The sequence below is a fragment of the Paraglaciecola psychrophila 170 genome (assembly GCF_000347635.1).
In the GTDB taxonomy this organism is placed as follows: Bacteria; Pseudomonadota; Gammaproteobacteria; order Enterobacterales; family Alteromonadaceae; genus Paraglaciecola; species Paraglaciecola psychrophila.
Window position 1 is genome coordinate 3,402,616 of record NC_020514.1, and the last position, 57,671, is coordinate 3,460,286.

Sequence of the window (57,671 nt, forward strand, 5' to 3'; positions counted from 1 at the left end):
CGCGCGGCCAATGCTTTTGACCTCCCCTGGACTCGATGCTCGCCAGTTATTAGGGGGGGTTAGTAGATCAATTTGCATTGGTGCAAATCGAGGTTTGCGATGTCGGGAACATCTGAAGCCAACCTGCTAAAATCCCTAATAGTTGGATGAAGAGCAATTATCATCGAGCGGCCTTTTTTGCCTACCTTTTTTGGCTGCAGCAAAAAATCAGGTTGAACGAAAGGATTCGTTTGAAAAAGGCATTGATGCCATTCGCGCAGCGCATAAATATTTAATAAAGAGAGAAAAACTGTGCCCCAAAAAATACAACTTACCAAAGAAGACCTTCGAAAAAACAAACCCCTTCGTGATGAATACCCATCTAAGCCAAAGATCCCTTTAGTCGTGTTACTAGACAACGTCACTAACAGTCACAATATCGGTGCATTTATTCGCTTGGCTGACGCGTTTGCTATCGAGAAAGTCATTGTCTGCGGCGAGCTAACAATTTCAGATAAAAAGTTAAATAAAGCCTCTAGAAATGAAGCGAAATGGGTTTGCGTTGAATACAGTGATAGCACGACTTCAAGCTTGCAAACATTATTGGACGAGGGATATGCCGTTTACAGTGTTGAGCTATGTCATGAGTCGGTTGATTATAGTGATGTCACTTACCCGGAGCGATGCGTGTTGGTATTTGGTAATGAACGTAAAGGTGTGAGTGAGCCCACATTAAAACTAAGCCATCGGCACATACATATCCCGATGTTTGGAATGGGTAACTCTTTGAACGTATCTACTGCTGGCGCAATTGTATTAGCCGAATGTGCTAATCAAATTAGAAAATCGGCATAGATTAAAACAACACCAACTAATGGCGTAGCCAGTTAAGCCCCTACTTCGACACAGTCCTCGCCTTGCTTTCTGAATGGTTTACGCATCAACTTCAAGTACCTACAAAAATAAGAAAAGAAGCTATATAACTTTTTAGTTTCTTGACTGGCAAATTTTATTAATTTAGTTATGTTACAATATGTTTTTTAAGCTAACCAACATCGACCTACATATCCTGTTCACAGCTCTACATTACCCTTCTTGACATAACAACAACCAATTGGCTAACCATAGAAAAGTGTCACTCACTTGAATTGACTGTGCGCCAAAAAAAAATTGAGACTTAAAAATACAGAATAAGAACAGAGCAAAATATGAATTTGCCTAAGATTTAACTTTATAAAACACAATAACACGAGGAATTTGAGATGAGTAATTCGATTGATTTTTGTTGGAAAAAACATAAATTGCTACCACTTGTAGCGGCAATTTCTGTCTCTTTATCGGGCGTTGCGAACGCTAAACTTTTAACAGAAAAAATTGTAGTTACCGCGCAAAAGCGTGTGCAAAACTTGCAGGAAGTGGGTGTATCTGTCACCGCCTTTAACGATGAGCAGCTAAAAGCCCTTGGTTGGGATAACAGCATGGATGTAGCGGCACAAACACCAGGGTTGGTAGCAACCAGTAATACCGGTGACACCTCTAATATTGCACTATTTTCTATTCGCGGTGTGAATCAGGGTGATTTTGCCGAAGGTCAGGAAGCGCCTATCGCGATTTATAACGATGAAGTGTATTTATCTTCTCCCGGAGCTTCGGGGGCTCCATCATTCGATCTTGCACGTATTGAGGTATTACGTGGTCCTCAGGGAACATTGTATGGCCGAAATGCAACAGGGGGTCTAGTACATTTTATCAGTAACAAACCTACCGAATATTTTGAATCTTCAATTGGTTTGACGGTAGCAGAATATGGACAATTCGGTGTGACCGGTTTTGTCAGTGGTGCGCTAAGTGACAATGTTCAGGGTCGTCTGGCAATCTATGACAATAAAGACGATGGTTATGTTTCAAACGCTATCGGGCCGGACTACAGATCAGATGATACAACGTCTGTTCGTGCAATGCTCAATGTGGATATAAGCGATGAAACATCACTGTTAATGATTGGCCGCATGACTGATATCGATACCAGAGGTGGGGTTTATCACAACCGTGCCACCAAATCGACCGCCGATGGTCCTGTGTTTTGTCAATCAGGGGATACCGACTGCGGAGCTGGTATTCGTTATGATGCAAATGGTGATTTAGAAGAATTTCAGGGGTTTTTCGATGGGGATAAAAGCGCGCTAACTTCAGGCAGCCTTTTCGACCCTCGTAACGGTCAGCTTGATGATGGTATTGGCGGAGTGCATGACGGTGCGTTTGATTTTGATGGCGGTGTTGACCGTGAATCGAGTAGTTTAACTGCAATACTCAATACTAAATTAAGTAACGGCATTCACCTCACGAGTGTTACTGATTTTACCACCAGCGATAAAGAGTACCGTGAAGAAGACGATAGCTCAGCGCTTAATCTGGTGACTTATGTTTCTACCGCTGATGTAGATCAACTCTCGCAGGAATTACGGATTGACGGTGATGCTGACAAGCTTCGTTGGACCGGTGGTGTGTATTTTTTGAATATTAAAAATAAATTTAGCGGGGCTTTTCAGTTTCCATCAGATGGTTATCTGCCAAAATATTTGGCTGATTCTGAAACGGATACTGTGTCAATATTCGGGCAGGTAGATATAGACTTAAGCGAAGACTTGTTATTAACAGCCGGTTTGCGTTGGACCGAAGATGATAAAGAATTGTCCTATCAGCTTACCGGAGAAGGTGCTGTCTTTGCTGATGGTTCAGACTTTCTTTATACCGGCGATGTTTATGATTTTAATCGTACCGATTCAGAATTTTCTGGCAAGTTACAGTTAGACTGGCAAGCAAATGATGACCAATTATTTTACATTGGTTATAACCGAGGCACCAAAGGAGGTGGCTTTAATACACCTTCAGATGGTGCAAGCTTAGCCTCTGAAGTGGGTTTCGAACCTGAAGTACTGACATCTTATGAGATTGGTTCTAAAACAAGTTTTGCTGATGGTAATGGACGTTTTAATACCAGCGTGTTTTATTATGACTATGACAATTATCAGGGTTTCTTCTTTTCGGGCACAACCAGTTTATTGATCAATTCTGAAGCCTCTTTTATGGGTGGTGAAGCTGAATTAACTTACGCCACTGATAACGATTGGGATTTTTTGTTTGGTCTAAGTGTGCTTGATACCGAAGTTAATGGCGCATCAAATGACGGAGCAAATGTCATTAAAGATCAGAAGGCTCTGCTGGCACCTGAGATAACCGCAAACGTTCTTATTCGTAAAGAATGGGAACTAGACGGCGCAAGGATCGCTGCCCAGCTATCAACTAATTATATAGGTAAAGAGTACTTTAACCTGATAAATTCCGAGGCTACTGAAGCCGGTAATTATGCACTGACAAATTTCAGGCTGAGCTATTTCTCTGGCGAAACTTGGGAAGCCAGTGTATTTGTTAATAATGTGTTTGATAAAGAAGCCGTGACATTTGGTTATGATATCAGTGACTTTGGTAACTACTCTATCTACGTAGTTAATCCACCGCGCTGGGCTGGTGTCAACTTCAAATACAACTGGTTTTAATAACCTGAAGGCCGCTTTAGTGCATTTCGACTAAGGTGGTTTTCTCTTATCCCAGTTATGTAATGGAGCATATTGTAGCCAACACTATTAGGATGGTAAACATCATAAACGGGGCGTATTACTGTGCATGCACCGTGTGATTTATAGCCAAGCGTAACCTATCAGTTAATGGAGGGGAATTTCGTCACTATGAAATTCCCCTCCATTATTTTTATTGGTACTTTCGGCGTTTAACATAAGCACACTGGATAAAAATCATAGCATTAACTGGTGCTTAAAATTATTCAGCATACTTGCAAAAAGCTCAGGCCGATAAAAAGGTGAGCCATGTCCTGTCATCTCCATCAGTTCAAACCTGCCACTAGGAATAGCATTAGCGATGCGTCGCGCTTCGGGCAGGTTCATGTCTTGGCGACCGCATGCTACAAGTACCGGCACCTTAATGTTGCCCAACATTTCAGACGTATCGGGTTCATGTTGATGAGCCGTATGTGCATTAAACGCAGCGTCTCTATTTTCGTAAAATCGCCATGATTTTTTAGGCACAATCTCAGGCTCGCCTGCTGCGGCTAATAATTGTCTGGCTTTTGCTGCCAAAGCCTTTTGCTCTGATTGCTCGACTGGGGGCGTTAACGCCACGTCAAATAAACCTAAGGCAGTCAACTTTTCTTCATGACGCAATGCAAACTGAGCAGCGGTTCTAGCACCATAAGCCACACCCAGAACAAACGCTTTGGGTATCTGTAAAACATCCATAATAGCGGCTAAATCATCTGCATACTGAGAGAAAGTAAACTCATGGTCTTTACCCCTAGCACTTTTGCCGGTTCCGCGAATATCAAAACGTAAAATACGATATGACTCTAACAGAGTCGGCAATACAGGCTCCCAAGCGGTTAGATTAACGCTGGCCATATTCACCAGAGCCAATACCGGGTTTGAGATTTCACCGTCAAGGGAATAGTGAAATACTATACCGTAAGCTGTAACGGTTTTATTACTTTGTTCGTACGACAAACACATAAGTCTTCCGGATAAAAAACGATATTTAGTTTATTGTATTGATTATTAGGCAGAAATATCAGGTGCAAAAGTAGAATAAATGAAAAGCGCGGCCCCTGATCTCGCTTTCTCATTAACAGCTTTACTAAAGCTGTTAATGAGAAAGCAAAACTAACGTTTCTATTAACTTATCACTGACTAAAAAGAATGAATGCCAACGATATATACATAGGGATGCATATTAACGCTAGCTAGCGTAATATTTTACTTAAATATTTCTGACCGAGAACATTCTAATATGTTGCAAAAATCCTCACTATTACTTCTTTTATGTAGTTTATGCTCTACATATGTTGCTGCCAATCAGGACGTAGAGCAGCAAATAATCCAACATGTTGATACCCAACTCGACGAGTCAACGGCTTTACTTAAACAGCTGGTCAACATTAATAGCGGCACCATGAATTTCGCCGGAGTTAGAAGAGTAGGTATGCTACTGAAACAAAAGTACGATGCTTTAGGCTTTACTACTCAATGGCTGGATGGCAATACATTCGGCCGAGCCGGACATTTGATTGCGACTTATGAGTCAACCAGTCATCCCGATGCTGCAAAAATTTTGTTGATAGGGCATTTAGATACGGTATTTGCTAAGGATGATGATTTTCAAACAATCACTGAACTTGCTAACGAACGTTTGGCTGGACCGGGAATTACTGACATGAAAGGCGGCGATGTGATCATGTTAGCGGCTTTGCAAGCATTACAAAAGCAAGGTTTGTTGCAACAATTAAACATTAAAGTGGTTATGACGGGTGATGAAGAATCAAGTGGCAAACCGTTATCGCTTTCAAAACAAGCCATCATTGACGCAGCGATTTGGGCTGATATTGCTTTGGGATTTGAAGATGGAGACAGCAACATTACCACTGCAGTAACCTCGCGTCGTGGTTCGGTTAATTGGTCACTGACAGTGAAAGGCAAACCTGCCCATTCTTCACAAATTTTTACGGATGAAAACGGCGACGGTGCGATTTTTGAAACGGCACGTATTCTGAATGAATTTCGTGTTCAGCTTCAGCATGAAAAGTTGCTTTCCTTTAACCCCGGTGTAATAGCCGGTGGAACTAGAGTTACCCAGCAAGACGATAAATCAAATTTTAGCGCATTTGGTAAAACCAATGTCATTGCAAAAGACACACTAGTAAAGGGTGGGATCCGTGCTGCAAGCCCAGAGCAACTGGAACGGGCTAAAGTAGTGATGCAAACTATTGTCTCACAAAACCTGCGGCACACTTCAGCCGTTTTAGAGTTTCAATCCGGTTATCCACCAATGGCACAAACATCTAATAATAATGATTTATTGGCATTATATAGTCAAGTAAGTGTGGATTTGGGTTATGGGAAAATCACTGCGGTAAATCCACGTAACGCCGGAGCGGCCGACATCTCTTTTGCCGCATCTCATGTTGATATGTCACTTGATGGTTTAGGCTTAATGGGCAGTGGTGGCCACACTAAGGATGAAGTAGCGGATATGTCGAGTTTTATAAAAAACATGCGAAAAACGGCCATACTCATTTATCGTTTGTCTCAATGATTTATCACTTAATTAGATAATAGCTAAGCAAGTGTCTTGGTATGGAAATGGTATACGCACGGTTATGAATAAAACCTCATGGACTCCATTCCATACCTGACACTTCTTGTTGGTTCGAGTACGACACACGTTTTGTAGACATAGGTCGGTAAAAGGCCAAATTTCTTTTGCAGCGATTGTGTAAATCGTAGACTTTTTAACCCCCCTGAGGCCCTTGATCCAACATGTCTCGAAATATTTCAGTGTCGGATGCATATATGATACTCACACCTTATTTATTGCGGTTTATCACCATACCTTTTTGAACCACACAATAAGGGGTTCAATCTTTGTGGAAAAAAAGTTGATAAATACGTAAGTGGCTAGCTCATGCTTGGGTAATTCTTTAAAGGCACCAAATGAATGAATATTTAGTGCAAAAGCATGCCCTAAATTATTACCTTTAAATTGAAGATGGGCCTCTAAAGCTAATGGTATTCTTGTATAGGTACAATGATGAATAGACACTTTACCTCCTAATATTCAATTTAGATGTATCCAGAATAAATACTATGGCGGAACTAGCCAATTCGCATCAGCTTATGCTTAGACTGAAATCTTGAAATAAATGGTTATTTAGAATGGCAGAAAGCTCTCTAATTGACGGTGTTCCTGAAACGGCTTGATATAAATCTTTAGAACCTACATTTTTATACGCTGACTTTATAGCGGTACTTTCACACCAGTAAAGTTGATATCTCTTAGTGCAATTTTAACACCCTGCTCATGACACCAGTCCATATTATTAAATACTTTTTGCAAACTAAAATGCAGAAGGACGCGTTATACAATTTGGTTCCCTGTTCGAAAGTGATATTATACGATTGTTGATAAATGAAGAAGATACAAAATGAACCGTCGTAAAAAAGGTAATCAGATTTTAAGAGCGCGAGTCAAAAAGGCAAATGCCAAATTGAACCCCAGTAATAAGCCTAAATACATTAGCAAAGCTGATAGGGAGACCGAAACCACCGAGTCTACTCAAGAAAAAAACCTCGTTTCAGAAGAATGAGGTTGATATTGTAATGTTCTTTAAAAGAGGAGCACGGTGTCTTTACTCAATAGCCTGCCCATTAAGAAACGGTGATTTTAGTAAAATGGCAGCTTCGACTGCCTCAACATACCATCAATAATACCTCAAATAGAACTACACACTTTTGTTTACCTTGTTTAATAGCATGGTTTTTACACACAAAACGTTTTTAGCCCTCCATATCAACCAGTATCTAGTTTGATTGACGTAATAGCTCACTCTGTCAATCAATGGAAATACCATTTCTTCCCCTTTTTGGTAATAAAAACAATCCTCTGAACGCTTTAACCAATCATCGTCAGATTTGTTTTTAACATGCAAAAAACTGTAAGGATTACTTAAGCGAATTTCGCGACGCATCTTGATTTGTTCGGGTGTACGCTCTGCATAGTGACGACAGACTGGCGATGGATGGTACAAATTTTGGCAGAAAGGTGGCACTTTACCACTGATGTTTTCTGGCCACTTTTCGCTGGGTGAATTTCTAAAGAAACGCGGCTCACGCCAGTTAATTCGGTAATAATGGCGACGCTCAGATACATTTAATGATTTGTCTTCTTGATCATAAACAACTAAATCATTATCCGTAAAATAAAACTGTGCTTGCCATACGCGCATTTGATTTTTATCGCGCTGCATGGCTTTCACTAACATCGGTCGCGGATCTTCGGTGAGCATTTCATCGGCGTCTAAAATATACCACCAATCCGATGCGTTAAAATTATGATGAAACATATTATATACCCGGTTTCTAAACTGATTACGGTAGATTTCATCGGTATGAGCAGCAATCACAATACGCTTATCACTTAACGCTTTCTCGCAAATAAGCTCCCAACTACCGTCGGTTGAACCGTTATCAAACACATAAACAGTGTCGCAAAATCTAAGGGCATTGTTTAAAGTTTCGAGAATAATATCGGCTTCGTTCTTAATAATACAAATTGCGTTAAGTTTCATATTTCACCTCTGACTAACGTGGATTTGGGCGACTAGATTGGCGGTTTATTCGCGCCATGTTTGCAATTGTTGAAACAAGTATTGGGTGATTAACCACATACCAAATAGATTTCGGTGTAATGGTTTCAATTTACTAACTGGGTGTTTAAGTAGCTGCTTGGCAGCTGTTAATTGACCTGCTTGAATATTCATTTTGGCTAAATGACAAATGTGCGCCGCACAATACTGCAACACAAAAGGTGCAGTAAGCCTATTTACCTGACCTGCGGCTACTTCTGCCAATAATCGCTTGGCAAAAGGTAATATGTCTTGAGGTATATGTCTATCACAGGCCCTATTCTCGCTATCGGTGTGATACAGCATTAAGACTAGCGGTGAATAAATAAGGCTACCCTGTAATGCAATTTGAGAAAAAAGCGCTTGATCTTCACCCATGGCTTCGCCAACGGGGAAACCACCTATCTGCTTAAATAATTGACGACTTATCACTAAACTTGAAGGCATAAAAGGCAAGTCACCTTTAGCACACACCTCAAAGTAATTGTCCATAACACAGCCTATAGGTGATATATCACCTATAGCTAATTTAGGGTTTCGATAAACGCCATCTTCGATAACTTTCTGGTAATTACTGGCGAAACATTGATGTTTAGGGAAACGCTGGATCAACTTGCTCATTTCATATAAATAAAATGGTGTCCATTGATCATCTGCATCAATGAATGCGATATGTCGATGTTGAGCTAATGTCACCCCCAAATTACGAGCAGCAGAAACCCCCTTATTTTTTTGCTTCACTAAGGTCAAATTGGGAATATTGAGTGTGGCCACCTTGTCAGCACTACCATCGGTTGAACCATCGTCAATCACTATAATTTCTGCTGCGGCGAAACGCTGCTCACAGATAGAAGCAAGCGTTCTGAAGACGCTATCAACCTTGTTGTACAAAGGAATAACGACTGAAAATCTAATTATGCTCATAATATTGGTTCCAATTTATGCTTACCAATTAACATTATTTATTACCAAGACTAAATTTATTCTTTCCAATTTAGAAGAGCGGCTTGCACGGCTGCATCGGGTTTCATAATGGGTACTGCAAAGCCTGTGCCAACGCCTTGATTTAGCTGTTCTGATAACTGTTTTGGGTTTATGTTTTGTGCATCAAATTGGTAGACTTTAGGTACCCCAATCTGTTCACACCAACTGTGACATTTTCTATGGTAATTAATTGATAATGCAGGGGTATTTGCCATAAATGACATAACTGCCGAATGTAATCTCATAGACACAGTTGCCTTAAAACTGGCAATGCGTTGAAGCACTTTAAACGGATTAGGATCGTAAGCAACATGCGTCATAGGCACATCACTTGAAACTCGTGACATTATCTGCCGATGAATGCGAACATCTCCAAATTGCGAATGTTTACTGAAATCTAACAGAAATATTGGCTCTTGAGTTTGCTGCCATGTTTGTTCTATCGCAGCGACTGCCATGTCTATACGGTGTTGTTCATTGTCTTTATTTACATTGCCAAATGCGTCAATCGCTTGCTGACAAAAATTATACATAATGCCATTACGCTCAATGGATACTAAACGGTTAGTTTGATGGCAGAGCATCAGCGGCGCGAGATCGAAGGTTAATTTAACATTGGCATTTGGCGCTATTGATTCTGCAATAGCTAAGCTTTGTGGGTCTCTCACACCTGTAAAACCACATTCATTAAGAAACTTGGCGCAAGCGCTTTCTGCTTCTAAAGACTCAAATGGACCAATACCCACACCGACTGCACGACTGGCTTTTCGCCCTGCTAACTTAATGAGGTGACGTTTAAACTCTAAATCTTTAGTGCTGTGCAGCACCGAGCCGCCACCAAATATCACTTTCTCACTTTGCAACGCATTCTTATAATGCGAAAGTCGTTGCTGGCCACGAAATCGCGGCTTAGGCATAGCTTGAACATCACCAAATTCTTCACATTTAATCAAACTATCACTGCTGACTTTGTTATTCGTAGCACCCAGTAAATGGTGACTGGCCCAGCGCGTAGCATACATAAGCACATCATCACCGGTGTTCTGCATACCGTAATAGCCTGTAAGGTAAGCATGGTATTGTTTAAACATGCGATTCTCCGTTTTGTAAATTTTTAAACGTCATACCTAGCCAGAACAATGCTGGCCAATATAGGTATGCAAGAATTTCTAAGTTCTCGAACAGACTGTAACAAGTAAACACAATCAACATGCACATCGCAGCACGTGCTTGCACATTGTGGACAGAAAAGACAAACAGGTAGATTAGGCTTAGTACCATTGGAATTGCCAAAGCAAATAACCCAACTAAACCTTTAACAAAAAGTAAACCGTACCAAGTATGGTGTGAGCCTATTACCATAAATTCGACTATTTTAGGCCCTGACTCAACCATGCCATGGCCCCATATCAGCGATTCATATCGCCAGCGTTGCAAAGCTAAATTTTCTAAGGCGGCACGCACCCTGGTTGATCTAGGACGCGCATCTTTAACTTGTTGAAAGACATCCATCACCCATTCATAGATAGGCTCGCCTAACAGTAGGATAATAGGCAGTAAAACGCCTAGACCAAGCAGTAACCACGGGTTTTTCAACTGACTGGTAAACAAGAACAGCGGTATTATCATAATGAAAATGGCCCAGCCCGCCCGTGACTGAGACAACATGGCCATCACCACACAACCCGCTACCCCCCAGTTTCGCCATATTTTTTCTTTTTCTTGTAAGCAAAAAATCACAAATATGCAGCTCAAGAACCCAGCAGCAGGTGCCCATGGCGCAAAAAACTGCCAGCGACCAGCACCTGACTCTGGGTTTACCCCGTACAAGCTGACCATAAAAAAGTTATCACCAGCCCCACCTAAAATTTGTAGGGGGGAGATAAACAACTGCCCAGATGCCCCCGCCACGTAAAGGATAAAAGTGATAACACCAAAAATAGCGGTGTGTTTACCTACAACACATACGGCTCTGATTAAACGTTCAGGTTTAAGGTTAACCACGGCGCCTAATAACGGAAACACTCCCAACAAAGCCCAACCTTTAGCCCACCCCACAGTGCTTTTGATGGTTTGAGTAGTACCTAATGACCAATCAGCATGGCCTACCCACAAACTAATTAACATCATCAGCATACCTAGCCCCCATAACCACACAATCAAGGGTACATGTCTAAAGCTATTTTCACCTTCAACAAAGCTCCTTAACACGACAATGCCAAGGACTACCCAGCCTAACACTGAGCCTGTAATGTATAACCCACCGATTGCGTAAATAGGGTAAGTAAACAGCAAAGCCCAGCAAATTAACTTCTCTTCAACAGTACCTTGATAATGCGTCTGCGATTGCATAACACCGTCACTCCTGAAGTAATGAATAAAAAGCCCACTAAACCAGCTGCTAAACCTAACTTTAGAATAGGACTGTGAATGTCAGTGGGAAGGGAGGGTTTGGTTAACAGCTGCAATACAGGGTATGAAGCAAATACATCCGCTTTCCCCGCTTCAAGTCTAGCGGCGGCGGAAGTAAATACAGCCTCTGCTAAATCAAACTCGCGTTGTAAACGGTCTAGTACAGCCGCCTCACGAGCATAGATTTTAAGCTGATCTTGAAGGTGTAATTCAGAACGGCGTAAGTCAGCAATCTGTGCTGTGATACCCTTCTCTTTGGCTGACGCGTCAATTAAATCGGCAAACATTTGTGCACGCATAGGATTCACTTCTAAATCGAGGCTACTAAAAACACTCGCAGCATGGGGGCCAGCAATAGTATTACTACGAATAAGTAACGAAGAACGAGCAGCTTGGTAACGTTGGTGTTCCGCTATGACTTTAGGATGCCCGTTCCCCCAACGTGACTGATACTCAGACAATTGTGAAGTACTGATGTCTAGTTCTTTAAGTAAGCCACGAAACTCCACGTCAGACTGTAAGGTAAAAGCTTTACCAGCCAAATCAGCCGATACCCCTAAGTTTTTACCTAGGCCAAAGGCGTAATCAATTAAATTTGACACTTCAGCGTGTAAATAAAGTTGCTTTTCTTTAATGGTTTGTAAACTACTGACTAATAAAGTGAATTGGTCTTGGGAAACCAAAGATGAGTCCTGTTGAAACTGTAATATATTCGCCCGAGCTTCATTTAGTCTGACACGGTAATCTGCAAGCACCCTTTGGATACTTTTATCTCTGTGTGACACTTCATCTGAACGTAATCGGCTTAGTTCTTCTTGGAGGCTTTGATACAAAGCCCATGCTTTAGTTTCTGCTTGTTTGGCACTGCTACCTTTAATACTCACGACTAAAATAGACGTTTGTTCAGTCAACGCAATTTTAGGTTCTCCAAATTCGATGGCTGATAATGATGTTTTTTCACTCGCGAGATTTAACACCCCCCTACTTAACAGCATTTCCTTGTAATTGACTCTTGGATTAAAGCCACCAGCTGAAAAAGGTGCACTTGTTTGGGAAACCACTTGACCCACATTATCAAGTACCACACTAGATGATGCACCTGTACCGGGTAATACTAGCTCCAGATCACTTTGGTATACTGGCGCCATGCTCAGATAAAGCATCACTATAAGGGCGATAAACAAATAACCACACAGACACATTGCTAGACATGGCCATTTTACCAAGCGATAAAACTGTGCTCTGAATTTCTGATAACGAGTAGGGATGGCTATGGGATAATGCATAATAGTCGCCTAAAACAATAGGAACGGGCTTAACACGTCAACAATAGTGCGTGCTACATCGCGTATATTAGTGATATTAGAGTCATAACAAGCAATGGCGTCGTTGGGCATGACATAAGGATTAATATCATCACGGTTTGCCTGTCTCATTAATTGTTCGACAGAACGCTCGACGACTTGTGTTTGATTTGTGATGGGGTTAATACTGGCCAACATCACTTTGCGCGAAGCATTTGTCCACTCTTTACCACCGACACAGTTGGCTGAAACTGCAGCCTGTAATAATTTTGTACCATAGGGTAAATTAGTCGCATAGGGTCCGACTGCCGCGCTTGAATTATTTTGTGCTGAGTCAATCAGGTTAGACATAAATACCCTAAATCCTTTGGGTGTGATTTGACTAGGCCTCACTAAATGAGGTTGAAAACATCCTGTGCTTGGCACAATCACTTGATCACCATCGATAAGTGGATAATCTTTAACTGGCAAGCCAGATAATATGCCTGTTAAGTCGACTTCAATCTGCCATCCTTGACGAATTAAAATAACCTGATCGAGTTTCGCGTCGGGTCTTGCACCATGGGCCCCGCGGATGGCTTCTGAGAGCAATCTTCGATGGGTATAATCGCCGGCAGCAACCACTCGTTGATCCATTTCATTATTAGCACGTTTGTTGTTGATTAATATTCTACCCGGTTGAAATACTGCGCCAGTAACCGGTACTTCAATTGCTGCTAAGTGTAAAACCTTAACGTACACCGACGCGGTAACGGGACGAAATATATTGGCTTTTATCAAAGCTATTTCAACTCGTTGCGATAATTCTCTTGGCGACATACCAGATGCATGAATCGGCTCAAGAATGGGCAAAGTGAGTAAACCTAGGTTGTCTAATACATAACTGCCGTTGAATCCCTCCCCATACTCCATCATGATCTCAATCATATCCCCTGGGCTAAGGGGTAATGTATTACGTGTAGGATTCATTCTTGAAGGTAATGGAGCTTGGCTTGGAGCAGAAGACAAAATAGGTTTATCAACACGATAATTTAGCGGTGCCGCAAAGTCTGCACGATCATCACAATTTAGCTGGGCAGCAAATACTTTGCCCGGCACACTTTGTTGACTGAACAACTCACCACGGTCGTTTATAGCACCATAAAAACTAGAAGAAGAATTTTCAATTTCTTGCAAGCTATGTTGCTGGGCGCAACCGGCTAATAAGAAGAAACTGAAAACACTGGTCACGGCGTTAATTTTCACCCTCTTTGTGAGATTAAATAGAACCGTCTTCATCGAATACTCCGTGACTACCCTGTAGCCTTTGTAACTAATGCAACTAATGCAACTAGCTATTGCAGCAACTAGGCCAACCCTATTAAAAATATAAGATACTGTTTTTTATGATTTATATATTTTTATGTAGATTGACATTTTGCATAATGCAAACCTTTTTTTGATTTGCGAAGTGCGAAGTGATTTAGGAGATAACGAGGTCAATTTTCAATAAATAAGCTATCTGGAAATAGCTTATTTATTGCAGGGGATTACAAATGAATACGTATTGACTTGAAACATAAATTAATACGCTCCTCTAGCGCCAATCACACAAGGTAAGGTTGCTAGTAATATTCTGATATCATAACCAATTGTCTGTTTTTGAAGGTAGCGGTCGTCCAACGCTACTTGAGTATCAAAATCAGTATCTGCCCTTCCTGATACTTGCCACAAACCTGACAAGCCTGGCATTCCGTTAAGCCGACATAAAGCGGAAGTAGGATAGGCATTTACCTCAATGGCCAAGGCTGGACGTGGTCCAATTAACGCCATATCACCTTTAACAATATTGATTAGTTGCGGTAGTTCATCAATTGAGAATTTACGAATAAATGCACCTACTACAGAAATACGTGAGTCATTTTTATATTTTTTACAGATGCCATCTCTATCACTTGTAGTAGGGTCAGGTTCAGCATAACGACGGTCTGTTTTTAAATACATTGAGCGGAATTTATACATTTTAAAATGACGACCATATTTTCCAATGCGATCCTGGCTAAAAAAACAGCTGCCGCGACTTTCTAAACGAATAAGTAACATCGTTATCAACAAAAACGGTGATAAAACTATTAATGCAGTCAAAGCGACTAAACGTTGTATAAACATAGGTATACCGTTGTGTTTACCTGTCAATAATACTGGATAAGGTGGAGTAGTTTGTTCGTTGGCAACAATATATTGGTCAACAGTTGAGTCTAAAATAATAGAAATAGTCATGATTAAAATCCTCGACTTGCTCGGTTAAAAACAAAGGTATGAATTAAAAATACTGGGTTACCAATCACGTAACGCTTAAATTTACTTTTTGGCTCTTGCATTAGTCTCCATAACCATTCCAAACCTAATTCGCGCATCCATATTGGCGCTCTTGAAATCTGTCCTGAATAAAAGTCAAACAATCCACCTACCGCCAATGCAGTGCGACAGGTAAGTTGTGGTGCGTTATCTTTAAGCCATTGTTCTTGCAAGGGAGAACCCATGGCTAACAGCAAAATATCAGCATTCGACTGATTAATACGCTTTACTGCGTTGCTATCACTGGAGCGCTCAAAATATCCATGTTCAACCCCAGCGATACATAACTTTGGGTATAGTTTCAAAAGGTTTTTAACAGTGGCAATAGCGACTCCAGGCTTAGCTCCCAATAGGTAGATTGAGATTCCTTGGGCCTGAGCTGCTTCACACAAGTGCGGCAACATATCTGTGCCATTAAGGTTATCTTTAATATTGATACCGAGTGTTTTCGCAGCAATCCTTAACCCGGAGCCATCAGCAAAACTGCGATCTGCGGCATTTAAGTTTTTACTCAGTTGTGGGTCAACCGCTGTTAAATTGACAGAGTTAACATTAACAAAACAGCCTATTTTACAACCATTGAGTTTTTGTTCCGAGCCTTGTTCAATATTTTGATCTGACATCACCCAGTCAACCGCATCAATCATAGTGTCATTATTAATTTTCAAATCAAACAAAGTAAAAATCGCAGGGGTTGTTAACTGAGACTTATTATTATTGTATAAAAAAGCAGTTAGCCCAGCTTTTAATAACAGCGATAAATATCCTAGTCGGTTGTCAGTAAACTGTTGTTCAAGTAATTCAGTCTTTTCGATGGTGACTAATCCACTTGCCTGATGCAAAGTGACCGCATCAAACAGACCCGTAGGAATAAAAGAATAAGCCTGCAAACGTTCTGTTTGCTGTTTAGTCATTTCAATATCAACTGGCATTCCGCATAGGCTAATGCGTTTGCTCAATACACTCCATAACATTGGCAAACCTTTAAGCATACCAAAACTAAAACGCTGGTATTGAACAGGTCTCCCGAGGCAGTCTTGCTTTAAAGAGTACTCAAAGACAGTTTTACCTTTGAGTAAAGCTATACAGGTATTCAATATAAGAATTGGCAGGCTGATTAATAATAAACAAGCGCTAATCGAGCGGTTAAATTCTGTGCCTAAGTAACGTTGTTGCACGGTATCATCGACAACACGACTTCTTACATAAAGGAAAAATGGCTTACCTGACATATCGATCTCCAATCACTGTTAATTTTGGTTTACCTAAAGTGTGTTTGTCTCTCTAGAGTCCATATAACAGGTACATTGCGTATCTTGTGCCAACTTTCAAAAAAACTAAGTGATTGTTATAACTGCCTTTTATTTGAAGTTAGATATATAGGGGATATATGCATGATTGTAATTTCTATTTTAAAAATGCAAATTGAGAAAATTTTTTATTACGAGAAAAAATCAAGAGAATGCGGAATTTAATTTATTAGAAGCTAAATAGATTATCAAAAAAATATGGATTTTTAGAGCCAGCTCAATCACATTTAGACCTCATGATATCCAAAACTAAGTGGGCTTTTATGTAGTTAAATACGACGGAACTCTGAATAACGTTTTAATACTAAAGAGGTTAGTTTAGTGAGTTTATCTGGAGGAGGATAAGATTGGCATTTCATCTCAGCTAAGGCCTGACATTTGCTGAATAATTTAGTTAACCTTGCCAGTATTTTATGACTTAAATTGAGCCATAAATTTGTGCGTAAAGGCCCAAAACTATAATGCCGAATATAATCATTTAAGTCTGGATCGTAAGTATTGTTCCAGCTGCGATCCAAGGTACTAACGAATTGACAGTGTTTGGTATATTCAATGATATGCCCATTTTCACCCCAACCCACGTTGTTTTCAGCCAAGATTGGTTGATGCCTAGCTGTTACTATCATGTTTAACCAATGAAGTACTTTTCTATGGTTTTTTATCAAAATTACACCTGAGTTGTATCGACCAGTGTAACTTTTTGCTAAATACACGTATTTATCAGGCAGTAACACACTACTTAGTTGTGGCGCATGTGTTTGAATATAAGCATCAGCATCGACAAATAATACGGCATCATAACCATTTGCTAACGCTTCAATCATTAAAGTTAGCTTTAACCAACAGCACTCCACACCAATAGAAGTCGCGTAAGGTTTAGTAACAACTTGATAAGTATACCCATTAAGGTCTGCATAACGTTTGTGTGAAGCAATGCAATCTTTATACAGCCATTGGTAACCGTTCAATGCAATGCTAAATACCAACACCTTGTTTTTCATGGTTTCACCACTCTAATACTGATTTTTAGACGTCTTCTAATGGTTTCAATGCAATAAGCAATCCAATATTTGCATCACGTAAAAATCAGGTTTCAGAGCTATCGCGTAAAATTAGCCATGTGATTTGGGAATTTATTTTGTATTGCGTTGCAATTTGCAAACATTCAAAGAATTAACATCTAGTCTTGTTATATAAATGAAGCACTTGATTGATATGGGTATTTACTCATGGCGCGAAGATAGGGTACTGAAGACATTGCAACTATTCTGACACAGGGGGCCCACAAATTTGATTGGATGATGAAAAAAAATTTGAGTAACTGGAAAAACATTATGCACTGATTTTATCGGATAAACTTAATCTACGACTCAGTCTTCTAATGCTTTCAAAATCAAGCAACTTAACTATTTTACTATCCCCAATATAAATAAGATTTTTTGTCTGGATTAAATGGTCTCGAGGAGGCAATCAAAATATAATTAAGCCTAACAATTTAAAATAGTTGCGCAATGAATACACTGATGATTTTTTTAAGCTGTTATTTCAGCTGTGCTTTTTGTGTCTCTAATAATTTAAATAATTATAATAAATAGGTGTTTTAGAATAGGATGGTCTTCTACACTATTGCGGTCCATTGAATACATAGGCAAGTAAGTTAGGGAGACATCAAATGAATGATGCAAATGCAATAACTAAACCACTTATGACTGTGCTTTGTGTGGATGATGAATTAGATATTATTCATGCTATGAAACGTTTATTACGTAAACAAAATTACAATTTGCTATTTGCTTCAAGTGGTGAAAAAGCTTTAGAGGTCATGCGACAAAACAATGTCGATCTTATCATTTCTGACATGAGAATGCCTGCTATGTCTGGAGCAGAACTATTAGAAAAGGTAGCTACGTCTTATCCTAACAGCTATCGTATTTTATTGACTGGATACGCAGATATGGAGTCGACGGTAAGTGCAACTAATAAAGGTAAAATTCTTAAATATATACAAAAACCTTGGGATAACGACGAGCTAATCAGTTCAATAGAAGAAGGGTTAGAAAAAGTTAAATTACACAAATAGAATTGCACACAACAATAGCGCCTCGCAAAAATTATTATTCAATCTTATTAAAATCCTCGCCAATATCAACAGCGGCTTTGCAAATAGTGTAAGCCAACTATCCAAGAGAATAGCCGAACATTTATCGCTATCGAAAGATGAAATCAGTGATATTACTTATGCAGCGTTGTTATGTGAGATCGGCTTGTTGGGCTTAGATACAGTCATTTAGCGAACTTAACTATAGGCATATGCCAAAGCACCTGAGACAAACAAAAATAGCGCAACTGCACTCGGACCGGCCCTTAATTTGAAAGTTGTATAAATTATTATTAGCTACTAATTTGAGTGTTACAGTGGTGAAGCTCCCAACAAGTTAGTTGAGTCACTGATACTCATTGGAGCCAAAATTCTATCTGTTGCAAGAGATTATTGGCGTTGCGCATTAGGTCTGATCACATAGGTCAAAATGAACGATACACAAGTTAAGCAGAAATAAAGAAGATCACAGGTAAAATTATGACCGTGAAGTGCTTGAAATATTATTCAATAATGATGATATTGTTTCTGACGAATTTATAGAAAAACAGATCCTCATTGATGCACTTGAACCGGGTATGATGCTCAATTACAATTTATTCTATATCCAATATTTTAGTATTGCCGGAAGAGCATGTATTTTATAAAGCGACTATAACGAGGATGATAATAAAAGAACAATAATCTAATGCTAAAAACTCACTGGAAAAGATAAGTTAAAGGTAGTGCCCAATCCTATTTCAGAGTCAACAGTAACCTGCACATTATGTGCTTCAAGAATAACATAGGAGACAGACAGACCTAATCCTGTACCCACACCGACTGGCTTAGTGGTAAAAAAAGGAGTGAATAGCTTACTTATCGTCTCTTCGTTCATACCGCACCCGGTGTCTTTAACATGAATTATCACTCTGTGGTTTTCTTCAGTATGCCAGATACTGAGTTTTCCACCTCCTTGCATGGCGTAGGCTGCGTTAATAAACAAATTCATAAAGACTTGTTGTAATTGCCCTAAATTACCTAAAACTAACGGGCTTGAATTGATCATTTGATTATCAATTTGATGCTCATATTTAAATACGTTCCCAGCAATTCTCAACGCAGCATCAACACATTTATTCAGCGATATTTGAATCAGTTTTGCATCCCCAGCATGAGAAAAACTCTTTAAGTTTTCTACAATATCTCTGACCCTATTTAACCCTTCAATATTGGAGGTTAATAAAGCTACAGAATCCTCATGTATATATGAAAGGTCAACTTTTTCACATAGGGCAATAAAAGACGACATATCCAAATTATTATGTGTTGCCAGTTCACGTTTAATATCATCATGAAGGCTTTTATAATCAATTAAATACTCTTTAAGCACCTGCATATTTGAACGTATAAAGGCTAAAGGGTTATTGATCTCGTGAGCAACGCCGGCGGCTAACTGGCCCAGCGAAGCCATTTTTTCTGATTGAATGAGTTGACGTTTGGCCATTTCAAGCTTGTTAACTGACTCTTGAAGTTGCACGTTACGCTCTAGTATATATATGTCGGTTAATCTTCTTCGAATACCACTATTGAAGTCATCTCTTGCGGTCGCCAAAATTGGAAATATTCCCTCATCCACTGAACCCTTTTTATTTAAAAATGCTAGCCAACCTATCTTACCGCCAGACAAGGCAAAATTCATATACAGAATACAGCCAAAATACAAAGCGTCATCATCGATTAGCGTAGAAACGCTCCAAGACTCTAAGACATCCGCTTCACTGAGTGGCAAGTTGGCGTTGACGAGACTTTGCAACTCGCTCTGACTTTGCCATTCAAGCTCTTTACTCCATGCATTGTCTAACGTCCCTTCAACTTCCACACCATCCTTAGTCACGAGGTAAAACCCATATTCAGCAGCACAATACTCGCAAGTGAGTTCAATCATATTACTAATCATTTCGCTTAGGGGAAGTTCTGATGCATCACCCATTGAAGCTTTACTAAGGTATTCGAGCTCAAGTTGTTTTTTTGTAGCAAAAGCCAATGCTTTTTTCAAAGACTGATCAGTTTGATAAACTTCCATTGAATATCGCTCTAACTGGTTTTCAGCTATATTCCGTGCTTTCTTTTCTCTTGTGGCTTTACGTTCAAGAAGAGCAATACGTTTCTGGAGTTCACCCGCAGACTTTATCTCACTTAATACAAGCTTTCCCATTTGAGGCTCTAGGTATTTTTTCACACCTTTTCAACCACGAGCACACAACGCTGACCGCCTTCATGTTCACATTCTGATTGGGATACATTGACTGCTTGACCCATTTGCTCGGCAAGTCCGTGAACAATACCTTCACAAAAAAAACATAACTTACGTGGGGAAATATAATGGAATGAGAGTTTATTAAATGTTTCAGACAAAAACTTGAATTCAGGAACTAAGGCATTTGGGTTCAACTTTTTCACCTCAACATGAATAAAATCCTGCACTGCATGCAAAAATTCAAACACATCTTCAAAGTCGTGTGCACCTGATGGGGCAATATTATAAAACTCTTTAAACACCCATTTGCCAAAGGCAAACTGGACGTCTCTTACTGAGATATTTTGTTTATATGCTACTAACCCAATTAGCATAAATAATTCTTGGTCATCATAAGTGACAACAGTAGTGTAGGCCCCCTCACTTGGCAAATCAGCTTCATTAATTAATTTGTCCCAGAACCCCTCCCCCCAAAGTTCTTCGATAAATTCATTAAACTTTACTAATACTATGCCTTTCATAAAAAGTTCCTTAAAAACTCCTTAGTTAGTATTAAATACTTTTTTTGATTTTCCAGTTATTAATTTCATAAAAATTAATTGGTTACAACGAACCGAATAAGAGAAGCAGACCCAGTATTGTGGATAGAGTTGATTTAAATTGGGGCAAAATGTAATAGCAATTATCCACAATTAACGTACAAGGAACATTTGAATGCTTGGCGCATATCTTCTGGCAACTAAAATATTAAAAAATACTTACATAGGCGGAGCAGCTTGATCATATCGTGGGATTGTTGTGCAACATATTTGATAATGATTTGACTGACATCTTTCTAGTAACAGCAGTGTGCAAAAAATTCATAAACAACATGCTCCAATTACTGAGTCAATATCAGAAGCTTCTTGACCTAAGCTAGATTCCTAACTAATTATTGCTTACTAGCAATAAAATTTAATTGGATATATTCCAAAGGGAAGAGTACCAACACACATTACGTTTAAATATTATCATTAATAAAGGCCAATGCATGACCTTTATTAATTTTGAGGGTATCAGCTAAACAATCGCCAAAACCAGCCTTTAGATAACTCTTCTTCACAGGTCTTTAACTGAGTGGCATAATTTAAGGAACGTGAATGTACAATTTTAGCTACGTCCTTAAGCCATGCTTTGTGATTATAGCTGCCTCGACTATACCCTCCCCACCCTTCGTGATAATTAAGATACTGCAATTCAGCATCCCACTTTGAGATACCATTTATTGCATTCGTTTTATTGATAAACCAACCCATGAAGTCCATTGCATCACTAAAATCTGTTCGTTCGGCCCAAGAGTTGTCTGTTTCCCGCTTGTAATCATCCCAAGTGGGAGTCTTAGCCTGAGAATAACCATAAGCACTGCTGACACGCCCCCAAGGTATCAAACCAAAAAAGAAATAGTCTTTGGGTGGGCGGGCTTTAGCTTTAAAAGAGCTTTCCTGATACATCATCGCCATAGGCACATGAATAGGTACACCCCACTTCTCTTTCATGTCGGTCGCTGTTTCAAACCAATCACGCTTTTCTGTAAAAATATCACAAATATTACTAATATTTTGAGGAGGGGTGGCGGTGCAAGCCGCTAAAAATAGGGTGCTAGCCATGGTTATTAAAATAATTTTTAAAATTTGATATTTTTTTTTGAACTTTTGTTGCATAACCTACTCTTAATTAGCGTGTTCTAGTTATTATGTGTTTTCCCTAGTAGTAGCTTTAAAGCCTGATAAATTTCAGGCTTTTTTTTGCCTAAAATTAGTCAGTTGTGCTAACCGAAAAATAACTACTTAGGAAGTCATCGAATGAAATATTGTCCTGCTGCTCAATCACCCGCTGTTTTTCAATGGATAACTTTGCGTGTTCTGCTAATTCTTCAGCATTCATAAATTGATAATCAGAACCTATCAATTGTTGTTTGTAGTCTTCTGCTAAATTTAAACCCAATGCACCATTGTCACATTGTTGGCTGACTAATTGTTCTAAAATTTTGGCTGAGGGAGTTAAACTTGGATCCAGTACTTTTTGTTTTTCAAGCTCTAACGCAACAGAATAATGGGTTGTGTTATTCGCCTGATCGAGAACTAAAGCCACTTCATGCATATCAGAAAACAACTGCAATGCCCAGGATGATAGGCCTATCGATTGTTGTTCATTTAAGAGCATAAGCTCAGGATCTCGCCCCTGAACCACTACAGTGCTTAAATTGACTTCAGTTTCATGATATTGCTGTTCATCCATAAGCGCACTTGGCTTAGTGACACAATACATTAAAAACACATCAAGAAAATAAAACTGATTTTCTTCAATGCCTATGGCGCTGAATGGATTCACGTCTAATGCACGCACTTCTACGTAACTCACACCTCTTTTATCTAATGCCTCTGAAGGTTTTTCTAACGACTGAGTTGGCTGTTTCGGCCTAATAGGCGAATATAGTTCATTTTCAATCTGCAATACGTTGGCATTCAACTGCTGATACTCGCCTTCTTTTTTACCGGCATACTTTTGGAAAGCCGAAGACGGCTGGTTAATCGCGGCTCTTAACGATGCAATGTAACTGTCTACTTGGTTATAACAAATATTTAAACCAGACTGTGCATTATTGGTATAACCTAAATCACTCATTCTAAGAGACGTGGCGTATGGCAAATAATAAGTGCCGCGACCCAACTTTTCAAAAGGGAGAGCGGTTTCTTTACCTTTAATGAACGATCCGCAAATTGCAGGAGAGGCACCATATAGATAGGGTATTAACCAACAAAAACGCCGATAATTTCTGATTAAAGCAAAATATGCCGCAGAAATAGTGTCTTTATTGGCTTTTTCTGCAGATGTTTTATCTAACCATTGTTGCCAGAATTCGTCAGGAAGAGAAAAGTTAAAATGCACCCCCGAAATAGCTTGCATCATACTACCGTAACGGTTTTTTAAGCCTACACGATACAGCGTTTTCATTTTGCCTACATTCGATGAGCCAAAGTTGGCGATAGGAATGGCGTCTTGATTCTCGATAAAACATGGCATACTCATAGGCCATAAACGCTCATCACCCATATTTGAAACTGCAAATTTATGCACATCATTTAACTGCCCGATAGTTTTTTGCACAGACACTTCAGGCGGTGTAATAAATTCGAGTAAAGACTCAGAAAAATCGGTGGTGATAAACTCATGGGTCAAAGCTGACCCTAATGCCTGTTGATGAGGACTCTGTGCCAAACCGCCGTCTGGATTAATACGCAACGTTTCACGCTCTATACCATGACGTATGCCAGTAAGAGTTTGAGTAACGGCTTGGTCTTGTAATACATTTAAACGCTCTGCAAAAGATGTCTGATTTACTTGCAAAATACTATCCAACTAAAATAAAAAGAACCCATTTGTGGCTTCTAGTCTACCTGCAGTTTATAAATAAAGTAACTAGGGTCTATGGGTAATTTACATAGAGTAACAAATACGCCATATTGTTTGCTAGAATGTGTAAAATTGAGAACTTGTAAGCTTTTTTAAATATCCGACTACATTGAAGGAAACGCTATTTTGTCTAGTTCTGACGTAAGTATTTTTGATACCCAATTTGCCATAAATCAGTTTAGCGGGAACAAAACGTTACTTGTGAAAATTTTAGACAAATTTATCCAACAATATCAGCATTTTGATACGTTACTCACAGAACACTTTCAACAACAAGATTTGAATGCAGCCAATCAACAAATACATACTTTAAAGGGAGTCAGCGGTAATTTAGGTATGCAGGCTTTATACCAAGCCTGTAAAGAACTTGAGGTCAATTTAGCTAACCCAGAAACCGAAAATAACTTAGACGATTTTTTGCAGGTTTTTAAGCAAACATTAAGCGTCATAAAAAATTTCTCAGCAGAAAAAGGCATTCAAGAAAATCCTGAAACTGCCCCTCAACAATACGACAGAGTAGCGCTAATTGCGGCATTAAAGCGCAATGAATTTATTTCTGAGAGTAAGATCCATAGTTATGGGAAATCATTAGATTTGTCGTCTAAAAAACTACAAGAAATAAAATTGGCTATTGATAACCTAGATTATAACAGCGCCATTGCGTTGTTGGAGTAGTAAAATATTTTGTTAGATTCCATAGAAGTTTTGTTTGATCATCCAGATTTTGTGGTGATTAATAAACCCAATAATATAGCTGTACAAAATGAGTCCCACCAATCGGGTATTTTACCAATTCTTTGCCAACAACTTCAGGTTGAAAAACTATGGTTAGTGCATAGACTGGACAAAGTAACGTCTGGTATTTTAATTTTGGCAAAACACTCACAAGCTGCCGCTATCTTTGGTCAGTTATTTGAGGAAAAACAAATAGAAAAATACTATTTAGCTATCTCTTCGAAAAAACCTAAGAAAAAACAAGGTGCCATCAAAGGTGGTATGAAAAAAAGTCAGAGATAGTAAGTGGATGTTGGACAGTAGCGATACTGCTGCGGCTATCAGCCAATTTTTTAGTTTCTCTATTTCCCCGGGTCTCAGGTTATTTTTGGTAAAGCCTCTCACAGGTAAGACACATCAAGTTCGAGTGGCCTTAAAAAGTATCGGCAGCCCTATTTTAGGAGATGAACTATACAAAGGCGCAAGCTCTGACCGCACCTACCTTCATGCCTATTGCATTCGTTTTAACTATCAACAGCAACCTATTTGCATTATCTGTCCGCCGGATAAAGGTGATGAATTTGTATCTGATAAAACCAAACAACAAATCACCGACTTAGCATCACCTTGGACACTCAAATGGCCAAACATCACGTTGCCCCCACAAAAAAATGCAGGTTAAGTCGCGACTTAAATCGCCTAAATTAGCGATTATTGGTAAAGGTGCCATAGGCGGGTTAATTGGTTTTAAGTGCTACCAGCTTGGCTATGATTATCAGCACTTAATAAAAACACCCGCGCAACCACTGTTTAAGGTAACCGATATAATTGGCGTGTCACATAGTTTCACACCTAATGCCTCAGTGATAACTAAGCCTAACCCATTTGATTTACTGATATTGCCAGTCAAAGCTTACCAAGTGCTGCCAGTACTCGAACAATTACGACATTATATTCAACCACATCACATAATAATGCTACTCCATAACGGTATGGGTACCATAGAACAGGTTAGAGAGAGGCTGCCTAATAACCCCTTGATCGCAGCCACTACAAGTTATGGGGCATTTAAACCGGATGCAAACACACTAATAGAAACGGGTTTAGGTCACACTCACCTGGGGTGGTTAGGTGATGTTGATTCAGCGTTAAAACAATCAATTGAGCCAATACTTTCTGAACTACTACCACCTAGTCATTGGCATCAAGATATCAGTTTGGCATTGTGGAAAAAATTAGCGATCAATGGGGTAATTAACCCCCTAACTGCCATTCATAATTTAACAAACGGCGAGCTTGCAGATTTAAAATTCAGCGCCAGAGTCTCTAATATTTGTAATGAAATAGCACAGGTCATGAAAGCGCTCAATTATCCAGTCAGCAGCGAAGATCTAGTTGTAAATGTTCAGCAAGTCATAACAGCCACAGCAAATAATTACTCATCTATGCATCAAGATATTAAGTTCAAACGTCAAACCGAAATTGACTTTATTAATGGTTATATCACCTCCAAAGCTGCTGAACTAAATATAGAGGTACCACATAACCAGCGTTTGCTTGAGCAAATAAGACAGTTAGAATAACCAAATCGGCTAAGCTATTACGTCCGGCGCTCAAGTTATGACATTTTTGTGTTGTCTGTGTCCCCTCATTGACTTAGATCAACAACAATAAGATCCGGCTGTTTATACTGATTGCAGATTCAGCTAACAGGTGCATCATTATGAAACAGAATGTTGGAATTTTAGATACCGCGATCCGCAGTATTATAGGTGTGGCATGCTTAGCCTTAGCGGCCGAAGGCCTTTTTCCACAAGTTATCTCTATTGCCCTTTTAGTGACTGGGTCATTACTTTGGATAACAAGTAGTTTTGGGGTATGTTTTATCTACAAACTTCTTAACCTAGACACATACCCAGGCGCAGGACATGGTTTAACTCAGTGGTATCCAAGCACTTAGAATAGATATCTCGATACACTTTACCTTTCAGGCCAGTTAAAGCTGTTTCATATTTATTCCGTAAATTTGGTCAACAGCAAAAAATAGAGTAACCAGACAAAATAGTAGAGAACCATTTTGAACACCTGCAATATGGCTCAAAGGGCAAAGTAAACGAATTTACTTTGTAACAATGCCGTCGCCACTGCTTTTTCCGCCTTTAACGTTTCAGCACAAAAAAGGCTTATTTTAGGGGCAAATGGCATGGATGCCATTTGAGCGAAAGTTGGAGGGAACACATTTGTGGCGAGCCTAAAATAAGTCTTTTTGTACGGTTAAGAACTTTAGTCGCGAGCAGCCATTCTTGGTTACTTCTTCTGGCTGTTGAAAAAAAACTGGCTTGAAGGGATTCAAGACAAAAACCATCACGCGGACGCCGTGCGGGACGATGGAGCGCAGCGTGCTTTTCGCTTTTAAAAAATAGAAAGAGCAATTTAACCTCTTCTCAAGTGGGTGTAAATACTTCAAACCATCAATCGCACGTCCCCATTATCGTGCGTGTCCTGATAATTATAGTCAATCAAACAGAACTTTTAGTCCAGCTATGTACTTTTTAGTTTGCTTGTAAACTCTGCCTTGGGATGTTTCTTTAAACATACCTGACTCGATGTTTTGTAGCACTATTGCAACGAAGAGTGTTTCTCTCAAAAACGCATCAATTACGCTTTATAAGGGAATACACCAGTTCAAATTCAATTTACATTTACATTTACAGGTACATACCAGACACAAAAAAAGGACACCAAGGTGCCCTTTCTAAAATAAAAACCTATTAACTATTCAGCCGGAACTTCAGGCTTCATATGTGGGAACAAAATCACATCTTTAATAGTTGGGCTATCCGTAAACAACATAACCAAACGATCGATACCAATACCTTCTCCCGCTGTTGGAGGTAAGCCGTATTCTAAGGCACGAATGTAATCCTCATCAAAGTGCATCGCTTCATCATCGCCAGCGTCTTTTTCTTCCACTTGTTTACGGAAACGAGCAGCTTGGTCTTCAGAGTCATTTAATTCCGAGAAACCGTTAGCAAGTTCACGCCCACCCACAAAAAACTCAAAACGGTCGGTGACAAAACTGTTGTCATCGTTTCTACGTGCCAATGGTGAGACTTCCCAAGGGTAAGCGGTGATGAAGGTGGGTTGGTCAAGTTTTTCTTCAGCCGTAGCTTCAAAAATTTCACACAAATATTTTCCTGCACCCCAAATCCCGTCTACTTCTGGCTCTTTAATATGCAACTGCTTAGCCATGACTTTAAGTTCAGCTAAATGGTTTTCAGGATCATTAATCGCTTCAACATTGGCTTCTGGCCAATATTTGATAACGGCATCATTCATGGTTAAACGAGCAAATGGCAGGCCAAAATCATAGTTTACTTCACTGACTACATTGCCTTCAGCGTCTTTAGTGGTGTTTTTGATAATGGTGGTGCCCAACACGTCTTGCGCCACTTTACGTAACATTTCTTCGGTTAGATTCATTAAATCATGATAATCAGCATAGGACTGATAAAACTCTAACATCGTGAATTCAGGGTTATGCCTAGTAGACAGTCCTTCGTTTCTAAAGTTACGGTTGATTTCGAACACGCGCTCAAACCCACCTACCACTAAACGTTTAAGATAAAGTTCTGGGGCAACACGTAAATACATATCGATATCAAGGGCGTTGTGATGAGTGGTGAAAGGTTTTGCTGTAGCACCGCCCGGTATCACTTGCAACATAGGGGTTTCAACTTCCATAAAATCACGTTCGATTAAAAAGTTACGAATACCACTGACCACTTTACTGCGGATCATAAACGTATCACGAGTTTGCTGATTAGTGATCAAGTCCACATAACGCTGACGATACTTAGTTTCTTGATCAGCCAATCCATGGAATTTTTCTGGTAGCGGACGCAACGACTTAGTCAACAATTGGTATTCGGCCATATCGACATACAGATCACCTTTACCTGACTTGTGTAACACGCCCTTCACACCAATGATGTCACCGATATCCAAACTACCATAACGTTCTTTTATGTCTTTTTGAGCATCTTTGGAAGCATAAGCTTGGATCTTACCGGTCATATCTTGTAATGACATAAAAGGTCCACGCTTAGCTAAAATACGACCTGCAATACTCACTACTTTTCCAAGTTCTTCTAAAGCAGGTTTTTCATGCTCACCAAAGGCTTGTTGTAATTCATCACTGTAAAATTCACGACGAAAGTCATTGGGGTAACCATTGGATTTACAATTTTCTCTTATATTAGAAAGTTTGGCGCGGCGCTCTGCAATCAACTTATTTTCATCTTGTGTTTGTTCGGTCATCGACTTTCCTGATATCTCTTTGCTGTGATAGGTATTACAGACCAGACTTTAAACTGGCTTGAATAAATTTGTCTAAATCGCCGTCTAATACGGCTTGTGTGTTCCTGGTTTCTACCCCAGTACGTAAATCTTTAATCCGAGAGTCATCCAATACATAAGAGCGTATTTGGCTGCCCCACCCTATGTCAGACTTTCCGTCTTCCATGGTTTGTTTTTCTTGATTCTGTTTATGCATTTCATGTTCATACAGCTTGGCTTTTAATTGTTTCATAGCCTGTGCTTTGTTTTTATGCTGCGAACGATCGTTTTGACATTGCACCACTATGTTGGTGGGTTCGTGTGTAATACGTACCGCCGAATCGGTGCGGTTAACGTGTTGGCCACCGGCTCCTGAGGCACGATAGGTATCGATTCTTAAGTCAGAAGGATCGATTTCAATCTCTATATCGTCATCCACTTCAGGATAAGCAAAAGCAGAAGCGAAAGACGTATGTCTGCGGCTTCCAGAATCAAAAGGTGATTTCCTCACTAATCGATGTACACCAGTCTCTGTGCGGATCCAACCAAATGCGTAATCACCACTAAATTTAATCGTGGCACTTTTAATGCCGGCAACATCACCGTCTGACACTTCAATTAATTCAGTTTTAAAGCCGTGGGCTTCGCCCCAGCGCAAATACATACGAAGTAGCATATTGGCCCAATCTTGCGCCTCGGTGCCGCCTGACCCTGACTGAATATCAATGTATCCATGGTTGGCATCATTGGGACCAGAAAACATGCGTCTAAATTCGAGTAATTCGAGTTTTTTAATCAGCTCAGCAAGTTCAGACTCGGCTTCATCAAACGTATATTGATCTTCAGCTTCAACGGCTAGATCAACCAAACCTTCAACGTCTTCCGTTCCTTGCTCTAATAAAACAATGGTATCAACTACTAGTTCAAGAGCTGCTTTTTCTTTACCTAAGGCTTGGGCTCGCTCAGGTTGATTCCAGACATCAGGGCTTTCTAATTCGCGATTAACTTCTTCAAGCCGCTCTTTCTTTTGATCATAGTCAAAGATACCCCCGAAGTGACTCGGCACGAAGTCTTATATCCGCTAACGCATTGTGTACTGGATTGATTTCAAACATGAATAATAGGGTTACACTCGAAATAAAAGGAGACAGATTTTAACGGATTTTACGCGCTAATAATAGGGAGAGTACTAGAATTAACCAAGCGAACTTATTGTTTAGTTGTTAGCTCTTTGGTTTTAGATTTAGCTTTATCTTTTTCAGAATACCAATGTCCCATAAAATCAGCATAAATGGCTTGCTCAATTTCAATCGCTCGTTCTGTAGGGCAAAAGATAGTAATGCCGATTTCCGTATCCCCAAGTTCAGTAGTTGATACTTTAATATGTGGGTCGGGGCCAGCAATGGTTATGTCTAAACGCCTTTCAATCATTTGATTATAACGGACCGCAACATCATAAAAATCTGCACAATAAGATTTTGCAATCTCGACTATTTTATCAATAAACACAAAGGGATTAACACTTTGATCTCGGGTAATAATAAAATGATGTGTGGCATAACGTTTTAAAAAATTTAAGTTTTTGATGGGGCTAGTCATTAATTTATTATTAGGGATAAACAATGTTTTACCTGTGTATTCGTAGGTCTTAATGTTTACTTCTAATAGTGTGGTTTTTATCCAATCTGTGGCCGAGACTTCGCCAACAAAATGATCGACTTCAATCCAGTCGCCGATACGGAAAGGGCGAGTTGAAACTAAATAGAAAAAACCAATAACACATTGAATGAATTCACGGGTCGCCAACACTATAGCCACAGAAAAAGCCGCAATTGAAAATGCGAACGTTTGCATTTCTACCGCCCAAAGACTAAACAATAATACTATGAGTACAAAATTTAAAAAATTCTTAACGTTGTTAACTAAATCCCTTCTGTCTTCACCTTTATTTTTAGCGTATTTTCGCACCAATTTTACGAGTCCATATTTCGTCAGCAATGCTAAAAACGTGATGGAGAAGGTTAAAATCAATTTGTTTTCAAAAATGTTCTGTATAAATTCCATATAGAATTTTAGCTTATAAGAGTCTAAAAATACAAAGTATACACAACTATGAATAAGAGAATATATTGATTGCTCCCACATATAAAAATAACACTTTACCTTAAGCCTAGGCTACAAGTAATATAAAACTATCTATTAGCAGATGTTAAAATTGTACATTGCTATTTTATCTCGAAACCCAAAGCTTTATTCAACTCCCCTCTAATTGAGGCCGGAACAGCCCTTGGTCATCAAGTAGATGTTATTGATACTATGCACTGTTATATCGACATCACCAGTAGCCGAGCTTTTGTCAGATATAATGGTAAACCACACCCTTATTATGCGGTTATTCAACGTATAGGTGCATCGGTTACTTTTTATGTCACCTCTGTGATTAGGCAATTCGAAATGATGGGCACCTTTAGTGTTAATGAATCAGTGGCCATTAGTCGTTCTAGGAACAAATTACGGTCATTACAACTACTATATCGAAAGGGCATTGGCATGCCAAGAACAGGTTTTGCTCACTACTGTGACAAAGTTGACGATTTAATCAAAAATCTAGGCGGTGCGCCCGTTGTAATCAAATTACTTGAAGGAACTCAAGGTATTGGCCTGGTTTCAGTCCATACACAGAAGACAGAAGAATGGGAATACCGTTCAAACCTTCACCGAGGAGGCTCTGCCAGCATCGTTAAACTCTCGCCTGCAGAACGAAAAACTGCGATGGATGCCGATAAAATCATGGGATTAAATATGTGTGGGGTGGATATTTTACGCGCCAACTCTGGACCAGGTGTCATAGAGGCTAACTCATCACCGGGCTTGGGCGACGTTAAAACCGCTACAGGTAAGTATGTGGCCAGAATGATTATTAGGTTTTTAGAAAAAAATGCCAAACCCAATAACAACAAAACCCAAGGAAAAGGCTAAATGCAAGTGCTTGAAATTGGTGGCGTCAGAGTAAAACCAGGTGAAACAAAACGTATAGAACTGCCTATGCCACCTCTCTATACTGATACTAGAATGTCTATGCCAGTGCACGTACAACGGGGTAAAAGAGATGGCCCAACCATGTTTGTTAGTGCTGCGGTACACGGAGATGAATTGAATGGTATTGAAATTGTCAACCGATTACTAAAAAGCAAATCAATCAAGTTTTTACGAGGCACACTTATCGCGGTGCCTATTGTAAATGGTTATGGCGTGCTGAGTCAAAGTCGCTATTTACCTGATAGAAGGGATCTTAATAGGAGCTTCCCAGGAAGCCCAAAAGGTTCTATTGCCGGAAGACTAGCGCACTTATTTTTAAATGAAATAGTCGCTAAGTGTGACGTAGGTATTGACTTGCACACTGGTGCTATACATCGCAGTAACCTTCCTCAAATCCGAGCAAACTTGGATGATGTAGAAACATTTGCCATGGCAGAATCGTTTGGATTACCTGTGTTACTTAATGCAGACATCCGACCTGGAACACTCAGACAGGCAGCTGGAGATTTAGGCGTAAAAGTGATTCTATACGAAGCAGGTGAGGCCCTTAGATACGATGAGTTTTCCATACGTGCCGGGGTGAAAGGTGTGGTTAACGTCATGCGTGAAATCGGTATGTTAAATAAACGTCAACGCAAAGGTCATAAAATCTCTAAGTTTGTGGCACGTCAAAGTGGTTGGGTACGTGCAACAGAAAGCGGCTTTGTAAGCCATGTTGCCCAATTAGGTGACCATGTTAACAAAGGAGCTTTATTGGCTATTATTGCCGATCCATACGGAACTGAATTAAGCAAAGTACTTTGCCCTGAAGAAGGCGTGATTATAGGCAAACAAAATATTCCCTTAACTCAAGAGGGTGAAGCTATGTATCACATTGCTTATTTTAGAAAGCCCGACTCAGTCGCCGAACACCTTGAACTGTTACAAGACAACTTTGTTTTGGATCACCCTTCTATTATTGATTAAAGAGTAACGTAGATGAACAACAAAAATTTAGTTGGTGCACTTGAATTATGTGATTTACCACAACTTAAGCTTAACGGATTAGAAACAAGAGTCGACACGGGTGCTGCCACATCATCGCTGCATGTGGACAATATCGTTGAATTTAAAAAGGTAAAGGAAAAGTGGGTAAAATTTGATATCCACCCTGACACACATGATGTGAGTCAAGTGGTACAAAGGGAAGCCAAGGTCAAAAGTGTACGCAGGGTTAAGAGCTCTAACGCTACACATCAAAGACGTATGGTAATCGAAACCGATATATTAATTGCTGGTATGCAATGGTGTATCGAGCTAACACTGACAGATCGGTCTGAAATGAAATATCTTATGTTGCTTGGCAGAGAGGCCATGTCTGGGCGCTTAATTGTTGACCCAGAACATGAGTTTTTACTACCCAAATAGGCAAAGACATTATTATTAAGAATGCCTTTGCAAACATCAAACTGAAACCTAGCTATATTTAACTGTTTAGGCTTTTAACTTAGTTAGGGTTTCGACCAACTCTTTTCCAAGAGACTTTAACGCTTTTTCGGTTTTCACATCGTTAATATTGCCGTTGCCATCAAACATAGCAAACGCGCCACCTACAGCTTTTTGATTGGGTAGTACCATAGTGCCTAAATTTTCCATTAGCATACGCAATACAACTAAAACCCGCATACCGCCTAATGCGCCTGGAGATGCGCCCATGATCGCTGCTACCTTGCCCCGATAGGCCGCCATATTGGCTTCATCACCGGTTTTTCTGGATGCCCAATCAATCGCATTCTTAAATAAGCTACTATAGGAGCTGTTGTATTCAGGAGATGAAATTAAAAAGCCGTCATGACTTATCATTAATTCCTTGAAGGCTTGAGCAGCAACTGGCATACCTTGTTGTGCTTCTAAATCTTCATTAAAAATAGGCATGTCAAAATCTTCAAGGTTGACGATAGTGACCTCTGCGCCAGCCTCCCTAGCACCTTTCGCAGCAATAGCGACCACTTTTTTATTAACTGAATCTTTTCTACCACTGCCTGCAAAAGCCAGAATTTTTATCATATTGGTTGTCTCACTTGTTAGTAAATATTGGTAGATAAGCCATGCACAATATTAAGTATGCTTTATCCAAAATTATTTTATATCATCTAAAAACGAACAACCCGCTAAATAGCGGGTTGTTCGTTTATGTGTTGCTTTAGCTCGAACCCCAACACTAAAAACATTACATTTTCTCCATCGTCTCAATACCTAACAAGTCCAAGCCAGACTGTAATGTTTTAGCTGTCAACTGAGCTAACATTAAACGACTATTTTTAGTCTGTTCATCAATCCCCTCTTTTAAGATTGGGCAAGCTTCGTAGAAACTCATAAACAAACTGGCGAGCTCGTATATATAGGTACACAGCACATGAGGTGTAGCTTCGCTTGATACTTGTTTAATAGCTTCGACATATTGCATTAACTTGACTGCTAGCAGCTGTTCTTGAACTTCTTCAAGCTGGATATCGGCTTGTAGGTTCACGTCATCAACATCAGCCTTTCTGAAAATACTTTGTACCCGAGCGTAAGCATACTGCAAATATGGCGCGGTATTGCCTTCAAAACTAAGCATTGTATCCCAGTTAAAAATATAATCTGTGGTGCGGTTTTTACTGAGGTCAGCATATTTCACTGCTCCAATACCCACTTTGTCAGCAATAATTTTACGTTCTTGTGCTGACAAATCGGATTCACGTTTATTGATCAGTATTGCAGCTCGTTCAATCGCTTCTTCTAATAGTTCGGCTAGTTTAACGGTACCGCCAGTACGCGTTTTAAAAGGTTTACCGTCGCTGCCTAACATCATCCCAAATGGACAATGTTCGTAACTTTGATCTGCTTTGATAAATCCAGCTTTACGAGCAACAATGCCTGTTTGTTTAAAATGCAAAGCCTGGCGGACATCAGTAAAGATCAAAGTGCGATCAGCGCCTAATACACCATTGCGATAACGAATGGCTGCTTGATCGGTCGTAGCATACAAATATCCACCACCCGATTTTTGCACTATATAGGCAGCTGGATTACCTTCCTTATCCGCCATTTCCTGCAAAAATGCCACTTGTGCACCTTGGCTTTCGACCACGATACCAGCCGTTTTAAGCTCTGCTACCGTTGCTGCCAAATCATGGTTATAAGCACTTTCACCCATCACATCGCTGCGCTTGAGGCTGACATTGAGTTTTTCGTACACTTCTTCGCTGTGAGCGATAGATACGTCAATAAAGTTTTGCCATAGCTGCATACATTGGGCATCACCGCTCTGCAACTTCACTACATAATCTCGGGCTCGGTCGGCAAAGCCATCTTCATTATCAAAGCGTACCTTTGCCGCTCGGTAAAAATCTTCTAAATCAGATAATGCAGTTTCAGCTATTTCGTTAGCTGCTAATTTGTCGTTTAAGTGTGCTAACAACATACCAAATTGTGTGCCCCAATCACCCATGTGATTTTGACGAATAACCTTATGTCCTAAAAATTCTAGCGTTTTAGCTACGGAGTCACCAATAATGGTGCTACGCAAGTGACCCACGTGCATTTCTTTAGCGAGGTTAGGTGCGGAGTAATCCACCACTACGGTTTGTTGTTTCTCGGTTTTTATAGCAAGACGACTATCAGCATTAGCCACTTGTAGTTGCTGGGCTAACCACTGAGGTTTAATGTAAATATTGATAAAACCTGGGCCTGCGACTTCAAGCTTTTCAACTTCGTCATCTAACTCAACGACATCCACAATTTTTTGGGCTATATCTCGTGGGTTTTGTTTCAGCAGTTTTGTTAATGCCATGGCACCATTAAATTGATAATGTCCAAAACCAACACGGGTACTGCGGCTAAGTGGCGCGGGTGTGCCTTCTGGTGCGCCTATGGCAGTAAGCGCGGCTTGAAATTTTGCTAGTAATAATGTGTGTAAATTCATGTCTGCTCTTGTCTATAAAATGCTTCAGGCTACCAGTAAAAGCTTTAATGCTCTCTGGTAGTGTGAAACTCAATATCAGGATAACGTTCTTTGGCCAGAGACAAATTTACTCTGGTAGGTGCAATATAAGCCAGATTATCACCGCCATCTAAGGACAAGTTGGCTTCTGCCTTGCGTCTGAATTCGTCAAGTTTTCTAGGATCTTTAGATGTTACCCATTGAGCTGTGTACACGTTGATATGCTCGTACATGGCATCAACATTGTATTCGCCTTTTAAACGGGCCACCACCACATCAAATTGCAACACACCTACAGCCCCAACTATCAAATCGTTATTTTGTAACGGCCTAAATACTTGCACTGCCCCTTCTTCAGCTAGTTGAATTAAACCCTTTTGCAATTGTTTCTGTTTGAGAGGGTCTTTTAATCGAATGCGTTTAAATAATTCTGGGGCAAAATTAGGAATACCCGCAAAGCGAAATTTTTCGCCTGAGGTAAATGTATCGCCTATTTGAATAGAACCATGATTATGCAGACCAATAATGTCACCCGCGTAGGCCACTTCTAACAATTCTCGGTCGCTGGCTAAAAACGTCACTGCATCTGAAATCCTTACATCCTTGCCTATGCGGCTATGATGCATTTTCATGCCTTTTTCGTATTTGCCCGATACTATGCGACAAAACGCAATACGATCGCGGTGTTTAGGATCCATATTGGCTTGTATTTTAAATACAAAACCACTGAACTTTTGTTCGCTGGATTCGACTTTACGCTCACTTGTTTCACGCCCTTGTGGTAATGGTGCCCACTCAACTAAACCATCAAGCATATGATCAACACCAAAATTACCCATGGCAGTACCAAAAAATACTGGGGTTAACTCACCAGCTAGAAATTCATCATGATTAAATTCGTTTGATGCACCTTTTACCAGTTCAAGCATATCGCGGATTTCTTCAGCGTAAACACCAATGGCTTCATCAAGTTCAGGATTACTTAAACCTTTTACAACACGCACATCTTGAATAGTGTGTCCTAAACCTGTTTTGTAAAGATATGTTTCGTCTCTGAGCAAGTGATATACACCTTTAAACTCTTTCCCCATACCAATCGGCCAGGTGATAGGTGCACATTTGATATTCAACACTTTTTCAACTTCATCTAATAAATCGATAGGATCCCGGGTATCCCTGTCGAGCTTGTTCATAAAGGTAATAATGGGTGTGTCACGTAAACGCGTTACATCCATGAGTTTTATGGTACGCGCTTCTACACCCTTGGCCGCGTCTATTACCATCAAGCAGGAATCGACGGCAGTTAAGGTACGATAGGTATCTTCTGAGAAATCTTCATGCCCAGGTGTATCTAACAAGTTCACTGTGCATTCACGATACGGAAATTGCATCACTGAGGTGGTGACAGATATGCCCCGCTCTTTTTCCATTTCCATCCAATCAGACTTTGCATGTTGCCCTGATTTTTTACCTTTAACCGTACCAGCTTTTTGTAGGGCATTACCGAACAACAATACTTTTTCGGTGATAGTAGTTTTACCCGCATCGGGGTGAGAGATAATCGCAAAGGTGCGGCGTTTATCAACTTCTTGTTGGAAAGACATGGAATACTCTTAAGTGACTGGTTACTAAATAATTTGGCCGAGCATTGTATATGACTCCAATAAAAAAGTCGCTGATCTGATAGAATTTTGTAGTTTAGTTAAGTTGTTATATGAGACTCCAAACTTTTAACTATAAGAAAAGCTGTTATTAACACTATATATTATTAACTTTTCTATTTACTCAACTCTATGTTTAAATTATATTTGTAACAGGTAAGTTTTTTGCCGTGTGATATTCAAACAAGTGACATTCATAATTTACCTTTAGTTTACCATCAGGAAACGACTTAACATGTCTCATAGAAAAATGTTTAGTGGCGCTCAACTCAAATCATTGCGCAAAGAAGCAGGTTATACTCAGGAAGAACTTGCTCAACGAGTGGGCATTAGCCGCGAAACTGTTTCTGCTATCGAAAATAACAAACCTGAAACTATGGACAATATTGGGGTCGGTGTGGTGAATAAGTGGTGGTCTATTTGCCGCCAAACTGCGTCTCAACAAACCCGCGAATCCTTCTTCTCTTCTGTTATGGATTATTTCGGCTTTAACTTAGGTTAATCTTGTTTTAGTCTAGGCTTATGTTTATACGCGCCTATCTACCCCAGATTTTTACAGCCCTTTTCGGAGGTCTTTTTGTATTGTTAGGTATATTAACATTCGGCAACGGGGGGGCTTTCGATAAAATTCATGTTGGAATGCTCATTTTCACAGGAATCATTTGTAGAAAAGATATTAATGTCGTCAGCGTTGTAATTTTATTATTATTGCAGTTAGCTTGGGAAAGTTTGGCTTGGCAATATCTTATTAATGAAAGTTTTGTAAAAATAATCCTCTATATATGCGCATTTGGAATGATGTATTATTTCCGGCACGATTGGGTAGTTAAGATAATATTACCAACCTTGATTTTAGTTATAGTTTCAGAGATTTATTGGTATTTAACTCATTATTCAGCACCAGAAATTTATTGGCATATATGGATAATGATATCTAACTTATTAGTTAGATATTTAATTTTTATCCGAGTGGGAATTGTAGATAATTATTTTCCAGAGAAAGGACTTTCAGTAAACTTAGACTGGATGATTTATAAATTAAGTGTATTTATCATAATTATTCAAGCAACAATGATTTTAGAATATCTTTTAAGACACATTACGGGGCTTTCCAGCATGCTTTTTGTTTACTATTCGTACTCATATTTAGTGCATGGAATAGCGACTATAGCTGTTTGGGCAATATTTTCTGAAAGTTTCAAACAACTTCTTCCTCGATTACTTAAAGCTTAACCCTCTACTTTTTGATACAAAACCTACATAATCGCCTTGTGGAAATTTCCACTTACTTTTTAAATTCAGGAAAAGGCGATGAAAACTCAAATATTAATCTTAATTTTGCTCTCTTTAAATATAACCTTCTCATTTAAAATATATGCCACACATATAACTTATCCCGTAAGTTCGCTTATTACTAAGTTGGATGTGGCGAACCCTAGTAATTCATATGCAAGCCTGGGTTTAAAAAAGCCACCACAGGTGCAAGGCAGCATTACTAGCGCAACCTTGGAAGACACGATTGCAAGCCTAGGCTTAAAGAAACCACCACAGTTGCAAGGCAGCATTACTAGCGCAACTATGGAAGACACTGTTGCAAGCCTTGGTTTAAAAAAACCACCATATGAAAAATATATATAATAATTATCATCCCTAACACGTCTCATAATGAGGCGTCGTTCTAAGTTTTTTATATGTACGATCAAACATATATTCAACGATATGGGTCGATACTTAACAATTAAGTGCAATTATTTGACCCCGTGGAGTCAAATCCACATTTTTATTTGTACTATTAACATCGAGGACGAAAGCAGAGATATATAATAAAATTAATTCATTACTCTGCTGCTGTTTCAATAATCATAAGAGGAAATAAAAATGTACATTAATGGTGCGGACTTAAGAAAAATGCGTCTCGATGCTGGCTTAACCACGGTTAAGATGGCAAAACTTGCTAACGTTAAAACCCGTAAAACTTACGAGAATTGGGAAAAAAATATTGGCGCGCCGAGTATGAACCAATTTATTGCTATGTGTGTTGGTTGTAACTACAACTCATCAAAGTTTGTAAAACTAGCGGTTGATCGTCAAGATACGTCTGAAATCCTAAATGTAACTGCTGCACGCCGTTAAACCTTTTGGGGGCTTGTCCCCCTCTCTCATATACTATTTTATTGATAATATTCCTAATTACTCCCCATCGTTACACTACTTTCATCCTAAGTAACAACACATGATCAAAGCATCTTCTTTACCTTTTACACTAGGGTAATAGTTCACTCTTTGTTCGACCAAAATAAAACCGGCGTTGTCATATAGGTCAATAGCAGTCGCATTAGACTCACGTACCTCAAGCCAAATTTGTTGAATGTTGTTTTGGTCGCATTGCGACATAAAGTGTTGCAGCAAGGATTTACCTAACCCCTTACCTTGATGCGAAGGGCTGACTACTATATCCATCAAGGTCACTTCATCTAGGACTGTCATACCAATGTAATAGCCCAAAGGCTGACTATCTTGATCGAGTGAATAAGCAAAATAGGGCTTAGTTAAACAGTCTTCAAATATCTTACGAGACCAAGGGGAAAACTGTCCTAGCTTATGCAGCTCAAAATAGGGGTCACTATTTTGTGGGGTTAAAGGAGAAAACACTGGATTCATCGAGGTTAGCAGATCCACTATTTAATTGGATTTTGAAGAGATAAAGCGCTTTGTAATTGTTGCCAAAGTTGCTTTTTAGTTTCTGGGTGATGTAACTCAGCTAAAGCTGGTGTGATAAGTTGCTTACTGTTCATGCTAACCTTTTCACCTTGGGTCCAACTCAGCGGATAACCTGAATAGTGATTCAATTGCTCAATTGAAATATGTTCTTGTAGCTTTGCCTCTAAACCTAAAGCGATGAGTATATCGGTAAATATTTGAAGCTGAGTATCACCTGTTGAAAAGGTCATTAAAATCGAATCTGTTGATTCTAATTTTTGTGTTTGCTGTTTGAGCTGTTTTAACTTGACCAATGCATCGGTTTTTGAAATCACGTCAGATGAAATAGTTACATTTTCAAGAGGTTTGTTAACGAATTTTACTTGAGTTGCTTCTTCACTCACTAACTGCCATGAGGCTATGCCCATTTCATTCAAAATAGCGCGTTGGTAATCGCTTAATACAAGATTAGAAGTAATTTCCATTTCGACAGATTAACATAGATTTAATTTATATTAGTAACGTTTAAAAGGAGTCTCTTAAATAAAGAATTTCAATTAAAAAAACCACATTTAAAAACATCTCTAATGAGAAATTTGGCAGGGGTGGAGGGATTCGAACCCCCAACCATCGGTTTTGGAGACCGCTGTTCTACCAATTGGAACTACACCCCTGCTGACGTACTGAATTATACTGACCGGAATCGAAAGGTAAAGTGATTTTGCTTTTACTATTGATATCTGTTGAACAACTGCACGTTTTATAAGCTATATGTCTAAAGAGTGGCTTAAGTAGCTTGACGAACAGCTTCATACCAAAGCTTATTGGTGAATTCTACTAGAGGTTTCATAATGGTTGCCTTGGCAATCACTTCTGATATATGTTGCTCAGTATACTGAGCATAAAATGCATATAAGCTAGCTTCATCGGTAGAGCTTAAACCATTTACCGCAATACATGATGCCAAATCATAATAAGGACAAGAAATGGCACAGTACTCCCAATCAAAAATTTTACTAGGCTGGGCATGTGTGACATGGGATAAAGCCAAATCATTATGGCAAAACACAGCTTTAGTTGAGCAGGCTTGATACCAAATAGTGGCATATTTGTTTATCATTTGTTGTTCAGAAGCTGAAACAGGCACTTCAATTAAACTGATATAGTGTTGCCATTGGCTGGGTAAATCTAATTCTGCGGCAGTTATCTTAGTGTTATGTAAATTTGATAGTGCAAATGCTAAGTTCTTGGTGACGATCAAGCTTGATAAATCAGCTTGGTCTAGTGTTGGTATATCAAGCCACTGGTCAATTTGAAAACCACCTGACTTCGACAGGTACACTGGCTGAACTGCAAGCCCCTTATGCGCTAATTCAAGTTGGATATTGAAGAGCTCTTTTCGATCTAACAACGCTATTTTGTCTGACTCAAACGTTTTGACAAAATAACTGTTGTTGGATGTTTCAAGGTGATAACTACTGTTTATTGTCCCCCCGTTAAAAGCTTTAAGGTGAAAGCCTGCCTGTATAAAATCCAAACATTTTAACTCGTCTTCCAGCATAGCCTTTAAGTCGTTCATAAGGCTTCAGTCTGTCCTTCTTCTGTGGTCGGTTCAATACCCCATTGAATAAATCCGTATACAGCAAAACCGGTATAACATAAAAATAATATTCCCGTTAAAGCCAAATCGTTAGCAAAATAAAGATAGGCCGCAAAAAGATTAATGACTATCCAGTACAACCAATTCTCTCGCACTTTATGCGCCACAAGTAATGTTGTGAAAACGCTAAACACCGTTATAAATGCATCTAAATAAATATAGTTTGCATCCAACACAGTACTAGCAAAGTGACTTAATATTAAGGCGCCAATTGTCAGCCCTACAATACATATCACATGCCTTGATATTGGCCAGCTCTGCACAAGCAAAGTATCTGCATGGCTATCTCGCCACTTTATCAAGCCATAAACAGCCATAATTAAGTAATAAAAATTGAGTCCTGTATGAAAAGGTAAAGACACGTTCCAAAAAAGCCATGTATAAATCCCCTGTACTTACCAGGGCACATGGCCAACACCATATGTTTTGCCTAGCAGCCAGCCACACATAGGCCACTGCTAAAGCAACCGCAACCCCCTCCAAGAAAGATGTAGCGGCTAATTGCGCTAAAAAATTTTCCATTAAAGATCAGTACTCATTTTATCGCCATTTAAAAATTTACAGACAAATATCGCTTGCCCTATTTTTTCGTGACTACGTTGCATTTCTTCGCCTAGCATTTGCATGGTGGGAAGATATTCACCACAGACCGTTGTGCTGGTAGCAGTCGTTATCACTTTTATATTTTTATAGGTATTTAAACGGTCTATGAACTCTTGAATAGGTTGAATGTATTGTTCTTTGAGCGGATACATTGATATCTCAGCAACTATTTTCATTTTAGTCTCTTATGATAAAAGCTGGAAAGAATGGTCATTTCCAGCTTGATTTATATTATTTAGTATTGATATTTAAAATTGATCCCTACACGACGTGGCTCACCAAACTGCTCATACAAATGAGTTTCATATTCATCTCGTGGATCGTTACCAAAATAAAAGCCCCGGTTGGCGTATTGTTCATCAAACAAGTTACGAGCATACAAACTAACATTCCAGTTTTCTATCTGGTAATCAAGGCTTGTATGAGCGATAAATATGCTCTGTGATTGTTGATCGTGACTAAACGAATAAAAGAACTCATCTTTGGCATCAAACTCAATTAACCAGTTAATATTATTTGAAACACGCCAATTTAGACCAGCGTTGATATGGTAGGTCGGTGCATGAGCTTGTTCTCGCTTATCAATATTACTACCATTTTTAAGCGTGATGCCGCTAATTTCAGTCTTTAAATAGCCGAGATTAGCAAAAGTATCAACATTATCGAACAGCTTATAATTTAAGCTGACTTCAATGCCATAGTTTTTTCCATCTGTAGCATTGTTATAAAAATCCACAAAAGATTGATCATTTACAATAGAATTTTTATACTGCACGTCGTCACGTTTTTGATAGAAAGCAGAAATATCTAGTACTAAACTTCCATCTTGATTAGCACCTTTTATACCAAATTCGATGCCTATTAAAGACTCAGCATCAAAAATAGCATTATCAAGTAAGTCTTGTCTGAACTCAGCAATATCTTCATCGTCGATTTTACCGAGTGCTTGTCCGTTTACCCCGCCCATTTTATAACTGCGCAATAAACTTAGGTATAACATACTGTTGTTAGCCACTTTTTGGTGATAACTAATTTCAGCTCCCCAATCACTATGGTCAATATCTTCATCAATTAAATTGGAATCAACATAATCGAGTGTTTGTGAGGCTAAACGTAAACTTGCAGTAACCCATTTTTCATCTGATAACATATATTTATATTGACCAAATAAAGCACTGTCTAGTCGATCCACCTGGCTTTCAAACGGTGCTGCTAACCAAGTATATTCTCGAGTTAAGTCTTCTGCTTTGTCTGCAAAATAAAAACCAACTACCCAAGAATTAGCTTTATCACTTTTACTGGATAGTCTTGCTTGAACTGTATTGTCTTCGCGCTCCCGAAAGTAATAATCGGTAGATGAATATTCCCAGCCTGGCGCTATGCCTACAAAACTCCAATCCTCATCATAACCATAAGCTAAATCGGCTTGCATAAAACTGCTTTGAAGTTGAACATTAGCCCAATCTAAGCCTTGATAATCTATAGTAAGACCAATTGCCTCACTCTGTTGTTTATCAAAGCCAGGCTCATCAGATAAGGTTGTTCTATCTCTATTGAGTGAAAAAGCATCATATCCATTGTCTACATCAATCAGATGAATAACTGTGTTGATAGATAAGTCATCAGTTACCTGCCAATTAAGCTTAGCTCGCGCAGTTGACTCATCCACGCCATTAGTATCGTCACGTCCCAACCAAGTATTTTCAACAAACCCGTCACTGGTATTTTGATGAACTGATAGTCGGTAATCAACGCTGTCGCTAAGACCACCGCCTACTGCGGCCCCTATTTGCCAACTACCATAATTAGCAACACCAAACTGAGCATCGATACTGGTTTGATCTGACGCATCTTTGCTTAAGACATTTATCATGCCAGCAAGACCATCAGCACCAAAGCGCGCACTATTTGGGCCTTTGAATATTTCGACTTGTTCGATATCAAAAGTACTCGCTCCAGCGAGCAAACCAGAATAATTGATACCATCAACCAGATAACCCACAGAAGGGTTGATTGGATCAGTAAATTGGCTACGTTCACCAATGCCGCGAATTTGTACAAAGCGTCCACGGCTAGCGCCGCTGGCAAAATTCACGTTAGCAGCGCGATTCAATAGATCTTCGAGATGTTGCGCTTGGCGCTGGTATATAACTTGCTCATCAAGAACAGAAATACTTGTAGCCATTTCAGATAAAGGGGTTGCAGATAACGCACCTCGAACAATAATGCGTTCTAATTCATTGAGTGTAGAAGGTTGTTCATCAGTGTTTTGCGCAGCTACATAAGAATTGATTAAACATAGGCTGATTAAGCTAGCCAAAGGCTTTTTGCTAAACTTCATTTAAAAGGATCTCTTCATTATAGGTTGAAAAGATCCGGTAGTACGGCAGGTAAATGGGGAAAATATCTGACCATTCCTACGCCGGCATTATCCGGATCAGGTATAAGGGTTATGAGTATTTCTCAAATCTCAGCCAAAAGGCTCCCCTTGGTTGCTAAATACAGGTTTGTTAGATACTCCGTATTTTGCGTGAGCAGTGTAACAGGCACATAAAGCTTCGCAATAGATGAATAGGCATTTGGAACAGCAAAATAGTATTTATTTTGTTAATTTTAGTTTGACTATTTTATGATCTGAGAAAAAAGAACCTTCTTGAGTAAACCATACTTCAGCATTTGAAGCCACGCACACCCCCTCAACTTGCCCATAACCTGAAAGTGCGAATGTCTTGTGCAAGCTAAAATCTCTATTAAGAATAGCCATGAAGGGCGAAAAACCTCCCATCCCATTTAACTTATAACCAACCAAAATAAATTGATTATTTTTTCTATCAAAATCCCCACCTGTAATGACACCTGGTAATCCCATTATTTCACTTACAGGGTCAACATACTGTGTTGCCTTTATTTTATTGAGTTGGTAGATAAATAACGTGCCGCTGTTCCAGCTCTTGGAAAATAAGAACAAGCTGTCACCCAAATTAATTAACGTTTCAGCGTCGTAATCATGATTTAGATACTCGTTATTATTAATTGAATTATTGATATAAAATAAATTTAATGATTTATCATTGGTTGTACTTTCGCTGTCTTTTTTAGGCGTTAACTTTTTGGGCACTATTTTAGGCGTTACTTTTTTAGGTACTATATGGATCTGCACAAACTTTCGCTTACCTTTATTGTTACCTACATCACCGATATAAAAATTTTGGCTATCTCCCGTTATTGCCTCCCAGTCTGTATTCTTAGCAGAAATTAGCTTTTTATCAATAATCTTCCCAGAAGAGTCAATATTGAAAATAATAGGTTTATTACCAGAGTCATTAACCGTGAAGGCTGAACCTATTTGTGGACAGTATAGACCGGAAGTTTCTTTCAACTCATCTGATAAATTGTTCTCTTCTAAAACAACATAATGAGGATGACTAGTAGCGGATGAACCACAGGCCACTAATAGGTTTATACCTATAAGTAAAACAAATCTAAGCATCAAACTCTATTCCTCTTAATAAAAAAAATGAACTGATATAGCTTCAGTAAACAATTAGTTCATATCCGGCATATGAGATTATCACTTGATTTGTCGCTGAGTAAATACTTTGGCGATGCAAAACCACATTCGTATTCTTGAATAAGTTTGCTTACACTAGCAAACAATATTCAAACGGCTTAAATAAGAAATTTTTCTGTGAATTTACCCAAGCAGCTATCCTATTGGTTTGAACAACGTCGATCAAAGTTATGTCATAGGCAATTGTTAGTCATAGCAGGCCAAGAAAAATGGACCAGAAACGCTGCGGTTACCTTATTATATGATAACAATATACAAAGTACTTTATGGGTCGGTGACACCGACACCGAAACTGAATATGAAAATATAACTGTAAAAGACTACCGCAGTAAATTAGGTCACGAATATGAGTGGCTGGTATTAAACTGCTTTAGTGGATTTAGAGCCAACGCAGCTATGGCTTTAAGTGGCACGGTCAGAGCACATGGTTTAATGATTATTCTGTGTCCAGAATTATCTGAATGGCCATATTATGCAGATCCCGAACAAAACAATCGTATTTCTTATGGCAATCAACAACCCCATCTCCAAAGTTTCTTTATTCAACACCTGATATCTTGCTTCAGAGAAAATAGTGACGTCGCTATATTATCTGCTGATAAATTTTCTGGTGAGGTAGCATTTGTAGATGATAATTTAGAAACAAATCATTATTACGAGCAAGATACGGCTGTAAAAAGTATTTGTAAAGTAGCTGAAGGGCATACTAATAGACCTTTAATTTTGACCGCAGATAGAGGTCGAGGTAAGTCTTCAGCATTAGGTATCGCCGCGGCTAAATTAATGCAGACGTCGGATAAAACCCTATATTTGACTGCACCGCAAATTCATTGTGTCGAACAGGTATTTGTTCATAACAAACGCATGTTGACTAATGCTTTAATCACTAAAAATGGAGTCGAATATCAGGCAAGTTCGTTAACGTTTAAACCGCTAGATGTATTATTAGCTGATGAAAGTTTACCCGATTTATTATTAGTAGATGAAGCCTCTGCTATTCCGGTACATACACTTAATAAACTTGTGAAAAAATTTCCAAGAGTTGTTTTTAGCTCAACAGTTCATGGATATGAAGGCAGCGGTCGTGGCTTTGAAATGCGCTTTATAAAGCAACTTTCGCAACTAAAACCCAATTTCAAAAGATTCAATATGCTGCAACCGATCCGCTGGTATAAACACGACACCTTAGAACGATTCTGGTTTAATACCTTTTTTCAGGAGGTGCAAACAGATATTGAAAATATTGAGTCCATAAACCAGCAGATTGAGTGCCGACACGTCTCAAAAGCGCAATTGCTTCACGATAAAGAATTACTAGCGGATTTGTTTAGGTTATTAATAAACGCACACTACCAAACCAGTCAAGATGATTTGCAACGTTTCTTGGACGCGCCTGAAATTGAGTTTTTTATATTGACCCGAGGTATAGCTTTGCTTGGTGTGGCTCAAATAGTCAAAGAGGGAGGCGACTGCTTTAGAGAACTTGCAAATACTATTGCTGATTGTAGCAAACGTGTAAAAGGACATTTAGTTGCGCAAAATATTACATCATCCTATAACACTCCCCCTTTCCTCTTAGCTGAACAATGGCGTATTAGCAGAATTGCTATAGACCCTGAACAGCAAAGCAAAGGTTTTGGAAAACAGTTAATTCAATACGTAGAACAGCAAGCAAAACAGCAACATATTAAGTTTTTAACCACGTCTTTTGGTTGCAATACTGACATCATCAAGTTTTGGTACAACAGTGAATTTACCCTAGCTAAACTCAGCGCAAAGCCGGAAGTATCAAGTGGTGAGCACAGCGCTATTTGTATTAAACCTTTAACACGTGAGGCAGTGAAAACATCTGACACTATTCATGAAGCGTTTTATCAGGAGTTCCTTTATCAGATAGACAAAAAATTTCAATTCATGTCTGAAGGTTTACTTATCCAAATACTAGTATTTGAGCAAACTGGAAATCTAGACGTATTTGAAAACATACAACCTCTTGAACAATTTGCCATTGGTAAACGGGCTTACTTTACTTGCAAACGTCTACTAAAAGAATACTTAATCATTAATCCTGGTTGTTTCTCAAAATTAGAATCGCCAGAGCAAACATTATTGGTGGCGGCACTATTACAAAATTTGTCGGATCAGAAAATTTGTACAAAATTTAACTTGAGTGGCAAAAAACAAATCGAACAAGCCTTAAAAACTAGCTTTCGGAAAATTTTATTCGATGCATAATAAAATTCTAGTTTAGGACCTTTAAAATAGGCAACAAACTTGAGTAATCATCCGTCCACAATACCTTTTTATATTGCTCCTTTGATATCACGGATTGCTTATAAATTAGATTTGGTGATTGGGTTATTCGACTATTATTTGTTAACACAACCCACTGGGCATCATGTTCATTACCGTTACCAGGGGTTTCAAACAACATAACCTGCATATCTAAGGTAATGCTGTGCTGTATAATGACAGGCAAAAGTGACAAATGCCGATTAGAAAGGTGCAAAGCCATAACACCTTGGGTCTTGATATGCTGCTGATACAATAAAAACGCTTCATTAGTCATCAAATGTGTAGGAATTAAATCTCCAGAAAAGGCATCAATAATCAGCAAGTCAAATCCATTATTTAGGCCTAAATCTAATTCATGTTGCAAAGTAACCCGAGCATCACCTAATTTGACATCCACTGCAGCATTAGAACGGTCCAAATAACTAAAATATTCATTAGCAAAGTCTGAAACCAGTGGGTTGAGCTCATAAAAAGTATAATGGTCTCCAGGCTGACCATAGGCTGCCAAAGCCCCTACCCCTAAACCGATGATACCAACTTGTAAATTGATGTCACTAGACAGCTCTTCAATGACCAGTTGTACACCTGTACCTGGACGATAATAACTCAGCGGCACAGCTGACTTAGACAAAGGTAAAGATTGACTACCATGTGAAGTAGTACCATCAATTAACCTTCTCTCGTTAACTTTGTCTTTAGTTATATCTTTGACTGTAAGTATCCCGTAGAAATTTCGGGCCTTTGCAATGTCGTACTGCTGGTATTGGTTATTTAGTTTGCTGAAAGCTAATAACCAGACCAGCGCAACAACGGTACTACCTGCAGCTAATATTGAAAGATGGCGATGATTAACACCAGAAAGAATGGGTTTAGCGTCTACAAGAATATCTTGTTTATTCCACAACAAGGAAGCAGTTGCTAATACTAGTACGCTAAAAATCGCAAGGGGAAATTCTAAGAACTCGTCGAAAACACTCTTAGCAACAAAAGACACCAAAAAACTACCAAACACCCCACCGCAAGATAAAACTAAATAAAACAAAGTTGTGTTGCCCTGCTTGGGTTTAAGTGAATTCAATTCACCATGACAAATCATACAGCCACACAATAAAATCAGCAGATAAATCAATAATTGAGTAATGATGTCAAATTGCCCACCAATAAAATAAATTAGCAAGGCCACAAATGACAGAAGCATAAAGAAAGGTAGCCATAGGTATCTAACGTAGATACCAAGATTACTGAATGTCACCACATAGGTTAGTAAATATATGGCTAAAGGTGCGAGCCATAAAAAGGGCACAGGTGGTACATTTTGGGTCAATGCGTTAGTGGTTGACACCAACAATACCACCCCTAATGCAGACAACATAAACCATAATATAAGTCTGAAAGAACCGACTTTAGGATTAATGATATGTTCGGGGATAAAATGGCTATCTTTATTATTTTGCTTAACAACTATAAAAAATATCCAAGCAACTAACAGCACAAATAGGTAATAAATACTGGACCACATCTTAACTTGCCAGTCGAGAGTCATGAAAGGTTCGAATAATACTGGGTAACTCACTAAAGCCAAAAATGAGCCTATATTTGAAATGGCATACAACCTATAAGGATTCGCGCCATTCGTTTCTCTGGTGAACCAATGCTGCAATAATGGTGTGTTGGCTGATAATATTAAATAAGGAAATCCTAAACCCAAAAATAATACTTTCAATACGGCCCAGGTTGGTGGTCCACTTGAAAGTGTATTTTGAATATCAGAAATATTATAAGGTAACAAAAATAAACTACATAATAAGAAAACCAAATGTACAACAATCTGATGCTTCACTTTCAATATTTTCGTCAGAATATAAGCATATAAGTAACCTATTAATAAAAAGAATTGAAAGAACAACATACAAGTGGTCCAAACACTCGCACCGCCCCCGAACCAAGGTAATATGATTTTTGAAATAATGGGTTGAATTTGAAAAATCAGAAAAGCACTAATAAAAACTGATATGAAATATTGCATTGATTATTCAGGCATTGACTTAAAATTAAATTTTATAATGAGTTTTAAACAATACTTTTATTAAAGTAATAAAATAGTGTTGTAAAAAAAAGCTCCCTGAGGGGAGCTTCTTAGATTAAAGTTTTATATTTCGGTTTTTAGCCTTTTCCTTTATATAAGGTTCCCAACTCCTCGCGTTTCGAGCGGTGGACCTGTCCTGTTTTGCTTCCTGCACATGTTTGTAAGCAGACTTAAAGTCTCCCTTGTCAAAGTTTGCTTGCATCATAGCTAAGTGAATAGCACCAACTTTATCCGAGCCGCCATCTAATGCCTTTTGCAACGCAACAATAGCATCGTTATATCTCTCTAAAGCATAGTAAACCATGCCTTGCTTTTGATATAAATCAGGATCAGAATCTAACAAAGCAGACTGTCCATAAAAGTCAGCAGCTTCTTTAAACTCTTTAGCTTGTTGATATGATGACGCAACACTAGTGAGCATTCTTTCGTCTTTATCAACTAAACCGGACTTAATATGCTTATCTAATATTTGAGCCGCTTTTACAGGTATGTCATTCATTGAATATAACTGGCTAAGCGCTTTAATCTCAGCAGCTTTTGTCAAGAAGCCTTGATTGTAAGCCATCTCAAATGTAGATAATGCTTTTTTGTGATCTTCAACAAGCATGTAAAAGAACCCAAGTTGGGTCCATTGTCCTTTGTCATCAGGAAATATCCGCACTGTTTCTTCCTGCACTTCTATGGTTTCTTTATACATCTTGCGGTTGTAATAAGAAGTCATTTTAAGTGCATAAGCAGTTTTATTAGGCTTTTCAGCTAAGGCTATTGCCTTGTTGATAGGCATAATAATTTCAGCAAATCTTTGAGTCTGATAATAAGCGTTGGCCATTCTAAAATAGACATCGAAGTCTTCTTTACAAGTAACCTTCATCCAATCTTGATAGTATTTAATGGCACTATCATACTGCTCTTCCTGAAGGCTTAAATCAGCAATCAGCTTGATTGTACCAACCTGCTCAGAATCATTTAATTCGCTAGGTGCAACTGCTCGTTGCAAATATTCGATTGATTTCTTTGCTTGGCCATTCTGAGTAGCTAACAGGTTACCAATAAATCTGTCAGTAAAAGCCCTGTCAAATGTATTAGAAGTATCGATTTCATACAAAATATCTAGCGCTTCATCGATTAAATCATTGTTATAGGCTTCTAAGGCTTTTCCAACCTTTTTACCTACTTTTTGACCAGGAATATTAGTTGGGCCTCGTTTATAATCAGCACATGCAATGGGAGCAGCTACCTGTGCATAAACACTCGTGGGTATGACAGCGGCAACAGAAATCACTGAAACCACATATAAATGTTTTAGATGTTTCTTCATTATGATTGATCCAACTTAAAGTCTAGTTGCACTGTTAGGCCGAATTGCTTCATCGGTTTACCATCTTCAATTTTAGGCTTGTACTTCCATTTACCCAAAGCACGTCTTGCTTCACGGTCAAAAACACGTTTTGGATCCGCATCTAGCACTGTTACGTCTTCAACTCCACCTACTTCATTGATAGTAAAAGATAATTTAACCCAACCTTCTTTACCATCACGTGCAGCTTGAACCGGATACTTGGGTTCAATTCTTACGATTGGAGTCGCGTCTCCATCACGCATTGCACCTACACTACCGATATTGACTGAAGCACCTCCAACGTCAACACTAGGCATACTAAAGCTCAATCCATCTGTATCGACTTTCGCTACATCAGGCTCAACAGGCTCTATTTTGGGAGGCTGTTTGGGCGGCGGTGGTGGCGGTGGCGGCACTCGTTTTCTTAGTTGTGTAGAATCATCTGGCGTTGCCATAACAATATCAATAATAATCGTTTCACCACTTTTTTCAGGTGGTCTTCCCGTATTAGAAATTAATTCTGCCATTACAACAAAAAGAAGGAAGGCTATTACCCCACCTATAAATATAGAAACTATTAATCGACCCATATTAGCTACCTGCCGTTGCAATTGAGATACGATCAATACCAGCCATTTTAATTTGATCCATGACTTCAACAACAAGCCCATGTTCAGCTTCTTCGTCAGCTTGAATAATGATTACATCAGACGGCTGTTCTGCCATTAAACGTTCTAGATTTGAACGGACAAGGTCCACTTCCACTTCACGTTTATCAATCCAGACCTTTCCATCTTCGGTAACCGCGATGAAAATGTTTGCATTTTTTGGCATGACAGCTAAGTCGCCATTAGGTTTATTAACCTCAACACCTGCTTCTTTCACAAAAACAGTCGTCACAATAAAGAAGATCAACATTATGAAAACTATGTCCAGCATAGGTGTCATATCTATTGTTGCATCTTCTTCTACTCGAACTTTACGACCCATAAGATCCTCTCTTTAATGATGGGGCAAGGCATCTACTAACTTTTCTCTAGCAATTTTCACTTTAGCTTCAAGACGAGAGCTAAAGAAAACACCAGATAAAGCAGCAACCATTCCAGCCATAGTTGGAATAGTAGCCATAGAAATCCCTGCAGCCATTAGACGAGGGTTACTTGTACCCTGAGCAGCCATGGTCTCGAACACACCGATCATTCCGGTAACTGTTCCCAGCAGACCAATAAGAGGGCACATAGCAACAAGAGTTTTAATTAATAACATTCTCGTACCAAGGCCTTCTGAAGCTTGTGAAATCCATGTGTCACGGATTCTATGCGCATACCATGAGGTAGTATCTTCTCGAGCATCCCAGTTGGAAATAATTTCATCTCTCAACTTTGGATAAACTGAAGCTAAATACCAAAAGCGCTCTATCATAAATGCCCACATAAGAAAGAGCGCTACTGCGACAACATAAAGTACGTCACCGCCAGCAGCAATAAAATCCCTGACAGACTCCCATAGTTCTATCAGGTATAACATCTTAAGCTTTCTCCGTCTCAGCATGCGTAGCAATTATGCCCGCAGTCTGCTCGTCAAGGATATGCACAATAGATTTACTGCGCCCAGCAACAATACTGTGAGTCAATAATAGTGGTAAGGCAGCAATAATACCTAAAGCAGTTGTTACCAATGCCATTGAGATACTACCGGCCATCAATTTAGGGTCACCGGTTCCAAACAATGTAATTTGTTGGAAAGTGGCAATCATACCGATAACGGTACCTAACAGACCCAGTAGAGGAGCAATAGCAGCAAAAATCTTAATGATATTGATACCGCTTTCAATTCTCGGTAGCTCTTTCAAAATGGCTTCGTCTAGCTTTAACTCTAAGCTTTCTGTATCAGCAGATTTGTTCGCTGTATACACTTGCAAAATACGACCGAGGGGATTTCCAATAGATGGATTAGACACATTTTTAAGTTGCGTTTTCATTTTCGCACCTACTAATGTGAGTGTAATCACTTTATACAAGCCTATTATTAGACCAATGATTAACATTACTGTAATAGTATAACCAACAGTACCACCGGCATGATAACGTTCCATCATTGTTGCTTTTTCTTTCAACAAGCTAAGAATACCGCCCTTTGAAGGATCCGCATAAAATGGAACAATACCTGAAGTAGCTGCTTGTAATGCATTAGCAGAACTAACTAGATATCCATCAGGTTGACGACCTAGAGGTTGAACCATTTCATTTTGGTCATCGTAAACTAAATAACCTTGCTCACCAATTAAGTTAAATGTACCAACACGAACGACTTCTTGTTGCTGAGATCCACCGTCTAGATTTACGACATCAGTTGTAAAGCGTGAAATTTGTCCTGACTCAGTCATTTCAGTCTGAAGTGCAAACCAAAGATCTTCTAACTCTTTAATGTTAGGAAGACCTTTCGCTTCTTCAGACATACGTTTTAAAAACGCACCACGTCCTGGGAATTCAGCACTTACAATTGAAGTAGAAATTTGGCCATAAGCTTCGGCAGATGCTTGACGAACTACGCCGAACATTTCACCTAAAGTACCTGTGGCTGTTGTCAACTCAACTTCTTTCTCGGCTAATCTTACTTCGTTATCGGCAAATGCTTTTTGCAACCTGTCGCCACGAGACGTTTCAGATTTAAGATCGGCTTGAGCCTTTCTTACTAAAGCTTGTTTGTCAGAACGAGCTGACTGAAATTCTGCTTCACGTTCTTTATTGATACGTGCTTCGGATACACGGCTCTTTTTAACTTCATCAAGAAGCTCTTCTAACGAAGTTGCGGCTTGTGCTGAAGAGGCCAATAATGTAATCGACACAGCCGCTAATATGGATTTAAATACAGTTTTCATCAATATCACTCCGCAGCTTTGATTGGTAGTTTAAGAAGGTCAGCTGGCAATAGTTTGTTCGCCATACGCACAGCTATTACAACTGGATTAATGAATTCAGCACCCAACTCTTCCCAAGCTCTAGCATCATTGTCCCAAACCCAAGCACTCTTTTGATCAAGTGACAAAGCTAAAAGAGCTGTTCTACCCAAATTGAAAAATTCTACTGTAATTACAGTTCCTTGATAATCTAACTTACCTTGATAAGCATCGATTGTACCACCGTATGCGTTTTCGATTTGATATGCTTCGATGACCTGGCGAAACTGTTCAGAAGTTGTAACATTTGAATTAGCCATAATATCGCGTAAACGTTCTACACGCTCTTTACGCTCATTAAGATTAATTGGAATGTCAAGGTCAATGAATTTCTCAAGACTATCAATCATTCTAAACATTAGCGGAACTACGCCACGTTTAACGCCATCAATACCATCAATCTGTGTTTGTAATGAATCGATACTACGTTGTTGATCTGCAACCAATGTAGATACGTAGTCATTGTAGACTTTCAGATTTTCTGTTTCGTCAACAACTCCGCGGTACTCAATAAACAATTCCTGTGACTGTTCGTACAGGTTATTAATTTTCTTTTGGGATTTCGCTGCAGCCGCATGAATTTTAGCTTCTTCTTTGTGAAGCTCGTTTAACGGATCTGCAGAGACAACAGCACTGCTGCCGAGTGCTATCGCACCGACGACGGCAGAAGCAATAAGGTTTCTCTGGCTCATTTTGGACATATTTCCCAACCAATTTTTTTATTTTAAATCCTCGTCAAGCCATAAATTTTATTGACAAGGGGCTATAAAGTTCTTTTTTCAAGGGACTTTGAATTTATAAGAATAAAGACCAAGACCAAAGAATATTCACACGTATGTAAGTAAATTGTCAAGAAACTACAACCATTAAGACAGAAATTATTACAATCAGCCAATCAGTGTTCATAAACTAATCATATCACCATACAAATTAACATTTAATAACAGAACTCGATTTATGAAGTTAACTAAATATTGGTCTTAATATAAAATCTTATAGCTAAAAAAGAAGATATTTGTACATAATAATCAGCTAATAATTACGCAGATTTTTAGAATGTTGATAGTGTCCCACAGTATTTAAACCTCAACAAAAGACTAAACAATGCATTAAGAATTGAAATTTATAGTATCTATAGGCTTGATAGGTATGACTAGGAATATTCAATTCACAGGGAAGAAAACCAGTATTAGTCGAGTGTTTGGCCATTTGACCGTACCATAATAACTTAAAGTTTACGTCTCCCTCAGATTAATATTCTAACCACGGCCGTCATGCGCTGACATTGACGGCCGTGGTAACTTCAATGTCATAGAAGGATATGGAAAATATAAAATAAAATAGCTCAGAATACCCCTCGCTCTCACACACCACATCCCTGACCTGACACTTTAATGATGTCCTTCAGCACATCAATCTAGATGATTTCAATACCACTATTATCCCATAAACACTCCAAATCAGTCTTAACGAAGAAGCAGCATTGCGTTAAATGATAAAACCATTCACCTTACATTAGCCAAAGCTTAGGAATATGTGCTGCTCATTTAGTCAGTGCTTAGTCGGTTGAGAATAATATATCTGGACAAACTTGAGAGAGTGAAGGATTTACCCCTTTTCCTATAGAACCAAACGTAAGGTTCTCATATGGCTCATACACACCATAAACTACAATATTGTGGTAAAAAGCTATTCCTGGGATACCCTATCAATATGATAAAGTCCTAATTCATCGAACCAACTATTCTTCATTGCAATAGTTGACACAGGACAATTTATATTGCGCCATGATTGCATTTTGATGAAGATGTATTTCCCTTTAAGCTAAGGTGTTTTAACCGTCAATGTATACAGCTGGGCTGCTTCCATAGCCCCAACTGGATGACGCCTAAGCGCCTCATCCCCATAATTAGCAATGTAAACTCTCGCTTGCAATTGGTTATTTTGAAATAATTAACAAACCCACGAACACAGTATTTAATTGCCTAAAAACCTCTTGCGCTGTCGGTATCCCCAACAAACGCATACTGCCATCATTTTTGGGTATTTCTAACCGTCTAACGGCCTGCCCTTGATAATTTTTGTCTTTTAGTTAAAGCAATAAGATTTTAATTACACTGCAAATCCGCAGCAAAATCGCTCTGCTTATCGATGCCTGCCGCGCGTTTCGCTCTTGACGCATATTTATAAAGGCTGCCGTTAAAATTCGCATGCAGCCGTTGCACATAAAAACTCGAGTAAACTCTTCAACCTCAAAATTTACTTGCCGTCGTTGACTCATTGTCATCCTTGTTGTAGCTTTCCACTTCACCTGCCTTTGACGCGTGCTAGCTCCATATAAGGTGGCAACCTACGCCAAGTGAACTTTAAATCAGTCC

51 protein-coding genes, 1 tRNA gene, 2 pseudogenes and 1 riboswitch are annotated in these 57,671 nt (G+C 39.1%); of the genes and pseudogenes, 18 read left to right on the forward strand and 36 right to left on the reverse strand.

The window, feature by feature from the left end:
• Positions 1–291 precede the first annotated feature (291 nt).
• Positions 292–834 carry a TrmH family RNA methyltransferase gene (locus tag C427_RS14850; RefSeq protein ID WP_007637653.1) on the forward strand — a complete coding sequence of 181 codons (543 nt, stop codon included), beginning with the start codon at positions 292–294 and terminating at the stop codon, positions 832–834.
• Positions 835–1,241: 407 nt separating this feature from the next.
• Complete coding sequence (locus C427_RS14855) at positions 1,242–3,536, forward strand: TonB-dependent receptor (RefSeq protein WP_007637651.1); 2,295 nt, start codon at positions 1,242–1,244, stop codon at positions 3,534–3,536.
• Between the two features lie 255 nt (positions 3,537–3,791).
• Here the strand turns inward: C427_RS14855 and C427_RS14860 are convergent, their stop codons facing one another.
• Positions 3,792–4,559 (reverse strand): alpha/beta fold hydrolase, encoded by a 768-nt coding sequence (locus C427_RS14860; RefSeq protein WP_007637649.1) that lies wholly within the window; start codon positions 4,557–4,559, stop codon positions 3,792–3,794.
• A gap of 277 nt (positions 4,560–4,836) precedes the next feature.
• Between C427_RS14860 and C427_RS14865 the strand changes: the two genes are divergently transcribed.
• Positions 4,837–6,138 carry a M20/M25/M40 family metallo-hydrolase gene (locus tag C427_RS14865; protein ID WP_007637648.1) on the forward strand — a complete coding sequence of 434 codons (1,302 nt, stop codon included), beginning with the start codon at positions 4,837–4,839 and terminating at the stop codon, positions 6,136–6,138.
• Positions 6,139–6,426: 288 nt separating this feature from the next.
• Here the strand turns inward: C427_RS14865 and C427_RS14870 are convergent, their stop codons facing one another.
• A complete protein-coding gene (locus C427_RS14870) occupies positions 6,427–6,645 on the reverse strand; it encodes a hypothetical protein (protein ID WP_007637647.1) in 219 nt (72 codons plus the stop codon).
• Between the two features lie 382 nt (positions 6,646–7,027).
• Between C427_RS14870 and C427_RS25050 the strand changes: the two genes are divergently transcribed.
• Positions 7,028–7,189, forward strand: a complete 162-nt coding sequence (locus tag C427_RS25050) for a DUF2986 domain-containing protein (RefSeq protein ID WP_007637646.1) — start codon at positions 7,028–7,030, stop codon at positions 7,187–7,189.
• Between the two features lie 135 nt (positions 7,190–7,324).
• On the opposite strand, the gene C427_RS14875 is transcribed toward C427_RS25050, so the two are convergent.
• The 9 genes from C427_RS14875 to C427_RS14915 all read right to left on the reverse strand — a co-directional run bounded on the left by C427_RS14875 (position 7,325) and on the right by C427_RS14915 (position 17,575).
• Positions 7,325–8,170 (reverse strand): glycosyltransferase family 2 protein, encoded by an 846-nt coding sequence (locus C427_RS14875; protein ID WP_007637645.1) that lies wholly within the window; start codon positions 8,168–8,170, stop codon positions 7,325–7,327.
• Between the two features lie 45 nt (positions 8,171–8,215).
• A complete protein-coding gene (locus C427_RS14880) occupies positions 8,216–9,151 on the reverse strand; it encodes a glycosyltransferase family 2 protein (protein WP_007637644.1) in 936 nt (311 codons plus the stop codon).
• 56 nt (positions 9,152–9,207) lie between these two features.
• Positions 9,208–10,302: a polysaccharide pyruvyl transferase family protein gene (locus C427_RS14885; RefSeq protein WP_007637643.1), complete on the reverse strand. Its 1,095-nt coding sequence runs from the start codon at positions 10,300–10,302 to the stop codon at positions 9,208–9,210.
• Positions 10,295–11,563 carry an O-antigen ligase family protein gene (locus C427_RS14890; protein ID WP_007637642.1) on the reverse strand — a complete coding sequence of 423 codons (1,269 nt, stop codon included), beginning with the start codon at positions 11,561–11,563 and terminating at the stop codon, positions 10,295–10,297. The genes C427_RS14885 and C427_RS14890 overlap by 8 nt, the downstream gene beginning before the upstream one ends.
• Entirely contained in the window at positions 11,518–12,909 is a 1,392-nt protein-coding gene (locus C427_RS14895) for a GumC family protein (protein WP_007637641.1), read from the reverse strand. The genes C427_RS14890 and C427_RS14895 overlap by 46 nt, the downstream gene beginning before the upstream one ends.
• Before the next feature lie 9 nt (positions 12,910–12,918).
• The gene (locus C427_RS14900) at positions 12,919–14,205 is read right to left on the reverse strand and encodes a polysaccharide biosynthesis/export family protein (protein ID WP_226991129.1); all 1,287 of its coding nucleotides are present in this window, start codon (positions 14,203–14,205) and stop codon (positions 12,919–12,921) included.
• A 285-nt stretch (positions 14,206–14,490) separates the two neighbouring features.
• The gene (locus C427_RS14905; RefSeq protein WP_007637638.1) at positions 14,491–15,186 is read right to left on the reverse strand and encodes a sugar transferase; all 696 of its coding nucleotides are present in this window, start codon (positions 15,184–15,186) and stop codon (positions 14,491–14,493) included.
• Positions 15,187–15,188: 2 nt separating this feature from the next.
• A complete protein-coding gene (locus C427_RS14910; protein ID WP_007637636.1) occupies positions 15,189–16,496 on the reverse strand; it encodes a WecB/TagA/CpsF family glycosyltransferase in 1,308 nt (435 codons plus the stop codon).
• Positions 16,497–16,843: 347 nt separating this feature from the next.
• Positions 16,844–17,575, reverse strand: coding sequence for a hypothetical protein (locus C427_RS14915; protein ID WP_007637635.1), 732 nt, complete (start codon positions 17,573–17,575; stop codon positions 16,844–16,846).
• Between the two features lie 671 nt (positions 17,576–18,246).
• On the opposite strand from C427_RS14915, the gene C427_RS14920 reads away from it, so the two are divergent.
• Complete coding sequence (locus C427_RS14920) at positions 18,247–18,654, forward strand: response regulator (RefSeq protein ID WP_007637634.1); 408 nt, start codon at positions 18,247–18,249, stop codon at positions 18,652–18,654.
• A 709-nt stretch (positions 18,655–19,363) separates the two neighbouring features.
• Here the strand turns inward: C427_RS14920 and C427_RS14925 are convergent.
• From C427_RS14925 to gshA, 4 genes are all read right to left on the reverse strand, one after another.
• Positions 19,364–20,869, reverse strand: a complete 1,506-nt coding sequence (locus C427_RS14925; protein ID WP_007637632.1) for a sensor histidine kinase — start codon at positions 20,867–20,869, stop codon at positions 19,364–19,366.
• A gap of 20 nt (positions 20,870–20,889) precedes the next feature.
• Entirely contained in the window at positions 20,890–21,432 is a 543-nt protein-coding gene (locus C427_RS14930) for a heme NO-binding domain-containing protein (protein WP_007637630.1), read from the reverse strand.
• 534 nt (positions 21,433–21,966) lie between these two features.
• Positions 21,967–22,611, reverse strand: coding sequence for a transglycosylase SLT domain-containing protein (locus C427_RS14935; protein WP_015431021.1), 645 nt, complete (start codon positions 22,609–22,611; stop codon positions 21,967–21,969).
• 94 nt (positions 22,612–22,705) lie between these two features.
• Positions 22,706–24,298, reverse strand: coding sequence for a glutamate--cysteine ligase (gene gshA, locus C427_RS14940; protein WP_007637628.1), 1,593 nt, complete (start codon positions 24,296–24,298; stop codon positions 22,706–22,708).
• 192 nt (positions 24,299–24,490) lie between these two features.
• Here gshA and C427_RS14945 point away from each other — a divergent pair, with 192 nt between their 5' ends.
• From C427_RS14945 to C427_RS14960, 5 genes are all read left to right on the forward strand, one after another.
• Positions 24,491–25,039 carry an Hpt domain-containing protein gene (locus tag C427_RS14945; protein WP_007637627.1) on the forward strand — a complete coding sequence of 183 codons (549 nt, stop codon included), beginning with the start codon at positions 24,491–24,493 and terminating at the stop codon, positions 25,037–25,039.
• A 9-nt stretch (positions 25,040–25,048) separates the two neighbouring features.
• A complete protein-coding gene (locus C427_RS28860) occupies positions 25,049–25,381 on the forward strand; it encodes a pseudouridine synthase (RefSeq protein ID WP_015431022.1) in 333 nt (110 codons plus the stop codon).
• Between the two features lie 7 nt (positions 25,382–25,388).
• A complete protein-coding gene (locus C427_RS28865) occupies positions 25,389–25,760 on the forward strand; it encodes a pseudouridine synthase family protein (RefSeq protein WP_015431023.1) in 372 nt (123 codons plus the stop codon).
• The gene (locus tag C427_RS14955; RefSeq protein ID WP_007637625.1) at positions 25,750–26,661 is read left to right on the forward strand and encodes a ketopantoate reductase family protein; all 912 of its coding nucleotides are present in this window, start codon (positions 25,750–25,752) and stop codon (positions 26,659–26,661) included. The genes C427_RS28865 and C427_RS14955 overlap by 11 nt, the downstream gene beginning before the upstream one ends.
• Before the next feature lie 140 nt (positions 26,662–26,801).
• Positions 26,802–27,038: a YgaP family membrane protein gene (locus C427_RS14960; RefSeq protein WP_007637624.1), complete on the forward strand. Its 237-nt coding sequence runs from the start codon at positions 26,802–26,804 to the stop codon at positions 27,036–27,038.
• An 815-nt stretch (positions 27,039–27,853) separates the two neighbouring features.
• Here the strand turns inward: C427_RS14960 and lysS are convergent.
• From lysS to C427_RS14975, 3 genes are all read right to left on the reverse strand, one after another.
• Positions 27,854–29,398 carry a lysine--tRNA ligase gene (gene lysS / locus C427_RS14965; RefSeq protein ID WP_007637619.1) on the reverse strand — a complete coding sequence of 515 codons (1,545 nt, stop codon included), beginning with the start codon at positions 29,396–29,398 and terminating at the stop codon, positions 27,854–27,856.
• 34 nt (positions 29,399–29,432) lie between these two features.
• Positions 29,433–30,531, reverse strand: a protein-coding gene (prfB, locus tag C427_RS14970; protein ID WP_148285920.1) for a peptide chain release factor 2 whose coding sequence is annotated in 2 segments (ribosomal slippage) — positions 29,433–30,455 and positions 30,457–30,531 — 1,098 coding nt in all. Because the reading frame shifts where the segments join, the coding sequence is not laid out codon by codon here.
• Positions 30,532–30,625: 94 nt separating this feature from the next.
• Positions 30,626–31,480, reverse strand: coding sequence for a mechanosensitive ion channel family protein (locus C427_RS14975; protein ID WP_007637616.1), 855 nt, complete (start codon positions 31,478–31,480; stop codon positions 30,626–30,628).
• 151 nt (positions 31,481–31,631) lie between these two features.
• Between C427_RS14975 and C427_RS14980 the strand changes: the two are divergent.
• The 3 genes and pseudogenes from C427_RS14980 to C427_RS14990 all read left to right on the forward strand — a co-directional run bounded on the left by C427_RS14980 (position 31,632) and on the right by C427_RS14990 (position 33,862).
• Positions 31,632–32,395: pseudogene (locus C427_RS14980) on the forward strand (30S ribosomal protein S6--L-glutamate ligase).
• The gene (locus tag C427_RS14985) at positions 32,396–33,421 is read left to right on the forward strand and encodes a succinylglutamate desuccinylase/aspartoacylase family protein (protein ID WP_007637612.1); all 1,026 of its coding nucleotides are present in this window, start codon (positions 32,396–32,398) and stop codon (positions 33,419–33,421) included. It begins immediately after the preceding pseudogene.
• 12 nt (positions 33,422–33,433) lie between these two features.
• Positions 33,434–33,862 (forward strand): ATP-dependent zinc protease family protein, encoded by a 429-nt coding sequence (locus tag C427_RS14990; protein ID WP_015431026.1) that lies wholly within the window; start codon positions 33,434–33,436, stop codon positions 33,860–33,862.
• 66 nt (positions 33,863–33,928) lie between these two features.
• On the opposite strand, the gene C427_RS14995 is transcribed toward C427_RS14990, so the two are convergent.
• From C427_RS14995 to prfC, 3 genes are all read right to left on the reverse strand, one after another.
• Complete coding sequence (locus C427_RS14995; RefSeq protein ID WP_007638974.1) at positions 33,929–34,501, reverse strand: NADPH-dependent FMN reductase; 573 nt, start codon at positions 34,499–34,501, stop codon at positions 33,929–33,931.
• 163 nt (positions 34,502–34,664) lie between these two features.
• The gene (gene argS, locus C427_RS15000; RefSeq protein WP_007638975.1) at positions 34,665–36,401 is read right to left on the reverse strand and encodes an arginine--tRNA ligase; all 1,737 of its coding nucleotides are present in this window, start codon (positions 36,399–36,401) and stop codon (positions 34,665–34,667) included.
• 44 nt (positions 36,402–36,445) lie between these two features.
• Positions 36,446–38,023 (reverse strand): peptide chain release factor 3, encoded by a 1,578-nt coding sequence (gene prfC / locus C427_RS15005; RefSeq protein WP_007638976.1) that lies wholly within the window; start codon positions 38,021–38,023, stop codon positions 36,446–36,448.
• A 292-nt stretch (positions 38,024–38,315) separates the two neighbouring features.
• Here prfC and C427_RS15010 point away from each other — a divergent pair, with 292 nt between their 5' ends.
• The 4 genes from C427_RS15010 (at position 38,316) to C427_RS15025 (ending at position 40,213) form a co-directional block, all read left to right on the forward strand.
• Positions 38,316–38,582: a helix-turn-helix domain-containing protein gene (locus C427_RS15010; RefSeq protein WP_007638977.1), complete on the forward strand. Its 267-nt coding sequence runs from the start codon at positions 38,316–38,318 to the stop codon at positions 38,580–38,582.
• Positions 38,583–38,602: 20 nt separating this feature from the next.
• On the forward strand, positions 38,603–39,313 hold the full coding sequence (locus tag C427_RS15015; protein WP_007638979.1) for a hypothetical protein: 711 nt from the start codon (positions 38,603–38,605) through the stop codon (positions 39,311–39,313).
• Positions 39,314–39,391: 78 nt separating this feature from the next.
• Complete coding sequence (locus C427_RS15020) at positions 39,392–39,718, forward strand: hypothetical protein (protein WP_034899568.1); 327 nt, start codon at positions 39,392–39,394, stop codon at positions 39,716–39,718.
• Positions 39,719–39,958: 240 nt separating this feature from the next.
• The gene (locus tag C427_RS15025) at positions 39,959–40,213 is read left to right on the forward strand and encodes a helix-turn-helix domain-containing protein (RefSeq protein WP_007638987.1); all 255 of its coding nucleotides are present in this window, start codon (positions 39,959–39,961) and stop codon (positions 40,211–40,213) included.
• 81 nt (positions 40,214–40,294) lie between these two features.
• Here the strand turns inward: C427_RS15025 and rimI are convergent, their stop codons facing one another.
• The 8 genes and pseudogenes from rimI to C427_RS15065 form a co-directional block, all read right to left on the reverse strand.
• Positions 40,295–40,741, reverse strand: a complete 447-nt coding sequence (rimI, locus tag C427_RS15030) for a ribosomal protein S18-alanine N-acetyltransferase (protein ID WP_007638994.1) — start codon at positions 40,739–40,741, stop codon at positions 40,295–40,297.
• A 17-nt stretch (positions 40,742–40,758) separates the two neighbouring features.
• Entirely contained in the window at positions 40,759–41,265 is a 507-nt protein-coding gene (locus tag C427_RS15035) for a DNA polymerase III subunit psi (RefSeq protein WP_007638995.1), read from the reverse strand.
• 112 nt (positions 41,266–41,377) lie between these two features.
• Positions 41,378–41,454: transfer RNA gene (locus tag C427_RS15040), tRNA-Trp, on the reverse strand.
• 113 nt (positions 41,455–41,567) lie between these two features.
• Positions 41,568–42,359, reverse strand: a complete 792-nt coding sequence (locus C427_RS15045) for a phosphotransferase (protein ID WP_007638996.1) — start codon at positions 42,357–42,359, stop codon at positions 41,568–41,570.
• Positions 42,356–42,962, reverse strand: a pseudogene (gene pnuC, locus C427_RS15050) (nicotinamide riboside transporter PnuC). Before pnuC ends, C427_RS15045 begins: the two are co-directional and overlap by 4 nt.
• Positions 42,962–43,219 carry a hypothetical protein gene (locus C427_RS15055; RefSeq protein ID WP_007639000.1) on the reverse strand — a complete coding sequence of 86 codons (258 nt, stop codon included), beginning with the start codon at positions 43,217–43,219 and terminating at the stop codon, positions 42,962–42,964. The pseudogene pnuC and the gene C427_RS15055 overlap by 1 nt, the downstream one beginning before the upstream one ends.
• Before the next feature lie 59 nt (positions 43,220–43,278).
• On the reverse strand, positions 43,279–45,384 hold the full coding sequence (locus tag C427_RS15060; RefSeq protein ID WP_007639001.1) for a TonB-dependent receptor: 2,106 nt from the start codon (positions 45,382–45,384) through the stop codon (positions 43,279–43,281).
• A gap of 56 nt (positions 45,385–45,440) precedes the next feature.
• Positions 45,441–45,542: riboswitch (TPP riboswitch) on the reverse strand.
• 100 nt (positions 45,543–45,642) lie between these two features.
• The gene (locus tag C427_RS15065) at positions 45,643–46,533 is read right to left on the reverse strand and encodes a hypothetical protein (RefSeq protein ID WP_007639002.1); all 891 of its coding nucleotides are present in this window, start codon (positions 46,531–46,533) and stop codon (positions 45,643–45,645) included.
• 198 nt (positions 46,534–46,731) lie between these two features.
• Here C427_RS15065 and C427_RS15070 point away from each other — a divergent pair, with 198 nt between their 5' ends.
• Positions 46,732–48,849, forward strand: a complete 2,118-nt coding sequence (locus C427_RS15070; protein ID WP_007639003.1) for a tRNA(Met) cytidine acetyltransferase TmcA — start codon at positions 46,732–46,734, stop codon at positions 48,847–48,849.
• Between the two features lie 7 nt (positions 48,850–48,856).
• Here C427_RS15070 and C427_RS15075 read toward each other — a convergent pair whose 3' ends face one another.
• From C427_RS15075 to C427_RS15105, 7 genes are all read right to left on the reverse strand, one after another.
• Positions 48,857–50,935, reverse strand: a complete 2,079-nt coding sequence (locus C427_RS15075) for a hypothetical protein (protein ID WP_007639009.1) — start codon at positions 50,933–50,935, stop codon at positions 48,857–48,859.
• A gap of 115 nt (positions 50,936–51,050) precedes the next feature.
• A complete protein-coding gene (locus C427_RS15080; RefSeq protein ID WP_007639015.1) occupies positions 51,051–52,313 on the reverse strand; it encodes a tetratricopeptide repeat protein in 1,263 nt (420 codons plus the stop codon).
• On the reverse strand, positions 52,313–52,924 hold the full coding sequence (locus tag C427_RS15085) for an energy transducer TonB (RefSeq protein ID WP_034899572.1): 612 nt from the start codon (positions 52,922–52,924) through the stop codon (positions 52,313–52,315). The genes C427_RS15080 and C427_RS15085 overlap by 1 nt, the downstream gene beginning before the upstream one ends.
• 1 nt (position 52,925) lies before the next feature.
• Positions 52,926–53,324: an ExbD/TolR family protein gene (locus tag C427_RS15090; protein WP_007639019.1), complete on the reverse strand. Its 399-nt coding sequence runs from the start codon at positions 53,322–53,324 to the stop codon at positions 52,926–52,928.
• Positions 53,325–53,336: 12 nt separating this feature from the next.
• Entirely contained in the window at positions 53,337–53,861 is a 525-nt protein-coding gene (locus tag C427_RS15095; RefSeq protein ID WP_007639023.1) for a MotA/TolQ/ExbB proton channel family protein, read from the reverse strand.
• Between the two features lies 1 nt (position 53,862).
• The gene (locus C427_RS15100) at positions 53,863–55,215 is read right to left on the reverse strand and encodes a MotA/TolQ/ExbB proton channel family protein (protein WP_007639030.1); all 1,353 of its coding nucleotides are present in this window, start codon (positions 55,213–55,215) and stop codon (positions 53,863–53,865) included.
• A gap of 5 nt (positions 55,216–55,220) precedes the next feature.
• Entirely contained in the window at positions 55,221–55,985 is a 765-nt protein-coding gene (locus C427_RS15105; RefSeq protein ID WP_007639031.1) for a DUF3450 domain-containing protein, read from the reverse strand.
• Positions 55,986–57,671 lie beyond the last annotated feature (1,686 nt).

What these genes read in the sequence shown, in the direction of transcription:
- C427_RS14865 (WP_007637648.1), top strand. Translation starts at nt 4,837, where the DNA reads ATGTTGCAAAAATCCTCACTATTACTTCTTTTATGTAGTTTATGCTCT.
- C427_RS14895 (WP_007637641.1), bottom strand. Translation starts at nt 12,909, where the DNA reads ATGCATTATCCCATAGCCATCCCTACTCGTTATCAGAAATTCAGAGCA.
- C427_RS14995 (WP_007638974.1), bottom strand. Translation starts at nt 34,501, where the DNA reads ATGATAAAAATTCTGGCTTTTGCAGGCAGTGGTAGAAAAGATTCAGTT.
- C427_RS14920 (WP_007637634.1), top strand. Translation starts at nt 18,247, where the DNA reads ATGAATGATGCAAATGCAATAACTAAACCACTTATGACTGTGCTTTGT.
- C427_RS14890 (WP_007637642.1), bottom strand. Translation starts at nt 11,563, where the DNA reads ATGCAATCGCAGACGCATTATCAAGGTACTGTTGAAGAGAAGTTAATT.
- C427_RS14925 (WP_007637632.1), bottom strand. Translation starts at nt 20,869, where the DNA reads ATGGGAAAGCTTGTATTAAGTGAGATAAAGTCTGCGGGTGAACTCCAG.
- C427_RS15035 (WP_007638995.1), bottom strand. Translation starts at nt 41,265, where the DNA reads ATGGAAATTACTTCTAATCTTGTATTAAGCGATTACCAACGCGCTATT.
- C427_RS15025 (WP_007638987.1), top strand. Translation starts at nt 39,959, where the DNA reads ATGTACATTAATGGTGCGGACTTAAGAAAAATGCGTCTCGATGCTGGC.
- prfC (WP_007638976.1), bottom strand. Translation starts at nt 38,023, where the DNA reads ATGTCTTTCCAACAAGAAGTTGATAAACGCCGCACCTTTGCGATTATC.
- C427_RS15080 (WP_007639015.1), bottom strand. Translation starts at nt 52,313, where the DNA reads ATGAAGAAACATCTAAAACATTTATATGTGGTTTCAGTGATTTCTGTT.
- C427_RS15100 (WP_007639030.1), bottom strand. Translation starts at nt 55,215, where the DNA reads ATGAAAACTGTATTTAAATCCATATTAGCGGCTGTGTCGATTACATTA.
- C427_RS14885 (WP_007637643.1), bottom strand. Translation starts at nt 10,302, where the DNA reads ATGTTTAAACAATACCATGCTTACCTTACAGGCTATTACGGTATGCAG.
- C427_RS14960 (WP_007637624.1), top strand. Translation starts at nt 26,802, where the DNA reads ATGAAACAGAATGTTGGAATTTTAGATACCGCGATCCGCAGTATTATA.
- C427_RS15065 (WP_007639002.1), bottom strand. Translation starts at nt 46,533, where the DNA reads ATGCTTAGATTTGTTTTACTTATAGGTATAAACCTATTAGTGGCCTGT.
- argS (WP_007638975.1), bottom strand. Translation starts at nt 36,401, where the DNA reads ATGAATTTACACACATTATTACTAGCAAAATTTCAAGCCGCGCTTACT.
- C427_RS15105 (WP_007639031.1), bottom strand. Translation starts at nt 55,985, where the DNA reads ATGAGCCAGAGAAACCTTATTGCTTCTGCCGTCGTCGGTGCGATAGCA.
- C427_RS14975 (WP_007637616.1), bottom strand. Translation starts at nt 31,480, where the DNA reads ATGGAATTTATACAGAACATTTTTGAAAACAAATTGATTTTAACCTTC.
- C427_RS14985 (WP_007637612.1), top strand. Translation starts at nt 32,396, where the DNA reads ATGCAAGTGCTTGAAATTGGTGGCGTCAGAGTAAAACCAGGTGAAACA.
- C427_RS28865 (WP_015431023.1), top strand. Translation starts at nt 25,389, where the DNA reads ATGTTGGACAGTAGCGATACTGCTGCGGCTATCAGCCAATTTTTTAGT.
- C427_RS14860 (WP_007637649.1), bottom strand. Translation starts at nt 4,559, where the DNA reads ATGTGTTTGTCGTACGAACAAAGTAATAAAACCGTTACAGCTTACGGT.
- C427_RS14880 (WP_007637644.1), bottom strand. Translation starts at nt 9,151, where the DNA reads ATGAGCATAATTAGATTTTCAGTCGTTATTCCTTTGTACAACAAGGTT.
- C427_RS15090 (WP_007639019.1), bottom strand. Translation starts at nt 53,324, where the DNA reads ATGGGTCGTAAAGTTCGAGTAGAAGAAGATGCAACAATAGATATGACA.
- C427_RS15020 (WP_034899568.1), top strand. Translation starts at nt 39,392, where the DNA reads ATGAAAACTCAAATATTAATCTTAATTTTGCTCTCTTTAAATATAACC.
- C427_RS14935 (WP_015431021.1), bottom strand. Translation starts at nt 22,611, where the DNA reads ATGCAACAAAAGTTCAAAAAAAAATATCAAATTTTAAAAATTATTTTA.
- C427_RS15075 (WP_007639009.1), bottom strand. Translation starts at nt 50,935, where the DNA reads ATGCAATATTTCATATCAGTTTTTATTAGTGCTTTTCTGATTTTTCAA.
- lysS (WP_007637619.1), bottom strand. Translation starts at nt 29,398, where the DNA reads ATGACCGAACAAACACAAGATGAAAATAAGTTGATTGCAGAGCGCCGC.
- C427_RS14915 (WP_007637635.1), bottom strand. Translation starts at nt 17,575, where the DNA reads ATGAAAAACAAGGTGTTGGTATTTAGCATTGCATTGAACGGTTACCAA.
- C427_RS14955 (WP_007637625.1), top strand. Translation starts at nt 25,750, where the DNA reads ATGCAGGTTAAGTCGCGACTTAAATCGCCTAAATTAGCGATTATTGGT.
- rimI (WP_007638994.1), bottom strand. Translation starts at nt 40,741, where the DNA reads ATGAATCCAGTGTTTTCTCCTTTAACCCCACAAAATAGTGACCCCTAT.
- C427_RS14990 (WP_015431026.1), top strand. Translation starts at nt 33,434, where the DNA reads ATGAACAACAAAAATTTAGTTGGTGCACTTGAATTATGTGATTTACCA.
- C427_RS14930 (WP_007637630.1), bottom strand. Translation starts at nt 21,432, where the DNA reads ATGAAAGGCATAGTATTAGTAAAGTTTAATGAATTTATCGAAGAACTT.
- C427_RS15085 (WP_034899572.1), bottom strand. Translation starts at nt 52,924, where the DNA reads ATGGGTCGATTAATAGTTTCTATATTTATAGGTGGGGTAATAGCCTTC.
- C427_RS14855 (WP_007637651.1), top strand. Translation starts at nt 1,242, where the DNA reads ATGAGTAATTCGATTGATTTTTGTTGGAAAAAACATAAATTGCTACCA.
- C427_RS25050 (WP_007637646.1), top strand. Translation starts at nt 7,028, where the DNA reads ATGAACCGTCGTAAAAAAGGTAATCAGATTTTAAGAGCGCGAGTCAAA.
- C427_RS14900 (WP_226991129.1), bottom strand. Translation starts at nt 14,205, where the DNA reads ATGAAGACGGTTCTATTTAATCTCACAAAGAGGGTGAAAATTAACGCC.
- C427_RS15055 (WP_007639000.1), bottom strand. Translation starts at nt 43,219, where the DNA reads ATGAAAATAGTTGCTGAGATATCAATGTATCCGCTCAAAGAACAATAC.
- C427_RS15010 (WP_007638977.1), top strand. Translation starts at nt 38,316, where the DNA reads ATGTCTCATAGAAAAATGTTTAGTGGCGCTCAACTCAAATCATTGCGC.
- C427_RS14875 (WP_007637645.1), bottom strand. Translation starts at nt 8,170, where the DNA reads ATGAAACTTAACGCAATTTGTATTATTAAGAACGAAGCCGATATTATT.
- C427_RS15015 (WP_007638979.1), top strand. Translation starts at nt 38,603, where the DNA reads ATGTTTATACGCGCCTATCTACCCCAGATTTTTACAGCCCTTTTCGGA.
- C427_RS14910 (WP_007637636.1), bottom strand. Translation starts at nt 16,496, where the DNA reads ATGTCAGGTAAGCCATTTTTCCTTTATGTAAGAAGTCGTGTTGTCGAT.
- C427_RS15060 (WP_007639001.1), bottom strand. Translation starts at nt 45,384, where the DNA reads ATGAAGTTTAGCAAAAAGCCTTTGGCTAGCTTAATCAGCCTATGTTTA.
- C427_RS14905 (WP_007637638.1), bottom strand. Translation starts at nt 15,186, where the DNA reads ATGACTATTTCTATTATTTTAGACTCAACTGTTGACCAATATATTGTT.
- C427_RS15095 (WP_007639023.1), bottom strand. Translation starts at nt 53,861, where the DNA reads ATGTTATACCTGATAGAACTATGGGAGTCTGTCAGGGATTTTATTGCT.
- C427_RS15045 (WP_007638996.1), bottom strand. Translation starts at nt 42,359, where the DNA reads ATGAACGACTTAAAGGCTATGCTGGAAGACGAGTTAAAATGTTTGGAT.